Annotated in this window: 54 protein-coding genes and 2 riboswitches; of the genes, 28 read left to right on the top strand and 26 right to left on the bottom strand. The window is 41.1% G+C overall.

Annotation, left to right across the window (positions count from 1 at the left end; all coding sequences use genetic code 11):
- Positions 1 to 26: 26 nt before the first annotated feature.
- Complete coding sequence (locus tag BFI01S_RS09305; protein WP_061792370.1) at positions 27 to 341, bottom strand: DUF948 domain-containing protein; 315 nt, start codon at positions 339 to 341, stop codon at positions 27 to 29.
- 202 nt (positions 342 to 543) lie between these two features.
- A riboswitch (purine riboswitch) is annotated at positions 544 to 645 on the top strand.
- A 92-nt stretch (positions 646 to 737) separates the two neighbouring features.
- Between BFI01S_RS09305 and BFI01S_RS09300 the strand changes: the two genes are divergently transcribed.
- On the top strand, positions 738 to 2,033 hold the full coding sequence (locus tag BFI01S_RS09300; protein ID WP_061792369.1) for an NCS2 family permease: 1,296 nt from the start codon (positions 738 to 740) through the stop codon (positions 2,031 to 2,033).
- Between the two features lie 212 nt (positions 2,034 to 2,245).
- Positions 2,246 to 3,169: a cation diffusion facilitator family transporter gene (locus BFI01S_RS09295; protein WP_061792368.1), complete on the top strand. Its 924-nt coding sequence runs from the start codon at positions 2,246 to 2,248 to the stop codon at positions 3,167 to 3,169.
- A gap of 22 nt (positions 3,170 to 3,191) precedes the next feature.
- On the opposite strand, the gene BFI01S_RS09290 is transcribed toward BFI01S_RS09295, so the two are convergent.
- Both BFI01S_RS09290 and BFI01S_RS22420 read right to left on the bottom strand, forming a co-directional pair.
- Positions 3,192 to 3,509: an ArsR/SmtB family transcription factor gene (locus tag BFI01S_RS09290; protein WP_035326772.1), complete on the bottom strand. Its 318-nt coding sequence runs from the start codon at positions 3,507 to 3,509 to the stop codon at positions 3,192 to 3,194.
- 80 nt (positions 3,510 to 3,589) lie between these two features.
- On the bottom strand, positions 3,590 to 3,757 hold the full coding sequence (locus BFI01S_RS22420; protein ID WP_235831143.1) for a hypothetical protein: 168 nt from the start codon (positions 3,755 to 3,757) through the stop codon (positions 3,590 to 3,592).
- Between the two features lie 177 nt (positions 3,758 to 3,934).
- On the opposite strand from BFI01S_RS22420, the gene BFI01S_RS09285 reads away from it, so the two are divergent.
- Positions 3,935 to 4,633, top strand: coding sequence for a response regulator transcription factor (locus BFI01S_RS09285; RefSeq protein WP_061792373.1), 699 nt, complete (start codon positions 3,935 to 3,937; stop codon positions 4,631 to 4,633).
- Positions 4,623 to 6,032, top strand: coding sequence for a sensor histidine kinase (locus tag BFI01S_RS09280; RefSeq protein WP_061792367.1), 1,410 nt, complete (start codon positions 4,623 to 4,625; stop codon positions 6,030 to 6,032). The genes BFI01S_RS09285 and BFI01S_RS09280 overlap by 11 nt, the downstream gene beginning before the upstream one ends.
- Positions 6,033 to 6,079: 47 nt before the next feature.
- Here the strand turns inward: BFI01S_RS09280 and BFI01S_RS09275 are convergent, their stop codons facing one another.
- The 5 genes from BFI01S_RS09275 to BFI01S_RS09255 all read right to left on the bottom strand — a co-directional run bounded on the left by BFI01S_RS09275 (position 6,080) and on the right by BFI01S_RS09255 (position 11,467).
- Positions 6,080 to 7,435 (bottom strand): hemolysin family protein, encoded by a 1,356-nt coding sequence (locus tag BFI01S_RS09275; RefSeq protein ID WP_061792366.1) that lies wholly within the window; start codon positions 7,433 to 7,435, stop codon positions 6,080 to 6,082.
- Between the two features lie 64 nt (positions 7,436 to 7,499).
- Positions 7,500 to 7,901, bottom strand: a complete 402-nt coding sequence (locus BFI01S_RS09270) for a MerR family transcriptional regulator (RefSeq protein ID WP_081757221.1) — start codon at positions 7,899 to 7,901, stop codon at positions 7,500 to 7,502.
- Between the two features lie 296 nt (positions 7,902 to 8,197).
- Positions 8,198 to 9,490 carry a hemolysin family protein gene (locus BFI01S_RS09265; protein WP_061792365.1) on the bottom strand — a complete coding sequence of 431 codons (1,293 nt, stop codon included), beginning with the start codon at positions 9,488 to 9,490 and terminating at the stop codon, positions 8,198 to 8,200.
- A 191-nt stretch (positions 9,491 to 9,681) separates the two neighbouring features.
- Entirely contained in the window at positions 9,682 to 10,224 is a 543-nt protein-coding gene (locus BFI01S_RS09260) for a GNAT family N-acetyltransferase (RefSeq protein ID WP_061792364.1), read from the bottom strand.
- Positions 10,225 to 10,327: 103 nt separating this feature from the next.
- Positions 10,328 to 11,467, bottom strand: a complete 1,140-nt coding sequence (locus tag BFI01S_RS09255; RefSeq protein WP_061792363.1) for a histidine kinase N-terminal domain-containing protein — start codon at positions 11,465 to 11,467, stop codon at positions 10,328 to 10,330.
- A 270-nt stretch (positions 11,468 to 11,737) separates the two neighbouring features.
- On the opposite strand from BFI01S_RS09255, the gene BFI01S_RS09250 reads away from it, so the two are divergent.
- On the top strand, positions 11,738 to 12,208 hold the full coding sequence (locus BFI01S_RS09250; protein WP_048009313.1) for a helix-turn-helix transcriptional regulator: 471 nt from the start codon (positions 11,738 to 11,740) through the stop codon (positions 12,206 to 12,208).
- 46 nt (positions 12,209 to 12,254) lie between these two features.
- Here the strand turns inward: BFI01S_RS09250 and BFI01S_RS09245 are convergent, their stop codons facing one another.
- Entirely contained in the window at positions 12,255 to 12,791 is a 537-nt protein-coding gene (locus BFI01S_RS09245) for a universal stress protein (protein WP_061792362.1), read from the bottom strand.
- Between the two features lie 315 nt (positions 12,792 to 13,106).
- On the opposite strand from BFI01S_RS09245, the gene BFI01S_RS09240 reads away from it, so the two are divergent.
- On the top strand, positions 13,107 to 15,212 hold the full coding sequence (locus tag BFI01S_RS09240) for a transglycosylase domain-containing protein (RefSeq protein ID WP_061792361.1): 2,106 nt from the start codon (positions 13,107 to 13,109) through the stop codon (positions 15,210 to 15,212).
- Between the two features lie 202 nt (positions 15,213 to 15,414).
- On the opposite strand, the gene BFI01S_RS09235 is transcribed toward BFI01S_RS09240, so the two are convergent.
- Positions 15,415 to 15,738, bottom strand: coding sequence for a hypothetical protein (locus BFI01S_RS09235; protein ID WP_061792360.1), 324 nt, complete (start codon positions 15,736 to 15,738; stop codon positions 15,415 to 15,417).
- A 180-nt stretch (positions 15,739 to 15,918) separates the two neighbouring features.
- On the opposite strand from BFI01S_RS09235, the gene BFI01S_RS09230 reads away from it, so the two are divergent.
- From BFI01S_RS09230 to fumC, 10 genes are all read left to right on the top strand, one after another.
- Positions 15,919 to 16,401, top strand: coding sequence for an MFS transporter (locus BFI01S_RS09230; protein ID WP_326218275.1), 483 nt, complete (start codon positions 15,919 to 15,921; stop codon positions 16,399 to 16,401).
- Positions 16,402 to 16,549: 148 nt separating this feature from the next.
- Positions 16,550 to 17,113 (top strand): RNA polymerase sigma factor SigY, encoded by a 564-nt coding sequence (gene sigY / locus BFI01S_RS09225; protein ID WP_061792359.1) that lies wholly within the window; start codon positions 16,550 to 16,552, stop codon positions 17,111 to 17,113.
- Positions 17,067 to 17,417: a DUF5345 family protein gene (locus BFI01S_RS09220; protein WP_061792358.1), complete on the top strand. Its 351-nt coding sequence runs from the start codon at positions 17,067 to 17,069 to the stop codon at positions 17,415 to 17,417. The genes sigY and BFI01S_RS09220 overlap by 47 nt, the downstream gene beginning before the upstream one ends.
- A complete protein-coding gene (locus BFI01S_RS09215; RefSeq protein ID WP_048011862.1) occupies positions 17,414 to 17,614 on the top strand; it encodes a hypothetical protein in 201 nt (66 codons plus the stop codon). Before BFI01S_RS09220 ends, BFI01S_RS09215 begins: the two co-directional genes overlap by 4 nt.
- A gap of 15 nt (positions 17,615 to 17,629) precedes the next feature.
- Positions 17,630 to 17,833 carry a hypothetical protein gene (locus BFI01S_RS09210; protein ID WP_061792357.1) on the top strand — a complete coding sequence of 68 codons (204 nt, stop codon included), beginning with the start codon at positions 17,630 to 17,632 and terminating at the stop codon, positions 17,831 to 17,833.
- Positions 17,814 to 18,131 (top strand): YbjQ family protein, encoded by a 318-nt coding sequence (locus BFI01S_RS09205; protein ID WP_048011864.1) that lies wholly within the window; start codon positions 17,814 to 17,816, stop codon positions 18,129 to 18,131. Before BFI01S_RS09210 ends, BFI01S_RS09205 begins: the two co-directional genes overlap by 20 nt.
- 216 nt (positions 18,132 to 18,347) lie before the next feature.
- On the top strand, positions 18,348 to 19,136 hold the full coding sequence (locus BFI01S_RS09200; protein WP_061792356.1) for an alpha/beta fold hydrolase: 789 nt from the start codon (positions 18,348 to 18,350) through the stop codon (positions 19,134 to 19,136).
- 791 nt (positions 19,137 to 19,927) lie between these two features.
- A complete protein-coding gene (locus BFI01S_RS09195) occupies positions 19,928 to 21,685 on the top strand; it encodes an ABC transporter ATP-binding protein (protein ID WP_061792355.1) in 1,758 nt (585 codons plus the stop codon).
- Positions 21,682 to 23,694 carry an ABC transporter ATP-binding protein gene (locus BFI01S_RS09190; protein WP_061792354.1) on the top strand — a complete coding sequence of 671 codons (2,013 nt, stop codon included), beginning with the start codon at positions 21,682 to 21,684 and terminating at the stop codon, positions 23,692 to 23,694. Before BFI01S_RS09195 ends, BFI01S_RS09190 begins: the two co-directional genes overlap by 4 nt.
- A 364-nt stretch (positions 23,695 to 24,058) precedes the next feature.
- Positions 24,059 to 25,441 carry a class II fumarate hydratase gene (gene fumC / locus BFI01S_RS09185; RefSeq protein WP_061792353.1) on the top strand — a complete coding sequence of 461 codons (1,383 nt, stop codon included), beginning with the start codon at positions 24,059 to 24,061 and terminating at the stop codon, positions 25,439 to 25,441.
- Between the two features lie 66 nt (positions 25,442 to 25,507).
- Here the strand turns inward: fumC and BFI01S_RS09180 are convergent, their stop codons facing one another.
- On the bottom strand, positions 25,508 to 25,726 hold the full coding sequence (locus tag BFI01S_RS09180; RefSeq protein WP_035326833.1) for an alpha/beta-type small acid-soluble spore protein: 219 nt from the start codon (positions 25,724 to 25,726) through the stop codon (positions 25,508 to 25,510).
- 296 nt (positions 25,727 to 26,022) lie between these two features.
- Here BFI01S_RS09180 and BFI01S_RS09175 point away from each other — a divergent pair, with 296 nt between their 5' ends.
- The gene (locus BFI01S_RS09175) at positions 26,023 to 26,265 is read left to right on the top strand and encodes a hypothetical protein (protein ID WP_048012079.1); all 243 of its coding nucleotides are present in this window, start codon (positions 26,023 to 26,025) and stop codon (positions 26,263 to 26,265) included.
- A 90-nt stretch (positions 26,266 to 26,355) separates the two neighbouring features.
- On the opposite strand, the gene BFI01S_RS09170 is transcribed toward BFI01S_RS09175, so the two are convergent.
- Complete coding sequence (locus BFI01S_RS09170; RefSeq protein ID WP_061792352.1) at positions 26,356 to 27,465, bottom strand: ABC transporter ATP-binding protein; 1,110 nt, start codon at positions 27,463 to 27,465, stop codon at positions 26,356 to 26,358.
- A gap of 115 nt (positions 27,466 to 27,580) precedes the next feature.
- On the bottom strand, positions 27,581 to 28,474 hold the full coding sequence (locus BFI01S_RS09165) for a PucR family transcriptional regulator (protein WP_061792351.1): 894 nt from the start codon (positions 28,472 to 28,474) through the stop codon (positions 27,581 to 27,583).
- Between the two features lie 128 nt (positions 28,475 to 28,602).
- Between BFI01S_RS09165 and BFI01S_RS09160 the strand changes: the two genes are divergently transcribed.
- The gene (locus tag BFI01S_RS09160) at positions 28,603 to 28,863 is read left to right on the top strand and encodes a metal-sensitive transcriptional regulator (RefSeq protein ID WP_035326844.1); all 261 of its coding nucleotides are present in this window, start codon (positions 28,603 to 28,605) and stop codon (positions 28,861 to 28,863) included.
- A gap of 116 nt (positions 28,864 to 28,979) precedes the next feature.
- Here the strand turns inward: BFI01S_RS09160 and BFI01S_RS09155 are convergent, their stop codons facing one another.
- Positions 28,980 to 29,165 (bottom strand): hypothetical protein, encoded by a 186-nt coding sequence (locus BFI01S_RS09155; RefSeq protein WP_061792350.1) that lies wholly within the window; start codon positions 29,163 to 29,165, stop codon positions 28,980 to 28,982.
- Positions 29,166 to 29,253: 88 nt separating this feature from the next.
- The gene (locus tag BFI01S_RS09150; protein WP_061792349.1) at positions 29,254 to 29,460 is read right to left on the bottom strand and encodes a YheE family protein; all 207 of its coding nucleotides are present in this window, start codon (positions 29,458 to 29,460) and stop codon (positions 29,254 to 29,256) included.
- 99 nt (positions 29,461 to 29,559) lie between these two features.
- Here BFI01S_RS09150 and BFI01S_RS23335 point away from each other — a divergent pair, with 99 nt between their 5' ends.
- Positions 29,560 to 29,730: a hypothetical protein gene (locus tag BFI01S_RS23335; protein WP_169799746.1), complete on the top strand. Its 171-nt coding sequence runs from the start codon at positions 29,560 to 29,562 to the stop codon at positions 29,728 to 29,730.
- Between the two features lie 82 nt (positions 29,731 to 29,812).
- Here the strand turns inward: BFI01S_RS23335 and BFI01S_RS09145 are convergent, their stop codons facing one another.
- The 4 genes from BFI01S_RS09145 to BFI01S_RS09130 are packed head-to-tail and all read right to left on the bottom strand — an operon-like array spanning position 29,813 to position 34,799.
- Positions 29,813 to 30,982: a YheC/YheD family endospore coat-associated protein gene (locus BFI01S_RS09145; protein ID WP_061792348.1), complete on the bottom strand. Its 1,170-nt coding sequence runs from the start codon at positions 30,980 to 30,982 to the stop codon at positions 29,813 to 29,815.
- Entirely contained in the window at positions 30,979 to 32,343 is a 1,365-nt protein-coding gene (locus BFI01S_RS09140) for a YheC/YheD family endospore coat-associated protein (RefSeq protein WP_061792347.1), read from the bottom strand. The genes BFI01S_RS09145 and BFI01S_RS09140 overlap by 4 nt, the downstream gene beginning before the upstream one ends.
- Positions 32,321 to 33,424, bottom strand: a complete 1,104-nt coding sequence (locus BFI01S_RS09135; protein ID WP_061792346.1) for a YheC/YheD family endospore coat-associated protein — start codon at positions 33,422 to 33,424, stop codon at positions 32,321 to 32,323. Before BFI01S_RS09135 ends, BFI01S_RS09140 begins: the two co-directional genes overlap by 23 nt.
- The gene (locus BFI01S_RS09130) at positions 33,384 to 34,799 is read right to left on the bottom strand and encodes a YheC/YheD family endospore coat-associated protein (RefSeq protein ID WP_061792345.1); all 1,416 of its coding nucleotides are present in this window, start codon (positions 34,797 to 34,799) and stop codon (positions 33,384 to 33,386) included. Before BFI01S_RS09130 ends, BFI01S_RS09135 begins: the two co-directional genes overlap by 41 nt.
- Before the next feature lie 227 nt (positions 34,800 to 35,026).
- On the opposite strand from BFI01S_RS09130, the gene BFI01S_RS09125 reads away from it, so the two are divergent.
- The 3 genes from BFI01S_RS09125 to BFI01S_RS09115 all read left to right on the top strand — a co-directional run bounded on the left by BFI01S_RS09125 (position 35,027) and on the right by BFI01S_RS09115 (position 37,272).
- Positions 35,027 to 36,166: a DUF445 domain-containing protein gene (locus BFI01S_RS09125; RefSeq protein WP_061792344.1), complete on the top strand. Its 1,140-nt coding sequence runs from the start codon at positions 35,027 to 35,029 to the stop codon at positions 36,164 to 36,166.
- A 103-nt stretch (positions 36,167 to 36,269) separates the two neighbouring features.
- Complete coding sequence (locus BFI01S_RS09120; RefSeq protein ID WP_061792343.1) at positions 36,270 to 36,620, top strand: YlbF/YmcA family competence regulator; 351 nt, start codon at positions 36,270 to 36,272, stop codon at positions 36,618 to 36,620.
- A 127-nt stretch (positions 36,621 to 36,747) separates the two neighbouring features.
- Positions 36,748 to 37,272 (top strand): D-glycero-alpha-D-manno-heptose-1,7-bisphosphate 7-phosphatase, encoded by a 525-nt coding sequence (locus tag BFI01S_RS09115; RefSeq protein ID WP_061792372.1) that lies wholly within the window; start codon positions 36,748 to 36,750, stop codon positions 37,270 to 37,272.
- Between the two features lie 65 nt (positions 37,273 to 37,337).
- Here the strand turns inward: BFI01S_RS09115 and BFI01S_RS09110 are convergent, their stop codons facing one another.
- The 5 genes from BFI01S_RS09110 to BFI01S_RS09090 all read right to left on the bottom strand — a co-directional run bounded on the left by BFI01S_RS09110 (position 37,338) and on the right by BFI01S_RS09090 (position 41,385).
- Complete coding sequence (locus BFI01S_RS09110) at positions 37,338 to 37,538, bottom strand: alpha/beta-type small acid-soluble spore protein (RefSeq protein ID WP_009331452.1); 201 nt, start codon at positions 37,536 to 37,538, stop codon at positions 37,338 to 37,340.
- A gap of 193 nt (positions 37,539 to 37,731) precedes the next feature.
- Positions 37,732 to 38,511, bottom strand: coding sequence for an energy-coupling factor transporter transmembrane component T family protein (locus BFI01S_RS09105; RefSeq protein ID WP_061792342.1), 780 nt, complete (start codon positions 38,509 to 38,511; stop codon positions 37,732 to 37,734).
- Positions 38,498 to 40,198, bottom strand: a complete 1,701-nt coding sequence (locus tag BFI01S_RS09100) for an ABC transporter ATP-binding protein (RefSeq protein WP_061792341.1) — start codon at positions 40,196 to 40,198, stop codon at positions 38,498 to 38,500. Before BFI01S_RS09100 ends, BFI01S_RS09105 begins: the two co-directional genes overlap by 14 nt.
- Positions 40,182 to 40,778 carry an ECF transporter S component gene (locus BFI01S_RS09095; protein WP_061792340.1) on the bottom strand — a complete coding sequence of 199 codons (597 nt, stop codon included), beginning with the start codon at positions 40,776 to 40,778 and terminating at the stop codon, positions 40,182 to 40,184. Before BFI01S_RS09095 ends, BFI01S_RS09100 begins: the two co-directional genes overlap by 17 nt.
- Before the next feature lies 1 nt (position 40,779).
- Positions 40,780 to 41,385, bottom strand: a complete 606-nt coding sequence (locus BFI01S_RS09090; protein ID WP_061792339.1) for a YkoF family thiamine/hydroxymethylpyrimidine-binding protein — start codon at positions 41,383 to 41,385, stop codon at positions 40,780 to 40,782.
- 93 nt (positions 41,386 to 41,478) lie between these two features.
- Positions 41,479 to 41,580, bottom strand: a riboswitch (TPP riboswitch).
- A gap of 228 nt (positions 41,581 to 41,808) precedes the next feature.
- Between BFI01S_RS09090 and BFI01S_RS09085 the strand changes: the two genes are divergently transcribed.
- The 4 genes from BFI01S_RS09085 (at position 41,809) to BFI01S_RS09070 (ending at position 47,188) form a co-directional block, all read left to right on the top strand.
- A complete protein-coding gene (locus tag BFI01S_RS09085) occupies positions 41,809 to 42,675 on the top strand; it encodes a Cof-type HAD-IIB family hydrolase (protein WP_061792338.1) in 867 nt (288 codons plus the stop codon).
- A 229-nt stretch (positions 42,676 to 42,904) separates the two neighbouring features.
- On the top strand, positions 42,905 to 44,419 hold the full coding sequence (locus BFI01S_RS09080) for a coproporphyrinogen III oxidase (RefSeq protein WP_061792337.1): 1,515 nt from the start codon (positions 42,905 to 42,907) through the stop codon (positions 44,417 to 44,419).
- 144 nt (positions 44,420 to 44,563) lie between these two features.
- Positions 44,564 to 46,189, top strand: a complete 1,626-nt coding sequence (locus BFI01S_RS09075; protein WP_061792336.1) for a long-chain fatty acid--CoA ligase — start codon at positions 44,564 to 44,566, stop codon at positions 46,187 to 46,189.
- A gap of 207 nt (positions 46,190 to 46,396) precedes the next feature.
- Positions 46,397 to 47,188, top strand: a complete 792-nt coding sequence (locus BFI01S_RS09070; RefSeq protein ID WP_061792335.1) for an enoyl-CoA hydratase — start codon at positions 46,397 to 46,399, stop codon at positions 47,186 to 47,188.
- 188 nt (positions 47,189 to 47,376) lie between these two features.
- Here BFI01S_RS09070 and BFI01S_RS09065 read toward each other — a convergent pair whose 3' ends face one another.
- Complete coding sequence (locus BFI01S_RS09065; protein ID WP_048010724.1) at positions 47,377 to 47,562, bottom strand: YhzD family protein; 186 nt, start codon at positions 47,560 to 47,562, stop codon at positions 47,377 to 47,379.
- 157 nt (positions 47,563 to 47,719) lie between these two features.
- Between BFI01S_RS09065 and BFI01S_RS09060 the strand changes: the two genes are divergently transcribed.
- Positions 47,720 to 48,619: an ABC transporter ATP-binding protein gene (locus BFI01S_RS09060; protein WP_061792334.1), complete on the top strand. Its 900-nt coding sequence runs from the start codon at positions 47,720 to 47,722 to the stop codon at positions 48,617 to 48,619.
- Positions 48,612 to 49,862, top strand: coding sequence for an ABC transporter permease (locus BFI01S_RS09055; RefSeq protein ID WP_061792333.1), 1,251 nt, complete (start codon positions 48,612 to 48,614; stop codon positions 49,860 to 49,862). Before BFI01S_RS09060 ends, BFI01S_RS09055 begins: the two co-directional genes overlap by 8 nt.
- A 50-nt stretch (positions 49,863 to 49,912) precedes the next feature.
- On the opposite strand, the gene BFI01S_RS09050 is transcribed toward BFI01S_RS09055, so the two are convergent.
- Positions 49,913 to 50,545: a LysE family transporter gene (locus tag BFI01S_RS09050; RefSeq protein ID WP_061792371.1), complete on the bottom strand. Its 633-nt coding sequence runs from the start codon at positions 50,543 to 50,545 to the stop codon at positions 49,913 to 49,915.
- Positions 50,546 to 50,688: the final 143 nt, after the last annotated feature.

Below are 50,688 nucleotides of genomic sequence, written 5' to 3'. Positions count from 1 at the left end.
ATAAGGACCCCCCACTGATTGAAGTTTCACTTTATCTGATGGATAAAAGGTATTTTAATGTTCCACCACTTTTTTATTTTCTTCGGTGTTTCTTTAACTGCAGACACTGTATTATTAAATGTTTGTTTCTTAAAATTGATATCCCTTTGGATTTCTTTCTGGGTTGCTGTCAATTCGTCAACCCCATTTTTCACTTGATCTGCCTTTAGCTGCATGACAATGCTTATTGCTGTCAGCTTCTTAATTGCGGGTTTGGCATCCTTATAAGTTTTAAAAGCATAGATGCCCAGAAAAATCAGAGATGCTGCTATAAGAATCAAGCTTGCATATACAATGAACATTACGATCTGCCTCCTCATGCTGGGTTTTCTTATTATTTACCCATTAAAGCAAAAAACTAACGTTAAATCTTATTAACCAGCTTCAAGATAAAAGAGAATTCTCAGAATAAATTAAAGAATTGACGTTCAATTTTGAGTTTGCTAGAATTGGTTTCATTATATCAATATATAATTTGTGTTTGGGACAGGGCGCTGATTGACGTGCTCCGCCTTACATTTTACCTGTATATGTTCAGAGATAGGGTCTGAGCGTTTCTACCGGGCTGCCGTAAATAGCTTGACTACAGGGGATATAGCTTGTTTGAATAGGCGTGCTATTTTCTTCTGTTTTTCTTTATGGCAGCTTCGCATATTGCGGAGCTTTTTTATTTTCCACTAAAAAAGGAGGGGAATGGCATGTCATCTTTTTTCCGGTTTCATGAAAGAGAAACATCATACAAACAGGAAACCATTGCAGGTTTAACCACGTTTTTATCAATGGCATATATCCTAATTGTAAATCCAATTATCCTTAGCCAGGCCGGGATGGATAAAGGGGCTGTTTTTACTGCTACGGCACTCTCCGCTATTATCGGCTCTTTATTAATTGGCCTGCTGTCCAATTATCCTATTGGGATTGCCCCAAGCATGGGCCTCAATTCTTTCTTCACTTTTTCTGTCTGCATCGGAATGGGTATTCCGTGGCAAACAGCGTTAACCGGTGTATTTATTTCAGGGATCTTATTTGTGATTCTAAGTTTATTAAAAATACGCGAAAAAATTATTAACATTATACCGAAGGATTTAAAGCATGCAATTGCAGGCGGCATCGGATTCTTTATAGCTTTCATCGGATTGAAAAATGCGGGCCTTGTTGTAGGAAATGATGCGACATTTGTGGCGATTGGCAATATCAAATCCCCAGTCACGCTGTTGGCTGTTTTCTGTTTTATATTAACAATTGTATTGATGGTAAGGGGTATTAAAGGGGCCATTTTTTATGGGATGGTCATCTCAGCTGCTGCGGGAATGTTAATTGGCCTTATTGATAAGCCGGAAAAAATCGTCGGTGCTATTCCGAGCCTTGAACCGACATTTGGTGAGGTCTTCCTGCATATTGATCAAGTCTTTACTCCGGAAATGCTGGCAGTAATATTTACTTTCTTATTTGTTGCCTTTTTTGATACAGCAGGAGCCTTAATAGCGATTGCAAGTCAGGCTGGCCTGATGAAAAATAATGAAATTCCTAATGCCGGCAAAGCGCTTCTGGCAGACTCCAGTGCAACTGTAGTAGGCTCAGTGCTTGGAACTTCTACCACTGCTTCCATGATTGAGTCCAGTTCAGGGATTGCGGCTGGAGGCAGAACAGGTTTTACATCAGTAATCATCTCCGCATGCTTCGCGGTTGCATTATTCTTTTCGCCATTGCTCAGTGTGATAACGGCCGAAGTAACATCGCCGGCACTAATCATTGTTGGAGCACTGATGGCCATGGAGGTAAAACATATTGATTGGGGTAAACTGGAAATCGCAATTCCTGCGTTCGTGACCATCTTAATGATGCCATTGACCTTCAGTGTAGCAACAGGGATTGCCCTCGGTTTTATTTTATACCCAATTACAATGCTGGCACTTAAAAGGCCGCAAGAGATCCATCCCATCATGTATGGATTATGTATTGCATTTATGGGTTATTTTGTTTATCTTGCATAAGGGAAAGGGCTGCCTGTATAGTCAGGCAGCCCTTTTGTTAATTACCTGGAAAATTCTTTCAATTTTCTGCTGTTCCTGTTGAAATCGCCTGCAGATGTTTGAGTCTATTCATTTAGTCTAAATTAAAAGGGAATAGTAAAAATTATTGAACAATAAGCCAAAGTCATACATAATATATATGAGCATATATTCATATAAGAGGGGTGCATTATATGGGACACAGTCATGGGCACGGGCATGGACATTCACATGATCACCATCACACTGGCAATAAAAAGGCTTTGATGTGGGCATTTATTTTAATTGCTTCATTTATGATTGTAGAAGTGATTGGCGGAATATGGACTAATAGCCTTGCGCTGCTATCGGACGCCGGACACATGCTGAGTGATGCAGCTGCGCTTGGCTTGAGTTTTGTGGCTATCAAAATAGGCGAAAAAAAGGCGACGAATTCAAAAACATTTGGCTATAAACGATTTGAAATTATTGCTGCTTCAATAAATGGCATAACACTGCTCCTAATTTCTCTCTATATTTTTTATGAGGCCTATCACCGCATTCTTGAGCCGCCGGCTGTTCAAAGTATGGGAATGCTCGTGATTTCATCGATTGGTCTTCTCGTCAATATAGCAGCAGCATTCATATTAATGAGCGGGGATAAGGATCATAATTTAAATGTCAGGAGTGCTTTTCTGCATGTTCTTGGTGATCTGCTTGGTTCTGTTGGAGCAATTGCCGCTGCACTTTTAATTTATTTCTTCGGGTGGGGCATTGCCGACCCAATTGCAAGTGTAATAGTAGCAGTTCTCATTCTTGTAAGCGGATGGAGAGTGGCAAAAGAGTCTTTCCACATTTTAATGGAGGGGACACCTTCCCACCTGAATCCAGAGGACATTAAAAGTGCGCTCCTCGGACTTGCACATGTAAAAGACGTTCACGATCTTCATATTTGGACGATCACTTCCGGTTTTCCTTCTCTTAGCTGCCATCTTGTAATTGAAAATGAGGGCGGACACGATGCAGTCCTTCATGCCGCTCAATCTGTGCTGCATGATGAATATGGGATTGAGCATAGCACGATACAAGTGGAGGGAGAAAGAAAAGGCTGTCCAGGCCATAATGAAAGCTGCAATTAATAAGGCCATAAGGACAGCTTATTTATGAATGCTGGCTATGTTCAATAGCCTGGTTCAATAAACTTATAACATGTTCATCATCATGGCTGTAGAATAGAGTTGTTCCTTCACGGCGGAATTTAACCAGGCGCAGGTTTTTCAAAAAGCGAAGCTGATGAGAAACGGTAGACTGGAGCAGGGATAGATTTTCGGCAATTTCATTTACAGAATACTCTCCGTGAAATAATAAGTGAAGAATTCTAAGCCTGGTTGGATCTGATAAAGCTTTGAAAGTCTGGGAAACCATGAATAAAGTTTCTTCATCCAGGTCGGCTGGGTACACCGGGTTTTCATCAGTCATTTTGTTCACCTCTCCCTTTCATTATAAGTCTGTTTTATATAAAACGAAACCGCAGAGATGCACTCTGCGGTTTTAACTTATTAATTTGCCTTTCTGATTTCCTTGTGAATTTCATCAACCAGTTTTTTCATTTCTGCATGGATTTGTTCTTTATCAAGATTTAATTCCGTTTTTATTTCTGGTAATGATTTTCCTTGTTCCCTCATTTGGATTATTTCACCCAGATCCTTATTTGCCGCCTTTGCCATGGCTGCACCTGAAACAATGATAAGTCTTATTTAGCATTTCCTATGATATAGCTAAACAATAAAAAATTCGGCTGACTTTTTATAGAAAAACATTGTGGTCAGAGATATTCATTGAAAAAAATCACTCATATCGATTACATTAATAATAAAAGACTGTTCAGGGGCGGTGAAGGGAAAATGAAAATACTTGTTGTGGAAGATAATGAAAGTGTCTGTTCAATGCTGGAGATGTTCTTTATGAAAGAAGGGTATCAGGGTATTTTTGTTCACGATGGCCAGCGGGGGTTTGAGCATTTTAATAAAGAAAAATGGGATTTAATTATCGTTGACTGGATGCTTCCGGTCATGGATGGAGTGACGCTCTGCCGAAAAATAAGGGAACTGAGCAAGGTTCCGATTATTATGCTGACGGCAAAGGACAGCGAATCCGATCAGGTTCTGGGCCTTGAAATGGGTGCTGATGATTATGTGACCAAGCCATTCAGCCCGCTGACGCTGATGGCCAGAATTAAAGCCGTGACACGCAGATTTCAGGCTGAAGCAGGAGCAGATGAACATCACTATGTTGCCAGTGAATATTTCAAAATCAGCAAAGAATCCAGAGAGGCATATTATAATGGGCAGCTTTTAAAGAATTTGACCCCAAAGGAATTTGACTTGCTGTATTATCTTGTAAAACATCCGAAACAGGTTTTTACAAGAGAGCAGCTGCTAGATAGTGTCTGGGGTTATCAGTTTTATGGAGATGAAAGAACGGTAGACGTACATATAAAAAGGCTCCGGAAAAAAATAGGCACGGATGAGCAGCCCTTTATTCATACTGTATGGGGTGTAGGTTATAAATTCGATGAAACGGCAGCGGTAAATGAAGGTTAAGTATTTTTATCAGCTGCTGATTAGTCATGTCAGCATTCTAATACTGGCATTCCTGTTATTAAGCCTTCTATTCTCCCAGTTTGTGGAGAATTATATTTTTGAAAATAAAGTGGAAGAGCTCGATTCCTATGGAGAGCAGATCCTGACAGACATAACAGTCAGGATAGAGGGGGATGAACAATTTCTGACAGAATACAGCCAGCTGCTCGATGCCAGAAACATCAAATACATCCTCTTTGATCATAAAGGGAGGGTCTTGTACCCGGAGCTTAAATCAGATCCGATGATTCAGCTGACCAAATCTGAGTGGGCTGAAATTTCGAAAGGAAATAAAGTAACTGTAAAGCATGATATAAAACGCTTTGGCCAGGAGGTAACATTGGTTGCCCTGCCATATATGCAGGGGGGCAGTCTTGTTGGCGGAGTTTTGCTTCTGTCTCCTATAACAGGGGCTATGGAGGTTGTCAGCCAATTAAATCGATTTTTATTATATACCATTTTTATTTCACTCTCTGCGACCATCCTTTTAAGTCTGGTTCTCTCTAAAAATCTGATCAAGAGGATAACTGAGCTTAGGAATGCTGCCTCTATGATTTCATCCGGGAACTATGATATCAATGTTCCCTATACCTATATGGACGAAATTGGTGAACTGGCTAAAGACTTTAATGATATGGCAGCAAGATTGAGGGAATCTAACGAAGAAATTAAAAGGCTGGAAAATAGAAGAAGGAAATTCATTGCTGATGTCTCGCATGAGCTTCGGACTCCTTTGACCACTATCAGCGGTTTGGCTGAAGGCATTAAGGGAGGTCTGATCCCGGAGGCGGATACAGAAAAAGGGATGATCCTGATAGACAGGGAAGCAAAGAGGCTTATTCGGCTGGTGAATGAAAATCTGGATTATGAAAAGATTCGTTCCAATCAGCTGCAGCTTAATAAAATGGATATTGATCTCATGGAAGCCTTTGAAATTGTTAAGGAACAGCTGGAAATTCAGGCAGAGGAAAAAGGTAACAGAATTTATATAGAGGCTGAAGAAGGGGTTTCGGTGTATGCGGATTATGACCGGCTGATTCAGATTCTGGTGAATATTGTGAAGAACAGCATTCAATTCACCGAGCAGGGCTCCATATTTTTAAGGGGCAAAGAAGATCCTGATCAGACATTGATCTTAATAGAAGACACGGGTATAGGCATCGACCCGAAAGAAATTGAATCAATCTGGCTGCGATTTTATAAAGCGGATCTATCCAGGACCAATCATTCATTTGGTGAGTTTGGCATTGGTCTTTCCATTGTCAAACAGCTTGTTCAGCTGCACAGCGGAGAAATTACTGTCAGCAGTGAAAAGGGGGAAGGGACCAAATTCACGATCAGATTTCCGCGGGAGCAATAAGGACAAATAAAAGGAACAGCACTCAAGAAGGCTGTTCCTTTTATTATTTAAGACAATACTTCTGATTCAGTAAAGGGCACTTCTTTTACAGGTGCCGGCTCTTCTGTTTCAGGTACTTCTGTCACTTCAACATACTTAATATGGTGCTCTTCCATATCCAGAATTTTAAATCGATATTTTTCGTGCTCGATAATATCACCTTGTTTGGCTTCGTAATTCTCAGTCAATATCCATCCGCCAATGGTATCAACATCTTCATCATTAATATCGGTACCCAGCAAGTCGTTGACTTCGCTGACAAGAACTTTTGAATCAATGATATATTGGCCTTCTTGCGTCTTTCTGACCATCGGTACTTCATCCATGTCGAACTCATCACGGATCTCGCCAACAATCTCTTCAATGATATCCTCAACAGTCACTAACCCCGAGGTACCGCCATATTCATCCATTAAGATGGCCATGTGGATGCGTTCTTTTTGCATTTTAAGCAGCAGCTCATGGATAGGTATGCTGTCAATGACCCGGATAATGGGACGAATGTATGATTCAAGAGTGCTTGATGATAATTCCCGGTTCATAATGAGATCTGTCATGACTTCTTTAATATTGACCATGCCAATGATATGATCCTTATCTCCATCTATAATGGGATATCGAGTAAATTTCTCTTCCTGAACGATTTGCAGAAAATCTTCAAGTGTATCATCTTTTGAGAGAGAAACAATTTCAGTACGCGGAACCATGATTTCTTTCGCGATCCGATTATCAAACTCAAAGATTTTATTTACATACTTAAACTCAGATTGGTTAATTTCGCCGCTTTCATAGCTTTCTGATAAAATAATGCGAAGTTCTTCTTCAGAATGTGCTAATTCGTGTTCAGAAGCAGGCTTTAATCCAAACATGCTGGTCAATAGGCGGGCAGAACCATTCAACGCCCAAATGATCGGATACATAACCCGGTAAAACCAGATTAAAGGACGTGTTGTCAAAAGTGTTACCGCTTCTGCTTTTTGTATCGCCAGAGTCTTTGGGGCCAATTCTCCTACAACTACATGCAGGAAGGTGATAAAAGCAAAAGCAATGCTGAATGAAATAACATGCGAAATGGATGGCGGCAGACCGAAACTATTTATCACCGGACGCAGCAGGTGTTCAATTGTCGGCTCACCCAGCCAGCCAAGACCGAGTGCTGTAATGGTAATTCCCAGCTGGCAGGCTGAAAGGTATTCATCCAAATTGGAAATCACTTTCTTCGCAGCAATTGCATTTTTATTGCCTTCTTCAATTAGCTGATCAATTCTGGAACTTCGTATTTTAACAATGGCAAATTCCGAAGTAACGAAAAAAGCCGTTAAAGCAATTAAAATGGCTATAAAAACCAAGTTTAATATGTCCAAATAAGTTCCCCTTATCCCGCCTAAACGGGCAGGGTGTCACCTCCTGATTTTGTGAAAAATGGGATTAGCTTGTTAAGCCGGAAAGGGAACGGAGCAATGCAGTACTTTCGGCAGTCAGCTTTCTGGAGAAGCCATCTTTCTGCTCCTCATTCATTGTATTGATGAGCGGCATGAGCACAGCTATTTCCTGCTGCAGCTGTTTCATCTGTAATGTGACTGCGTTAATATGCTTTTCAACTTCCCCTGTCTGAATCTCCCTTTTCGTTTTCATTTCTAGTTTTCTCTTAATCTCTTCAAGTGGAAGATGCAGTATTTTGCATTCTTCAATAAATCTTAGATCAGACAAAACTTCTTCTGAATATATGCGATAATTTGATTTTGAGCGTTTCGCTTTTATTAGGCCAATGCTAGTGTAGTAGTCAATCGTTCTTTTAGAAACGTTAGCAATATTGGCTAATTCGCCGATACGATAGTAAGCCCCATCATATCACCTCTGTTTTGAATACTTATATCTCCATAATAATGCTTTACAACAAGAGATATAGTTAGAATCAATTATACGTTAGCGGAAACCGTACAGTCAAACGTAGCAGTTTGGAAAAAAGGATTACATTTATTTTATGAAATTATTCCTTAAATATGAAGTAAAAAGATTCGGAAAAATTAAATTTTTTATTGGGTTTGAAAAAGGTGTAGCGTAAGCAGTCCGCGGTCACCAAAAACCGGGAGCAAAATTGTGCTCCCGGTTTAAAAAAATGCAGTTTATATTTTCACAACTTCTATATAAGAAATATGATGTCCATCCATTTCTTTAATGATAAATCTGTATCCTTCTTCTTCAATAAAGTCTCCCTGAACAGCATCATACTTCTGTGTCATGAACCAGCCGCCGATAGTGTCCACATCATCATCAGATAATGTTGTTCCCAGGAGATCATTCGCTTCTGAAATCAGCAGTTTCGCATCAAGGATATAATGGTTTTCCCCTGACTTTTGAATAAGCGGAAGTTCATCGGCATCAAATTCGTCGCGAATTTCACCTACGATTTCTTCCAGGATATCTTCTGCTGTGACCAATCCAGCTGTTCCGCCGTACTCATCAAGGAGAATCGCCATATGTGAACGCTCCTTTTGCATTCTAAGGAGCAAATCGTGAATGGGAATGGTTTCAATCACCCTGATGACAGGTTTAATATATTGCAATAAGGGGTGTTTGCCTTCACATTTTTTTCTTACACAGTCAGTTAAAATTTCCTTAACATTAATGATGCCGAGAATATTATCCTTATCGCCCGCCGTAACCGGGTAGCGGGTATAGCGCTCATTTAATATGAGATCGAGGGTTTCTTCCAGTGATGAATCTTCCGGAATGGTAACAATTTCGGTCCGCGGAACCATAATCTCTTTGGCTACTCTATTATCAAATTCAAATATCCGATCAACATACTGGTATTCGGATGGATTAATTTCACCGCTCTTTAAGCTTTCAGATAGGATGATCCGAAGTTCTTCCTCTGAATGTGCCATTTCACTCTCTGAAACCGGCTTCAGTCCAAATAATCCTGTAACAATTCTGGCTGAACCATTTAATATCCAGATAAACGGATACATAATCCTATAAAATAATATTAATGGCTTTGAAAAAGTTAAAGTTATGGCCTCAGCTTTTTGAATGGCAAAGGTTTTTGGCGCAAGCTCTCCAATGACCACATGGAGAAATGTTACAACAGCAAAAGCAATGACAAAGGAGAGGATATGAGTTACGGAAGCCTGCAAGTTAAGACTTTCAAATACAGGATGAAGCAGTCTCTCAATAGTCGGTTCACCCAGCCAGCCGAGGCCCAGTGCGGTGATTGTAATTCCAAGCTGACAGGCAGATAAATATTCATCCAGACTGCTTATAACTTGTTTTGCAGAACGGGCTTTAGGATTTCCCTCCAGCAAAAGCTGGTCAATTCGTGAAGTTCTCACTTTAACAATGGCAAATTCAGATGCAACAAAAAAAGCAGTTAATGCGATTAATAAAAATAATAAGAAAAGGTTAAGGGTAATCATATTATCCCTTACACGATATGTAAGGGGCCGGCACCTCCTTTATAATAAGTACTTTTCCCTTATTCATGAATTTTACAAATAAACCATGAATAAAGGATTTGCTTTATATGAAATTACCCTTAATTAAAAGATGTAATCTGGAAAGATAAATAATGCAGGGAAAAATAAAAAAGCCTGAGCAGGCTTTTTGTTTAAACACTCCATTCTCTTGCCAGAAGTCCATATACGGCAAGATCGTGATATCGATTATAAAGATACTCGCCATCCCGGATGATCCCTTCCTGGCGAAAGCCAAGCCGTTCAGGGATCGCACGGCTTTTTCCATTTCTGACCCCGCAGCGTATTTCGATGCGGTTCAGTTTTAAATCAAAAAAAGCATGATTGATCATGGCCTGCACGCTTCTTGTCATAATTCCCCTACCCTCAAAGTCTTCTGCAAGGTAGTATCCAATGCTGGTTTGTCTGCTGTTCCAGTCGATCTGGTGAAAACCAATAGAGCCTGCAAGTTTTCCCTGATAACGGATTCCGGCATTAAAGCCGTTATTATCGGCAAACTGTTTCAGCCATATAGGAATGATCGAATGATACTGAACAGGTGAAGCCATATTATCTACCCATGGAAGCCATTCTCTTAAATGGCTGCGGTTCCTGTCCACCAAGCTGAAAAGCTCTTCTGAATGATGAAGCTGGAACAATTGCAATTCTAAATCCTCATCTACCTTTAAAGAAAACAAGTGACATACCCCCTCCGGCAAACTATAAATATAATAATTATTGTTTAAATCATATAAGCATTCTTAATATGGAAAACGAAAAAGCTGTTCCCAGGATTCGAAGTCAGCTCATATCATCAGTCAGCTTTTCAGTTGGCAAAGTTATGCTGAAAACGGTCCAGTCTGATTCGGTATCACATGTCAGAGACCCTTGATGTTTTTCAATTATCTCTCTGCAGACAAATAGACCCAGCCCTGTTCCGAGTGTTTTTGTTGTAACAAATGGCTCAAAAATGGAATTGATAAGATGATCAGGAATTCTTGGCCCATTATTAGAAATATCCAATCTTATGTGCCCATCTGAAGTCCATTTGCTTTTAATATGGATGACAGGGTCGCTGCGGTACTGTGTAAGCACATCAATGGCATTGAAGATAATATTAATGAAGACTTGGCGGATTTCATCCGCATAGCCAACCAAATAGATATCATCTTTTATATCCTGAAGGATCGTAACCTTTCCATCCAGGATACTGGGATATAAGAATATCAGGACTTCATCTATTAATTCATTTAGAGAGAATGTAATTTTTTCTTTTCCGATCAGTTCCTTTTTAGAGAGGAGCAGGAATTGTGAAATTCTAAAATTCAGCTGCTCAAGTTCATTTGAAATGATATCCAAATACTTCATGGAGGGATTTTCGGATTTTAAAAGCTGAATAAACCCTTGTACAGAGGTAAGCGGATTTCTGAACTCATGAATAAAGCTTGAAGTCATTTGGCCCAGAAGAGTTAATCTGTCTTTATGGGTGGAATCAATAAATTGTGTTTTTTCCTTAATAATCTGATCTTTGGCATCCGTATATCTGGAAACAGCGTGATATAAGAATTTATCGAAGCAATAACCGATTCTTTCGTACTGTCTCTGGAGTTCATGAAAATGTATTTCGGAACGATTCAATATATTGAGGACGATTGTTCTTCCCAAGTTGACATTATAAACAAAGTCTCCAATATTAATATCTGCTTTTACACGCTGTTCAGCGACAGTGTAGGCCAGTTTCTGAATATAGTTTTCCAGTTCTTGCCCATCTTTTATTAAGATTTGAATAATTAATTGGAACATGGCATCGCCATTATCCTTGATTTTATCTTTAAAAGGGTCATCCTTATTTATGAGGATTTTCTCATTCCATTCACTTAAAAGGTTTTCTTTTTCCGTCAGCAGAAGTTCCAATATGGCATTATTTGTTTCAATCGTCATTTTATCCTCCACTTTTTTGCATAATAACAGTTAACCAATAGATTTCGATAGATTCCGGCAAAATCCTCTGTTAATTTAATGGAAAATATCAGTAATTTTTACCCTGATGAATAAGGCCAACTTGTGACTAAAAGCACAGTCATTTTTTTGTGATAATTGATATAGTTAAAGAAAAAGGCAGTTTATTATTTGTAAAAAGGTTATTATTTCTTTTATAATATAGAGGCAGGTGTAAATTTACACCAACAACAAAAAGGGAATGAAGCTGCATTGACTAGAGATGAAATTATACTGAAAGTTTCAGATAAGATCCGTCTTATTCGTACAGAGGCAGGATACACACAGGATAAGATGGCGGAAATTATTGGTGTTTCAAAAAAGACGCTTGTTCAAATTGAGAAAGGGCGGGCAGAGGCAGGCTGGTCGACAGTGGTAGCCGTTTGTGCTTTATTCAGAGAAACGGAAACAGTCCGGTTTTTGTTTGGAAATGAACCATTAGAAGTTCTGGAGACTATTGCAAGAGAAGGAATTGATTACAGGAAGGAAAAGACTCTTGGCGGAAAACTCTGGTGGAGGGAATTGAAGAGAAGCAACGGTCTGATCCTTCAGCAGAATATCATCAGCCAACACTACCGGATTATTGATCAGGACCATTTCAGAATTTACAGCAGTTTCGATGAATTGTCTTCTAAAGAACGATTTGAGGAGCTGGCAGCAGAGAATAAAGACCTTCACCAATAATAGCTGTATTCACATAAAAAAGCAGCCTCCGGGCTGCTTTTTTATTTTAAGGGATTTGCGGACTTTCCTTATCCTTAGCTATAAGCACGGAGCAAGGAGCATTTCTGGCAATTTTTGTACTGGTACTGCCCAGGAACATCTTTTTAATTCCGCCTTTGCCTGAGCTTCCCACAATAATTAAATCTGCGTTTACGGCCGCTGCATATTCACAAATGCTTTCTGCAGAATTTCCCTCAATAACATCGAACTTCGCATTAATTCTGTAAGGCTCAAGAATTTCCCTTGCATTGTAAAAAGTATTGTCTACGCTATGCTTTATTCTTGCGTGTGTATTGGAAGAGGATTCATCATGATAAACAGGAAGAGGAGGGATCTGAATTCCTTCAAGCAGATAGCCATTCGTTCTTACAGGTTCTACCGCTTTTTCATTGTTTATGGGAATATTTTCAACTGTTTCTTCAAAGACCTGAACAACCAGCAGCTGAGCATCAGGATTTTGTTTAACTAATCCGATTGCCATATTCAAAGCCTGTCTGCTTCCGCCTGTATCATCATAGCCCAATACAATTTTATTAAAATTCATCAGTGTTCACTCCTTCTTATGGTAAGGAAACTTATTGGTTCTATACCCTCTGCTGAGAAGAGTAAATCATAAAAATCAGCTTGAAAACACAATACCCCCATAAAAAATGACCGGGATCCGTAAATTCTAATGCACATTTTCAGCATAGTGAAGAGTAACATTGGAAATTTCAGGGTATTTTTATTATGACCTTCAGAAATTTGATGGAAACAAATACTATATAAAACATATTCTTTGAAGTTAGGCTGTTGTCGGTGTAATCTGAAGACTTCCGCACAAATGCAAATTAATCATCAGCAAGAATTTGGAGGAAATATGAGAAAGAAAACTTCAGTTATTAAAAAGTTTCAGTCAACTTGGAATAAGCTTCACTTGACACAGGTATCCATATTGCTTGCATCTACTTTGGTCCTGGCTTTCTTAAGCTTCGTCTATTTTTCATATAAGGATGCGGATATAAGTGCACTGGAAGCAGGGCTTGCACAATCGACAGTCATTTATGACGCTGATGGGGAAGTGGCCAGCAAAATCTCAGCAAATAAAAATGAAGGCATTTCCATAGATCAAATTCCTGATCATATGAAAAATGCAGTTATTGCCATTGAAGACCACCGGTTTTATGAACATGGGGGCATCGATTTAAAAGGAATAGGCAGAGCCTTCTTTACAAACCTGAAGGCTGGCGGAATTGTTGAGGGCGGCAGTACGCTTACCCAGCAGCTGACTAAAAACGCCCTATTGTCTGCAGAGAAAACATATAAAAGGAAGCTGGAAGAATTCTTCCTTGCACTTGAGATAGAAAAGGAATACAGCAAAGATGAAATTCTTCAGATGTATTTAAACCAGGTTTATTTCGGGGAAGGCGCCTGGGGGATAAAACGTGCGGCTATGAAGTACTATGGAAAAGATGTTGAGGATCTCTCCATTAGCGAAGCAGCACTGCTGGCAGGGCTGGTTAAAGCCCCATCAGCTATCAATCCTTACCAAATTGAAGAAAAAGCAATTGAAAGAAGAAACCTTGTGCTTGATCGCATGAAGGAACACAGCTTTATTTCAGAAAAGGAATGGGAAAAAGCTAAGAATGAAAAACTTGTTTTCGAAGATGGCGGGGGAGATCCTCTTAAAGGGAAATACCCTTACTACGTAGATGTTGTTCTTGAAGAGGCTATAAATAAGTATAATATTTCCCTTGATGATCTTCTTAGTAACGGGTATGAAATTTACACAGAGCTTGATCAGGATATGCAGAGCAGTGTAGAAGAAACCTACACAAATGATCAATTATTTCCTAAAGGTACGGGAGATCAGCAGGTTCAAAGCGGAGCCGTACTTCTGGATCCAAAGAATGGCGGAATCCGCGCCCTTGCAGGAGGAAGAGGTGAACATACCCTTCTTGGCCATAATCGTGCCGTTCATAAAGTGGGCCAGCCTGGATCGACAATGAAGCCGATTGTGCCATATGCAGCAGCGCTTGAATCGGGTTGGAAAATCACAGATGAACTTAAAGATGAAAGAATGACATTTGGCAAAGATTATGAGCCGAATAATTATAATGGCCAGTTCCGGGGGAATGTGCCAATGTATGAAGCAGTCAAGGACTCTTTGAATGTTCCTGCTGTATGGCTTTTGGATGAGATTGGTGTGGAAAAAGGGGCAGATGCGGCGAAAAGGTTTGGCATACCTGAAGACGCCATCAATCAAAATCTAGCACTTGCTCTTGGAGGCACAAGTGAATGGGTTTCTCCTCTGACCATGGCACAGGCATATGCTGTATTTGCAAATGGCGGCGAGAGGCCGGAAGCCCACTCCATTACAAAAATAGTTGATAAAGATGGAATCACAGTAGCAGAGTGGAAAGGTGAGAATACAAGAGTCATTTCCGAGGATGTTGCTGATAAAGTAACAACCATGCTTCTTGGGGTAGTTCAGCATGGTACAGGGAAGGCTGCCCAAATACCAGGCAGAGAAGTTGCAGGGAAAACAGGAAGTACACAAATGACCATCGAAGGCATTGACGGAGTTAAAGATCAATGGTTTGTCGGCTACACACCACAGCTTGTAGGTGCTGTGTGGGTAGGCCATGATAATACAGATGCGAATAATTATCTTACAACCTCCAGCAGTGAAGGCACGGCCCCGATATTCCGGACAATCATGTCAGAAGCCCTGAAAAATCAGGAAGCAGAGTCATTTAATGTCCCTCATATTGCCGGTCTGATGGAACAAAGGCAAAGGGAGCAGCAAAGAAAAGCATGGGAAGAAAACATAAAAAAAGAAACAGAGAAGATAAAAGAAAGAATTGAAAAAGAAAAAGAGAAATGGAAAGAGAAATGGAAAGAGAAATGGAATAAAGGGAAAGAAGAAGGCAAAGAGAAAGATAAGGAAAAAGATAAAAAGAAAGATAAAGAAAAAGAAGAATGACTAATATATAAATTGCATGAGTACAGTGAAGAGCTGTACTTTTTTTTATATTCGATCAAAATAAAAAGGCCTGAAAAGGCCTTTTTGATTTATTAGAATAACCAGCTGATTAGCGCGCCAATTACCACAATCGCTCCAACTACCATAAAAATTGTACGTATCATCTATTTTCACTCCATTCACTCTGCAATAAAATAGTCTGTTATAGCTGAATTGTTTCAGCTGTATTGATTAAGCGTTTTTCTGACATGCGAAGCACAGAAACATAGTTGCTGCACATGTCTTTGATGTGCTCCAGATGATTCTGGACTTCAGTTCCTTCCACAATGATCTTCAGACTCGTTTGCGGTTTCACTGTTAAAAGGAAAGACACTAATTTAGAAAGGTTTGAGGCATCCACCGCTTTGTGTTTGCTGTAGAGATAAGTGGTACCTTCAAATTGTTTTGATGCCTGGTAAATTTCAAGCATTTTCTTCATTGTGAACTTGTTTTGAACTAATACATTAGTAGAAATAATTTCTTTCATTTTAGAAATCTCCTTTTAAAAAAGTATTTTATATATTAATGGATTAATGATGTGGTTGTACTAAGGAATTACCCCGGTGATCACAACCGTAAACCACCCGGGTTCCAAGTGTGAATAATTACCTTTTAATTCATCCGTATTTAGGGGCTCGAGCCGCAATCCTATGAGGAATATTCAGTCCTGCTCGGAATAACATTTGGGGTTGGCGTTCTGATTGGCAGATTTGCTGCTTCTTTGCTTACTCAAAAATTCAACCTTTATCAGCTGATCATTGCCGGACTGCTGTTATCCGGAAGCTTCATCATCGCTGCCTCTTTTGCAGAGAACACATTTATTTTCCTATCTTTATTATTTGCTGCAGCTTTCGGGCTTCCTTTAGTGAACATAGCAATTGGCGGCTGGATGCCAAGCATTGTTGATCCGAAGATGATGGGAAGAGTACAGGGATTTATAAGTCCGCTGATGATGCTTTCTCAATCCATAACACTCGGATTTATTGCTGTCAGCTTTCCGGGGTTCCTCAGAGTGGAAATGCTTTATTGGATGGTAGGCGGCTGTTTAGCACTTGTCGGTGTTTTTTACAGCATCTTTCTCCCGGGATTAACGAAAAAATCAGAAAAAACAGGTGAAGCACATTCTTTGGAACAGACTGGTGCAGTATAATGTAATAAAAGGAAAAATAGTCCCTATAATAGGGGCTTTTTATGTATGAAAAAATAATTTTAAATAATGAACCTTTTCATCTCTTGAACGTCTTATGAGTGAAATAAACAGGGAACAATGGGATGATAAGAAGAGAGGAAAGAAGCTGATGGAGGAGAAAGACCTTATTGTAAGTGCCAAACGAGGCGATCAGCTCGCTTTTGCCATGCTTTTTAAAAATAACTATCCCTTTCTGGTTAAATACTTAATCAAAATCACAATGAATCCCGATGCAGCTGAAGAGCTTGCTCAGGAAACAATGGCGATATGTGTTGAAAAAATCGGACTGTTTAATGGCAAATCGAAATTTTCTTCCTGGCTGATAACCATTGCGACAAATTTGTATATTGATCAGAAGCGAAAGTCAAAAAGAGAGAAGAGCTGGAAAGCACAGGAAGAGGTTTTCAGACGCATGAAATGGCATCTTGAAAGCCGAAATGAAGAATGGAATGATGCCTTATCCGCATTGGGAAAACTAAAAGACGAGATTAGGATACCTATTGTTCTTAAACATTATTATGGCTACTCGTATGAGGAAATAGGAAAAATGATGAACATATCTTCAGGTACTGTCAAATCAAGAGTGCACAATGGAATCATGTCTGTAAGAGAGGAGTTGAAGCTACATGGTGAACAGGAAGGTGCTGCAGCTGGAACAAGATCATCAAGATGAGCAGTTATTGGCTGCAGTAAAGGAGATTGAAGACGGATTGGAAACGCTGGAAGAAAACGTCCCGGTATATACACCTGATCTGCAATTTTTTGAAAACTTAGTTGCAGAACAAAAACAGGCAATGAAAAGGAAATTGATCGGGGAGTTAGCTATCTTCACTGTTGCAGCACTCCTCATTGTAACTTCTGTATTATTCATGCTGTATCAGGTTCCGTCTGTATTTTTTATTCTGCAGGGAGTTGTCACTGTTTTTATTATGGCCTATAGCACAGTCAGCTTCGTGAAACAGGTGAATGGCACATGAACAGCGAAGAAATATCTCTTCCGTTGCTGATTATTGTGGGAGTCATCTTAATAGCACAGAGTACGTTCCTATTTCTTGATGCAAGAAAGCACGGCCACAATTATTGGCTATGGGGAATTATCGGTTTAATTCAGGCGCCAATGCCGACGCTGTTTTACTTGATTTTCGTCAGAAAGATCTGGCAGAAAAAAGATTAATTGAGGGATGGAAGGATGAAAAAATTAAAACAGATGCTGCTTCTTGCAGCCGGTGGCGGCCAGCTTCTCGGGATTGTCATGCTGTTTATTAATATGAAGGCTGCAATTATGTTTTATATTTTATATGCTTTAATGATCATTGCATTATTTATTGTGCTGATAGCTGAGAGAAAAAGAGAAAAAGAGGAGGAAGAACAAAATGATTATCGTGACTACTGATACGGTATCCGGGAAAGAGATTAAAGAAATTAAAGGTTTTGTAAGGGGGAGTACAGTCCAGACAAAGCATATAGGAAAAGACATTCTTGCAGGTTTGAAAACAATCGTAGGCGGAGAAATTGGCGAATATACTGAAATGATGGATGAAGCAAGACAGAAGGCAATTGGCAGAATGGTTGAAGATGCAAAGGCAAAAGGGGCCAATGCAATCATTGGAATGCGGCTGCAAACCTCAGCCGTTATGCAGAATGCAGCGGAAATCATAGCCTATGGGACTGCAGCAATAATTGAAGAATAGCAGGAGAAGAACCAGCTGACATGGATTAGCTGGTTTTTTTATGTCCTAAATAGGGAAAGGTTTGTTAATGAATATTTGGCAGAAAATACTTAAAAAGAATCTAGTGAATTTTTTGTGATATTATAAGCAATTTTCGCAGAAATCCTTTACAATAGAATGAAACTTCTTTATAAACAAAACTATGAAAATGACACTAGAATGTGGATTGGAGTATATATGCTATATTACCGTACGTATGTGAAAGATGAATCCCTGCCATGGGTTACCTTTGTTCATGGTGCAGGAGGCAGCTCTGCAATTTGGTACAAACAAATGAGAGAGTACAAAAAGCATTTCAATGTTCTGCTGGTAGATCTGCGGGGACATGGTCAATCTGGAAGGGGCACCTGGGAAGAAGGAGATCATTTTTCAGAAGTTTCTCAGGATATAGTGGAGGTGCTCGATCATCTTCAAATCACAGACTCCCACTTTATCGGAATCTCGCTCGGGACTATAGTGATCCAGACAATCGCGCAGAATCATCCGGAAAGAGTAGCTTCCATGATTTTGGGCGGAGCCATAACTGAATTGAACTGGCGCACAAGGTTTTTAATAGCAATTGCTAACTTGACTAAGTATATGCTGCCATATATGCTGCTTTATAAGCTTTTTGCGTGGATTATCATGCCAAAAAGAAACCATCTTGAATCAAGACATGCCTTTGTAAGGCAGGCAGCAAAAATGTGCCAAAAAGAATTCATCAACTGGCTGTCTTTAACAAAATCGGTTAATCCGTACCTGGGAAAAATCCAATCCAGCATTTCCCACATCCCTACCCTTTTTATTATGGGACAGGAAGACCACTTGTTTATTAAGTCTGTAAAAAGCATTGCCCAAAAAGCTAAAACAGCTACAGTCAAAATCATTACAGGTGCAGGACATGTATGCAACATCGACAAACCTGATGCCTTTAACAGGATAACCATAGACTTCATCAACAGGCAAAAAAGAAGATTGGCTTCATAAAGGATCCCGGTGGATCCTTTTTTTAAATGCTGTTTTACAAGGTTTATTAATTTTTTGTATTTTATTTACTGAGTTGATTGGAGCGGAAGGTGCGAGACTCCAGCGGGAGTAGCGGGACAGGTGAGACCCCGCAGACGCGTAGCGTCGAGGAGGCTCACCGCCCGCCCCGCGGAAAGCGAGCAGCCTGGAGCGGAAATCAACGGACAACATTGATAGAGGAAAAACAGCACTTTATACGAAAAGAGCCTTTAAAATAAATAACAGAAAATTTTTAAAAGTAGGTAAAAGTCTGATTGACTTTTAGTGTAAGCGGTGATAATCTTACCAATATGGAAAAAAATGAAAAGGAGGGCTACAAAATGATCTTAATTCATCTTCATCAAAAAACAACACAAAAATTAAAATCTGTAACCTCTCCTTTAGAACATATAAAAATGTAAACAGGATCTGCCTGCACATTTTGAAGGAGCACAGGTTACATTTCGTAACGTGGGCTCTTTTGTCTCTTAAGACATATCGCATGCCGCGGTATGTCTTTTTTTCGTCTAATTATCAAATATCACCAATAGGAAATACAGGCATTCCCTGTTTCCATATATTTAAGTTTTAATAGCGGCTGTTTTCGGCAGCCATACAAAAAAGGAGGAAAATTTTATGAATGCCGTACGAATCAAAAGGAAAACAATTTTGCCGGAGGATCTGGATGGAGGCTAGTTATGAATTTGCTGCTTGTTTATGTATGAATGCTCTCTTTAGAAACCTGAGCTTCATACCGGAAAGGGGAGAGATCGTTGTTTACGATTTTAGGAAAATTAAGCTGGTTTTTTAAAGAAAACTGGAAAAGGTATACAATTGCCATTTCTCTGCTGATCATTGTCGGAATCCTTGATGTTATGCCTCCAAGGCTTGTAGGAATGGCAATTGATGATATTCATCTTGGTCAAATGAGCAGTGTTAAAATAATGGAGTACCTTGGTTTATTGGCAATCATCACAATTGTGTCCTATGCAATCACTTATATCTGGATGTACCAGCTTTTTGGAGGGGCATTCCTGGTAGAAAGAAAACTGCGTTCACAGTTTATGGGTCACCTATTGAAAATGACTCCAACATTTTTTGAGAAAAACCGGACCGGTGATTTAATGGCCAGGGCTACAAATGATTTAAAAGCTATTTCGGTAACGGCGGGATTCGGAATATTAACACTGGTGGATTCCAGCGTCTTCATGCTGACAATATTGTTTACGATGGGGTTTCTGGTTAGCTGGAAACTAACTTTTGCAGCAATATTGCCTTTGCCTATCATGGCCTATCTGATAAAAATTTACGGGAAGAAGATTCATACGCGGTTTATGAGCGCACAGGATGCCTTCGGGGAACTAAATGACCGGGTTCTTGAATCTGTTTCGGGAGTTCGGGTGGTGCGCGCTTATGTTCAAGAAAGAGCGGATCAGCAGCGTTTCCATGAACTCACAGAGGATGTATACAGCAAAAATATTGAAGTGGCCAAAATTGATTCACTATTTGAGCCGACGATAAAGGTGATTGTGGGCCTAAGCTATCTGATAGGACTTGGATACGGGGCTTATCTTGTTTTCCACCAAACCATCACCCTGGGCCAGCTCGTGTCCTTTAATGTGTATTTAGGCATGCTGATTTGGCCAATGTTTGCTATTGGAGAACTAATTAATGTCATGCAAAGGGGGAATGCATCCCTTGACCGTGTACAGGAAACATTGTCCGCTAAGCAGGATATTGTGAATCCTGAAAACCCGTCTATCGTTGAAGTCCCTGAGAATATTATCTTCAAGGATGTGCATTTCCAATATCCTTCCTCAAAAACGGCTAATCTCACAGGGATTAAGCTGCATATTGAATGCGGGGAAACGCTGGGCATTGTAGGAAAAACAGGAAGCGGAAAGACCACTTTTATAAAGCAGCTATTGAGAGAATATCCGTCAGGCACAGGGAAGCTTGCCATTGCAGATGTTCCGATTGAAGAGCAGGAACTTGAGAGAACGAGGGGATGGATCGGATATGTTCCACAGGATCATGTTCTTTTCTCCAGGACTGTACGGGAAAACATCCTTTTTGGAAAAGAGGAAGCAACTGAAGAGGATATGCAAAAAGCGATTGATTTGGCAGCTTTCCGAAAAGACCTTGAACTTCTGCAGGAGGGTCTTGAAACAATGGTCGGTGAAAAAGGGGTGGCCTTATCAGGAGGACAAAAACAGCGGATTTCGATTGCACGTGCCCTTGTGAAGGATCCGGAAATTCTGATCCTTGATGACTCCTTATCAGCCGTTGATGCTAAAACAGAGAAGAAAATTATTGATAATATCCGGACTGAGCGCAAAGGAAAAACGACAATCATTACGACACACAGAATGTCAGCAGTCCAGCACGCCGATCATATTATCGTCCTTGATGAAGGCATGATAGCAGAAGAAGGCACTCATGAGGACTTAATGGCTATGGATGGATGGTACAAAGAACAATTTTTGAGGCAGCAGACTCAAACATCTGCTGAAGAGGAGGTGCTTTCATGACCACAGGAAAGCGGTTATTCCAGTATGCACTTCATTATAAAAAAACGATTATTGCGGCACTTCTGATGCTTACAGTAGCAGTAGCAGCAGATCTGGCGGGGCCTTTCATCGCGAAGAAGATGATTGACGAGCATATCCTTGGCATAGAATCTGTCTGGTATCAGACAGAAGGCGGAAACGATGCTGTGGAGTTTGATAGCCAGTTTTACAAAAAGGAGCAAAACCTTGATCAGGGTGAGCGGAAAATAGATCAGGCCCGCATCCTGCAGGCAGGAAGCCAATTCGTCTTTATCAGCGGTGACATTGCTTTTGATGGAGAGCGAACCTTCAAAGAGGGCAAACTCTTTATTGAAAAAAGCGGCCAAACCGAAACCTATGCAGGGAAGGCATTAACCGGTGAAGAATTGATGCTATTTTATTCACCGGAGATTCCTAAGATCGTTCAGCTCTTGGCCTTTTACTTTGGGTTACTGGTTATCGCTGCATTTTTTCAGTACGGCCAAAGGTTTTTTCTGCAAAAGTCGGCAAATAGGATTATCCAGAAAATGAGAGAGGATGTCTTTGGGCAGATACAAAAGCTGCCAATCAGTTATTTTGATAATCTTCCGGCAGGCAAGGTGGTTGCCCGTATAACTAATGATACCGAAGCCATACGTGAGCTTTATGTGACCGTATTGGCAACCTTTTTTACAAGTGCCATATATATTTCAGGTATTTATATCGCTTTGTTTATTTTAAATGCCAAGCTTGCTGCGATATGTTTAATCCTGCTCCCGATTTTATATGTATGGGCGATTGTGTACCGTAAGTATGCATCAAAATACAATCACGTGATCCGTTCCAGGGTGAGTGATATCAATGGCATGGTTAACGAATCGATACAGGGAATGAACATTATCCAGGCGTTTGGCCGCGAAAAAGATACACAGAAGGATTTTGAAAAGCTGAATACAGAGCATTTTACATTCCAAAATAAACTTTTGAGCCTGAATTCACTTACATCGCATAATTTAGTCGGCGTGCTGAGAAATGTGGTTTTTGTTGCATTTATCTGGTACTTCGGAGGAGAATCGCTCAATGCAGCAGCAGTCATTTCACTGGGGATGCTTTATGCTTTTGTAGACTATATAAACCGCCTTTTTCAGCCTGTGCAGGGCATTGTCAACCAATTGGCCAATCTCGAACAGGCATTGGTTGCCGGTGAACGAGTATTCAAACTGCTTGATGAAGAAGGCATTGATATCAGTGATAATAAAATATACCGCTATAAAGGGAATGTTACTTTTGAACATGTGCACTTCGGCTACAAGGAGAAGGAATATGTGCTGAAGGATCTTAATTTTGAAGCAAAGCATGGAGAGACAGTTGCACTGGTAGGCCATACCGGCTCAGGGAAAAGTTCGATTATGAATCTTCTTTTCCGTTTTTATGATTGCCAGGAAGGAAAAATTATGATCGATGGCATGGATATAAAACAGATTCCAAGGCAGGAGCTCAGAAAGCATATGGGCATCGTCCTCCAGGGTCCTTTTTTGTTCACAGGGACCATTGCTTCCAATGTCAGTCTTGATGACCCTGAAATATCGCGGGAGAAAGTGGAAAAGGCCCTGAAGGATGTCGGAGCAGATAAGATATTTCAGCATCTTGAAAAAGGCTTTGATGAGCCGGTTATCGAGAAGGGGAGCACTCTCTCCAGCGGGCAGAGGCAGCTCATTTCGTTTGCTCGTGCCCTTGCTTTTGATCCGGCCATCCTGATATTGGATGAAGCAACATCAAGCATAGACACTGAGACAGAATTAATTATCCAGGAAGCCATGGACGTGCTGAAAAAAGGCAGAACGACCTTTATCATCGCCCATCGGCTTTCGACAATCCGAAATGCTGATCAAATTCTTGTTCTGGATAGGGGAAGAATCGTTGAAAAAGGAAACCATGATGCGTTAATGGAGCAAAAGGGCAAATATTTTCAGATGTATCAGCTTCAGCAGGGGTCAACACTTGCTGGATAGAGGGAAGCATCGGATGGCGCTTCTTTTTTAATAATGGTTTTATCCCACTAGGAATTTTGTTCAAAAAAATTTCATACTTCAGACACACAATAGTACTGGTATAAAGAAATTGTAATCCGGTATTCATGATAATCTTAAGCTATCACACATATCTGGAGGAGATTTTTATGGAGGAATTTTCTATTACCTTAGTGATTGCAAGTATTATGGTGCTTGGATACTTTATTGGGTATACAATTGTAAAAGCATAGCTGCCGGCTGATCCAGCCAGGCAGTTTTTTTATACTGATTTTTATCATTAAATTTTGAAAATAAGGGAAAAGAATAAAAAGGAATCATAATAATCTTTTAAGGAGGTATGAAATTGGCTGATTTTAGAATTGAAAAGGATACACTTGGCGAAGTGAAGGTGCCAGCTGATAAATATTGGGGAGCCCAGACACAGCGGAGCAAGGATAACTTTAAAATCGGCATTGAAAAGATGCCGATGGAAGTAATTTATGCTTTTGCCAAGGTAAAGCGTTCTGCAGCAGTAGTCAACAACAGGCTTGGGAAGCTCTCCCATGACAAGATGGAAGCTATCACAGCAGCTTGTGATGAAGTTCTAAACCATAAGTTTGACAGCCACTTTCCTCTGGCTGTATGGCAGACAGGGAGCGGCACACAATCAAATATGAATGTAAACGAGGTTGTCGCCAAAAGGGCGAATGAACTGCTGGCCGAGAAAGGGGTACGGGATAGTAAAGTGCATCCAAATGATGATGTCAATATGTCTCAAAGCTCTAATGATACATTTCCGACTGCCATGCATATCGCAGCTTATACGGAGGTGGAGCAAAAGCTGATTCCATCATTAAAGGAATTAATAAGGACAGTTAAATCGAAAGAAGAGGCCTTCAAATCAATCGTCAAAATAGGCAGGACTCATTTGCAGGATGCAACACCTCTTACATTGGGTCAGGAAATCAGCGGCTGGCGTGCCATGCTTGAAAAGAATGAAAAGATGCTGATGGACGCAATGCAGTATCTGCTTGACTTAGCCATTGGCGGTACAGCAGTCGGAACGGGCATTAATGCAGAGAAGTCATTTGGACCTGAAATGGCAAACGAAATATCCAGACTTACAGGCTATTCATTCCGTTCGTCTGACAATAAATTCCAGGCCTTGACCAGCCATAATGAAATTGTCCATGTTCATGGGACATTGAAGGGGCTGGCAGCGGATTTGATGAAAATAGCCAACGATGTCCGCTGGCTTTCTAGCGGGCCGCGCAGCGGAATTGGGGAGTTATCGATCCCGGCAAATGAACCAGGCAGTTCAATCATGCCTGGCAAAGTAAATCCGACGCAAAGCGAAGCCCTTACAATGGTGGTTTGCCAGGTATTTGGAAATGATGCATCCATTGGATTCGCAGCAAGTCAGGGGAACTTTGAATTGAATGTGTTCAAGCCTGTTATTATCTATAATCTTCTTCAAAGCATCAGTATTCTTGCAGATGGAATGGCCTCTTTTAATGAAAAATGCATGATGGGACTGGAGGCTAATAAAGAAGTGATTAATGGCCATGTTGAGAGATCACTAATGCTTGTAACGGCACTCAATCCGCATATAGGTTATGAAAAGGCAGCGGAAATTGCCAAACTCGCATTCAGAGAGAATACAACCTTGAAAGAAGCAGCCTTAAAAACAGGGTATATCACGGAAGAACAATATAAGAATTGGGTTGTGCCCGAAAAGATGGTCTAAATAAAATGGCCCCCCTTTCAAGAAGGAGGGCCAAAGCCATATTTATTCAATTGTTATCTTGCTTTATTAGAAAGAACCGCCACCAAGCTGTTGTTCAGCCATTTGAACAAGGCGTTTTGTGATTTCTCCCCCAACAGATCCGTTAGCGCGGGAAGTTGTTTCTGCACCAAGGTTTACACCAAATTCAGTAGCGATTTCGTACTTCATTTGATCAAGTGCTTGAGCTACTCCAGGTACTAGTAACTGGTTTGAGGAATTGCTTCTGCTAGATGATTGGTTGTTCATGTGATTTCCTCCTCGAAATATAAGTGTATTGGTTTTTGGCTGGGTTAGCTGGAATTGCACCAGCGCAAGGATTTTATCCTGCTCCACTGCCTGGCGTAACCCATCGGTTTTTACTGCGGATGCTTGATGCCGCTGTGTTTACTCTCTATTATGTTTGATTTATAAAAGTTTATTCTTTCAAGAAATCGGGAATTTTTTCCTGATAAAATTCACTGATTAAGAGTTTTACATAACGAAGATTAAACAGACAAATCATAATAAATATCAGCAAAGAAAACGAAAGTGAGAGGATTGGAATGGCTATTTGCCCAGTCTGCAACGGCTTTGAGAAAATCGAATCAGCCTGCAGCTCCTGCGGAAGCAGGATGGAGGACAGTGGAAGAGTAATGGACTTTTACGATGATTATAGTGCCTATATGCCAATTGACCAGATGAAAATGGAAGATGGCTATCCCCGGGATTATCAACAGGAGGAATGTCCCCATTTGCTGAAGTGTCCATCATGCGGCCATGATTCGGTGAAATTTATCAAAGAGTAGAAAGAAAATAGATGGCGGCAGCACCTGGTGACGGCTTGGCGGATGCTGACAGTATTAAAAAACCCCGTCAGCTTTGACGGGGCTTCAATGTTATTCTTTTTCAGACCGGATTCTTCTTTCATGGTCTGCATCAAAGAAGTGCGCTTTGTTCATATCGAAAGCAAGCTCAAGGTTTTGGCCCGGCTTAATATCTGTGCGGGAATCCACGCGTGCTACGAAATCCTGGCCTTCTATGCTTGAGTAAATCATTGTTTCAGCACCAGTCAGTTCGGAAACGTCAATGCGGGTATTGATTTTTGAACCGGCAGATGCATCAATAAATACCGGCTCATCGTGAATGTCTTCCGGACGAATGCCAAGGATAACGTTTTTGCCTGTATATCCCTGTTCACGAAGAACCTTCATTTTACCTTCAGGTACAGCAATCTGAGTTTTGCCAATAATAAATTTGCCGTCTTCAAGCGTTCCGTTAAAGAAGTTCATGGCAGGTGAGCCGATAAATCCGCCTACAAATACGTTTTCAGGCTTTTCATACACTTCTTTTGGTGCACCAACCTGCTGAATCACTCCATCCTTCATAACAACCAGGCGGGTAGCCATTGTCATGGCCTCTGTCTGGTCATGTGTTACATAGATAGTTGTTGTTTGAAGACGCTGGTGAAGCTTGGCAATTTCTGCACGCATTTGAACACGAAGCTTTGCATCAAGGTTTGATAAAGGCTCGTCCATGAGGAATACCTTTGCATCACGGACAATCGCACGGCCCAAGGCTACACGCTGGCGCTGTCCGCCTGACAATGCTTTTGGCTTGCGGTCAAGATAAGGCTCCAGCCCCAGAATTTTCGCTGCCTCTTTTACACGGCGGTCGATTTCATCTTTTGGAAACTTACGAAGCTTAAGGCCAAAAGCCATGTTATCGTACACGGACATATGCGGATATAGTGCATAATTCTGGAAAACCATTGCAATATCACGATCTTTTGGAGGAACATCGTTGACACGCTTCTCATCGATATAGAAGTCGCCTTTTGAAATTTCCTCAAGACCTGCAATCATACGGAGAGTTGTGGATTTACCGCAGCCGGAAGGGCCGACAAAAACAATAAATTCCTTATCTTTAATATGAAGGTTAAAATCTTCTACAGCTGTCACTTTATTATCATAAATTTTATAAATATTATCGAGTTTTAATTCTGCCATCAGGGTAACCTCCCAATAATCTTTTTCTTAATTACAGTTTAATGGATACGAGGTTTTTCCCATATGGCCAAACTGCACAAAAAAACTGAAAGAGTTTTTATGCAATGTGCTCAAGTCAGGTTTGCTCAATCAGCAAACAGGCTAAAAAAACAGTCAGCGCGCTGTTAAAATCCTTCAACTGAATGCCGGTCTTCTCTGTGAACTTATCAAGCCTGTACTGCAGAGTATTCCGGTGGATATACAATTTTTTTGCCGTTAATGAAACGTTGGAGCTGTTCTGTAAAAACACTTTTATGGTGTGCAGGAGTTCAGGGTCTTCTTCCAGTAAAGAAAGGCGTGAAAGCAGGCTCTTTTTTAAAAATACGTCCAGATGCCCAGTGATAAGGGAGGGGAAGAGCTTTTCAAAATTCAGCACTCTTTCAGCTGGAAGCAATGAGGAAGCCTGCTCGAATAGAAGCTGTTCTTCTTTAAAAAGCTTGTGTAATTGTATTCCCGCCTTATTCGGAATGCCAATGTAAAAGGCTGTTTTCACAAAAAAATCACTTTCTAAAGCATTGGAAACAGCAAGGAATTCTTCTTCGGCAAGAGAGTCTTTACCCTCTTCAATGATGACCCCTGTGGCTTCCCCGTTCCATAAAATCGTTATGTCCTTTTCGAAAAAACCTCTAAAAGCAGCTTCCATATCCTCACGTATCCATTCGCCCTCAGACATTTTGAACTGAACCAGCCTGTATGGAACATCTTTTGCGAATGATGGGTGATCCCCATTTGAAAATAAGTATTGAAACCAGGCTTGGGCAGCAGGGGCAAGGTGAATGGAACTGTCATGGAATTCAAACAAAGTTTTCAATACCATCAGACTATCTGCAGAAACCTCTTGAACTGGAATGCCAAGCCATTGGCCTGACTCTTCATGATGAAACCAGTACAAATCAGAATTAAAGCTAAAATCAGGTTTTTTAAATTGAAGTTGAGAGCCCGGATACCGGTCATGTAATTTGTTTAACATATCTTTACCCTTTGGTTTGATAAATTTTTGTGTTTCTTATATTATAGCAGTTATAATTTAATTGAAAAAATTTACTTAATCTGTGAATGTTTCTATAAAGGGAATTGAGAGTGTGAGGAGTGAGACTCATGGAATATACACCTGAAATGAAAAACCGCTTGAAAAGGCTGGAAGGCCAGGTGCGGGGTGTGATCCGAATGATGGAAGAAGAAAAACACTGCAAGGATGTTGTTACACAATTATCTGCTGTCCGTTCTGCAGTTGACCGTGCAATGGGATATATTGTAGCTAAAAACTTGGAGACATGCATCCGTGAAGCTAATAATGAAGGCAAAAATGCGGAGGATGCAATCCAGGAAGCAGTTAATATGATTGTGAAAAGCAGATAAATAGAAAAGCGGAAGGCGCCCGCTTTTCGGCGGCTAGAGCTAGATAGTTATCTGACAGCACAATAAATTCAATTTAATCTTTATAAAAGGCACCTGAATTCAGGTGCCTCTTATTTTTACTCAGCCTCATATGGAGGTTCTTCCTCATGCAGTTCCCTGGCCTGTTCGATATTAACATCACCGCCGCGCCCATGGACGGAGCCTCCGGAAAGACCCTCGTTTATGATCCTGTCTATATCCATATAAGCTTTGTCCCTGCCTTCATAATGGACGTCCTCTGAAACCCTGCGATTTTTATCCATGTGTCAATCGCTCCTTTAGATTAATATCCTGGCGGGTTTATTTTTCCAAAAGAGCTTTATCGTCATGCATTATTTCTCTAATTTTTTCTTATTCATACACATGAAATAACATCAATTCATGAATTTGGGATTTCAGGTCCTCCTCCTGTCCGGCAGGATTTCCGGATGTCCATTCAATTTTTCCGTCTGGATGATAGATGCCGGTAACTTTTTGCTTTTTGAAGTAAAAAGAAAATGTCCATCCCGGCAATTGTTTGTTTTCATATAAAGGTTTGAATTGAAAGTGTGTCAGCATTAGGATTCCTCCAGATGTTGTAATATCCCGTTTAACGTTCCTGAAAAAGGGAATGGAACAGATGTAGAAACATTTTAACATTAAAAGGAGGCAAAAAGGATGAAAAGAAACAACAAATTTATGATGTCAGCCATGGCCCTTGGAGCAGCTTATTTAATGAGAAACCCGGAGTCACGACAAAAGCTTAAAGACCAGTTTAAATCTTTTGCCGGAAGTGCCTCTAAAAAAAATCGGGTTAAGACAGCGAAAAGCCCTGTAACGACTTATTAATTCTTTGTCAGGGACACTTATAAAAAAATCGCCTAAAAATAGCCGTGCACGCTGTGGGTGCACGGCTATTTTTAGCAGCATTCTAGAACCCGGACAATGAGAGAAATAAGCGGGTCAGTTCTTCAATTCTTTTTTCTTCTATCCAGGTTTCATCAAAACTCATCGGCTTTGAATTTATTTCATAAATCACATAAGTGCCCTGATCAGTTAATCCAGCATCAATAGAGTATTCTCCATGAAAACCTTTCGTTTTCTCAAGAAGTTTTCCTGCCTCCGATGCTGCAGTATGAATAAACGCATCATGTTCTTTTGTGCGGACACTTTCATATGGAATCATCACCCCGCCATTCGGGATGTGGGTTGTAATGTCCTGGTCCTGAGACTGCCTAATACCAATCCCTGTAACCGAATAGCTGCCTCCGCTGAAATGGGCTAAGATTCTAAAATCAAATCTCTTGCCTTCTAATTTGGCAGGGCTGATCGCTTTCTGTGCTAAATAAGGTTTATCCATCAGGTGAGTTTCCCATTGGCACCAGAAATGTTCAAAATCAGCGTAACTGAATGAATCGTGCAGACTGTTCAATGAGATGCTTTTTTTCAGCTGGATTAATTGGTATATCCCTTTGCCTTTGGACCCGTTTGCCGGCTTTAAGTAGATATTATTATATCTTTGGATAAAATCCTTTAGAGGCTTTGGCCCGGTGACAAGAATGGTTTCAGGAATATAATCCTTTAATGGCGGATGGTCTTTTAATAGCTGGTAAATGTCGAATTTATCCAGAAAGCCCGGATTGAAAAATGGAATAGCCTGCTCGTTAAAAAAACGGCTTGCTTTATGAAAGGCTTCTGTTTTTTCAAGTTTCCGGAATGGCACCCTGTTGTAGACAAGATGCGGAAGAGGGCACATGGCTTCAATCCACTTATCCTGACGGGGAATATAAATATAGCCGTTCACGGAATTATCCTTCAGGTTCTCTAGGGTAAATACATAGGAAAGCCCGCTCTTTTGCAATATGCTATTCTGGAGGGCCTTAAATAAAGGACCATTGCCGGCAATAGCCTGATCCTTTCCTTTTCCGGTAAGAATGCCAATCACCGGTCCCGCATTACCGTTCCGCAAGGATAATGAAAAGGAAAGCAAATCTCGTGCCGCTAGCGGGCTAATAATGTTTAAAGGGTGTTGGCTGCTTCCAAGGGTACAACTGCTGCTGCCGAACCAGGTCCTGCTGGCCCAGTCATAATAAAGCTTCATCTCACAATTTCCTGAGGCTTCATAATAGATGCTTCGGCAAGGAAAACGGCGAATGAAAGTGATAGCTTGCGGGTAAGAAAGTCGAACTCCCTGAGCTGAGGGTGTTTGAATATGGATCTTCCGGGCTTTGAATTTGCTTCAAACAGCCATACGTGGCCATTTCGGTCCAATCCAAAGTCAAAGCCGATTTCACCGATGATACCTTCCATGTTCCGTTCCAATGCTTTGCTGATATTAAGTGCCGCCTCACTCAACTTCGCCATTGTCTCTTTTTTTTCTGCATCCGATTCAAATACTTCTTCAAGGACTTTGATTTCACCTCCGCTTTTCACATGAGTTGTAACACTGCCGGGTCCTGCCATTTTTGCCGCTGCGGCGGTTACTTTCCATTCCCCATTCTCATCTTTATTGGTATGAACCCTGAAATCAATCGCTCTCTGTTCATGACGGAGCAAATGAATTCCCTGCTGAACAAGCATCCGGCTTAAACTTCGTCCTGCAAAAACATTCCGCATTAAATTTTCCAAAGTGTTAAACCTTCTCAGCCTATTTTCGTCCCGCACTCTATATCGGCAATAATAATACCCATCCCTTTTATCATAAATAATCTGATGAATCCCAAGCCCAAGGCTTCCATTAATAGGTTTCAGGAAAACATGGCCATAATCAGCCAGCATTCTTTCAATTACAGAAAAAGAAGAAAAGGGGTGGGTTTCAGGCAGGTAATGACTAATATCATCATCGTTCTGCAGTCTTTCATAAACATCTAATTTATTAAAGAAACCAGGATTATACCAGGGAATTAAATAGTCTTTCTGAAGGCGGGCGCGAACTTCCTTCAGCTCATTCCTTCTTTCACTTCTTCGGTTGGGAAGCCGATCATAAACAACATTCGGAAAAGGGACTTCAAAGGTTTCCCAGCCTTCCTCATGATAAAAAAGCCCATGGATGGTTTCTTTTTCCCAGTTGATTTGCTGGTCACCGAATAAAAACGGAATGGCACCTACCGTTTTTTTGACCGAAAGCAGTTTGGCAAAAAATAGGGTCCGATCCCCAACTGGCCTTAAAGGAAAAGAGGTGAATCCTGAAGTGAAGATACCTACGAGCGGGCCGAGGTACAGAGTACCCTTATTGGCAAATGCATGCAGGGGAATCTTGAGATCAGGGAAATGCAGTGCTTCGGCAACATCTTTACTTATGATGATGGAGTTCTTCTTTGTCTTCTGGAGTAAGAAAGAAGAATCTGCCGAATGAGTGCCAAATGCCAGTTTCGTCAAATGAGTATGAAGGTTCAGCTCATTTGGAATATAAACTGTTTTGGAGGCGGAATCGGAAATTTCAATTTGATATTGTTTTCTCATGATTCGTTCTCCTTTCCATTTCCTTATTGGCTGCCAGGAATTTGGCATAGAGAAGGGGAGCGGTATATAACTCTTCCTCCTTCTGTGGCTGGCTGTTCAGGATGGTTTTCCTTCCTGGCTTTGAGTTAATATCCAGTATCCAAATAGAGCCGTTAGTTTCCACTCCGATATCGATTCCCATCTCAAATAGCGGGGGAAGCTTTCGTTCAAGTGCAGCAGGAAGTGTATCGATAATGTCATAAAGCTCATCGGAAAGAAAACTCTTTAATGAAGGTGGGTATTGAGTGACCCATTCCTTAAAAGAAATATTGCTGCCGCCAGCGCTTAAGTTGGAGACGATGCCTCCTTTTCTGCCTGTGCGGATGCCCCGGCCCAGCTCCTTCCAGGCACCATTCCTGTCCTTTTGAAGCAATATTCTTATATCAAAGGGCTGACCGTCCTTGTTTGATAGATTCACATATGGCTGGATGAGGTATTGCTGTTTTGCGGTCAATTTATTCAGCCATCGGGCTGCCTTTTCTTCAGTTTCAAAGCTGCGTGAAACCTGGGCATTCCTTTTATCTGTTTTAACAAAAATATCTTTGCCCGTTTTCTCAATATAATAGATTCCATGTCCCTGTGACCCGCTTGCAGGTTTTAAAATGCAGGGCTGATCAGGAATGAGGCTGTTTATGAAACTGTCAGCTCCGGTAAATCGAGCCGTCTTCAGCAAATAAGGTGATATGTTTGAGCAGGAGAGAATTTCATATAATTCAAGCTTATTAGGCAATCCGTAGCCAAGGAATTGGATGTCATTTCTTGCCTTTAGCCAATTCACGATGGACATACATTGTTTCGAGCGGGAGTCATTTCTGTAAAAACAGCGATCATAAAGAATCTCCGGCAGTGGAAATTCTGCCGGCTCCCATTCCCCTGAAGAAGGGTTATAGGAATCACCTGCAATCCTTTCTGAAACAGGATTGATATCTGTAGGCACAAACCTGAAGCAATTAATGTTATATTCATTAGCTCTCTTCGCCAATTCCGTAAAGTATGGCTGTTCACTCCGTTTGTTTAAAGTCATGATTCCGAATGAAAGCATTTTGTAGTCCTCCTTTTTGGATAAATGATAAGGCCGTTGCATATTCGATCAGTGCCTTGGCAGAGGGTCTTATTCTTTTTTCTTTGTCTTCAAAGTTCTTGGAGGGTTTAGAATTCACTTCAATGATCCAGAGTTTTCCATTAGAGTCCAATCCAATATCAATCCCTAGTTCTCCAACAAGGCCTTCGCATTTCTGACTGATGATTGTTGCTGTTTCAACTGCAAGCTCCTTCAGTAACGCCAGCTGCTGAACCGCTGTTTTCTGATCAGAGTGCATCGTGAAAATTCTTAGAGGCTTCATAATTTCCCCGCCTCTTGCAATATTGGAAACAAATTGCTGCTCGGCAGAAATCCTTGCCACTGCAGAAGTGGCCCTCCAGATATCCTGAAAGTTTTTATGGCAGAGCACGCGGAAATCAAGCTGCCTGTTCTTATAAGTTTGCAGAGGTATGGCCTGCTGTGCCAGAAAAATTGTTTTCTTTTGGTACTGCTTGAACCATTGTGCAAAACGGTCATAATTTTTGAATGTGAGCGTATTTTCCCTGCCGTTTCCGGTCGATACTTCTGTCATGATTTCTTCGTCCTGTGTACTCAGTCTGATAATATTCCGTCCTTGGCTGCCATGTATGGGTTTAAGGAATATTAACCTGTGTCTGGCCAGCATTTCCTTGATGGTTTGTTCATCTGCAATGGCGGTTTCAGGCAGATAGGGATGCATATGATCCTCAGAAAAGAGGAGGTTATGAACTTCCTTTTTCGATAAAAAACGGTCATTAAACATTGGGATGTTAAAGTTTATCAAGTTATTTTTAAATGATTGAAAAGCAGAACTTGCTTCAAGCATCCGGGAGTGGATCCGGTTATAAATCACACCAGGCAAAGGAACGGGGCGTTTTATCCATTTTCCCTCACGCAGGCAATACCCCTGCAGCTTTCCTTGAATGCAGTCGCGAAAATGAAATACATAGAAATATCCGCGCAGGCCGGAAACAACTTCATGCAATTCTTCACAAAAAGAATGAATTGATCGGAAATCAGGCTCTTCGCCAGTTTCATTAAAATCCGTCATCAGTCCAATAACCGGCCCGGCAGTAATAGTAAAGTCCTTTTTGGAGTAACTGGCGACAAAATGGAGATCTTCCATTGGCAGGCAGTATTCCTGAAAAAGCCGTTCACAGAACATAATTTCATCTTTTGTAATGTTTGCTCCTTCAATGGTTACCTGAATGGCGTGCTTGCCGATCTGCAGCAAATGGAGCTTTTGCAGATCAATATCCCAGTAATGTACCAGAGAATGGCTAACTTTAATGAGAAATTGATTTTCCTGAAACATTTTTACCGGAACAATCGTAATAGGCAATAAAGAAACTGACATGATCATTCCTCATTTGCTTATCTTTATTTGAGCCTATTCTGAACAGCCTCATGCAGTTTGAAAATTGAATGCTGAAATTATTCCGCAGAATGTGCAAAACTCCCATTGATGAAGTTTTCACTGTATAATGAAAAAATAGGCAAAAGCTGATACCATATCGTATGTTCTGGGCAATTAAATGGTGCCTATTGAGAGGCGCCTGTAACTTAAGGAAGGTAGAGATATCTATGGAAATTGCAATGACAATAATTTTAATGATGATAATTGGGGCTCTTATAGGCGGGTTTACTAACTATCTGGCTATTAAAATGCTCTTTAAACCTTATAATGCCGTGTACATAGGGAAATGGAAGGTTCCATTTACCCCTGGGCTGATTCCTAAACGAAGAGATGAAATGGCAGATCAGATGGGAAAGCTGGTTGTTAATCATCTTCTGACACCTGAAAGCATTAAGAAAAAGTTCATCAATGATCAATTTCAGCGTGATATGACCGGGCTTGTTCAGAAAGAGCTTGAAACTATCCTGCAATCGGAAAAATCAGCAGAGGACATACTTGCAGCGTTTGGAATCACGGATGGCCAAGTGAAAACGGAGAAACGCATAGACTTATTAATTGAGCAGAAATATGAAAAAATTATAAGTGAATATCGAGATCTTCCCCTTAAAGAAGTTATTCCTCAGGGTCTTTTGGATAAAGCGGATGAAAAAATTCCGGCTATCAGTTCAATGATCCTTCAAAAAGGGGTAGATTATTTCTCCAGCATTGAAGGCAAAATGAGGATACAAAGAATGGCTGATGATTTTGTTCGTGAGCGAAGCGGCGTGCTCAGCAATATGCTGCAGATGTTCATGGGGAATATCAATCTTGCGGATAAAATTCAGCCGGAAATCATTAGGTTTTTAAGTAATGAGGGTACGGCCGACCTGATTACAACCCTTATACAAAAAGAGTGGAGCAAAATTCTTGAGATGGAAGCTGCAGTTATTGAAGAGCAGCTCGAAAAGGAACAGATTCTTTCAGTATTAAAGAATATTGCACACAGAGTCATTAATTTGGAGAATGTATTTAAAACACCTATTTCATCTTTCATGGCCCCTTATAGGACATTACTGACAGATGAGCTGGCTCCTAAAAGTGTTCAGATGCTTTCTGATTGGCTTTCACGAAAGACAGAAATGGTTATGGAACGGCTTCGTCTGGCAGAAATTGTCCGGGAACAGGTCAGCAATTTTTCGGTTGAAAGATTAGAAGATATGGTCTTTTCCATAATCAAAAGCGAGTTAGCCATGATTACAAATTTAGGTTTTCTGCTTGGGGGTATTATTGGTCTCGTACAGGGAATCATTGCTATATTGATTAATTAAAGGGTATCGCCTCGCGTTTACTGTCATAGTTTGTTATAGTGTAGTGTGTTCGAAACGGAAAAAGAATTGTCCATTTTGAACAAGATTCGGAAGGAGTGTTTAAATGGCAGTAAATTTATATGATTCAGCCTATGAATTAGAAAAAGCAGTGCGGGAAAGCGATGAATATAAGGCTCTAAAGCGAGCATATGATGATGTAAATGCAGATCCGTCTGCAAAAGCAATGTTTGATAACTTCCGCAAAATCCAGATGGAACTTCAGCAAAAACAAATGATGGGCCAGGATATTACACAGGAAGAAGTAGAACAGGCTCAAAAGACAGTCGCGCTTGTACAGCAGCACGCCCAGATCTCAAAGCTTATGGAAGCAGAACAGCGCATGAGCATGATGATTGCAGAAATGAACAAAATCATCATGAAGCCTCTTGAAGACCTTTATGGTGCAGCTGAATAATACCATGAGAAAACTCCCGGAAATTGATCCGGGAGTTTTTTTAAGAAAAAAGCCTATTTCTATATTAAACAGAACAAGGTATGGGTACCTTTATGATAGATATCAATTTAATGAAAGGGGCAGCACATTGAAAAAAGCCATTTTTTTGGACCGGGACGGCGTTTTGAATGAGGTTCTATCAGACAGGGGAAAATTCGTTAACAAGCCGGAGCAGTTATATTTACTGGAAGGGGCAGCAGAAGCTGTGGCAGAGCTGACCAAAGCCGGTTATGAAATTTTCGTTGTGACCAATCAGGGCGGCGTGGGACTCGGTTTTTTGAAAGAAAGGGAGCTAAAGAGAATTCATGAAAGGCTGCAGGAGCTTGTCTCAGTAAAAGGGGGACATATTAAAGAGGTCGCCTATTGCCCTCATAAGCCGAAAGCAGGCTGTGAATGCCGCAAGCCAAATGCAGGCATGCTTGTGGATTTGGCTGAAAGGCATAATCTTGATCTGACTAAAAGCATTATGGCAGGCGATCATGAACGGGACATTGAGGCGGGTAAGAAGGCAGGCTGTAAAACTGTTTTTATCGGCTCTGGTCCAACAAGTGCAGATATCCAGGCATCATCTCTTTTTGAGGCTGTGGAAGATATATTGAATATGCTTAAATAGGGTGAAAAGCCGCTTCCGGGATCAGCTGGAAGCGGCATTTTATTTTAATATGATTTCGCTGCGGACTAGCGTGCTCCGCCTAGCTGCTGCTCCGCCATTTGCACAAGGCGCTTCGTAATTTCTCCGCCTACTGATCCATTTGCTCTTGAAGATGTTTCCGGGCCAAGGTTCACACCGAATTCTGTTGCAATTTCATACTTCATTTGATCAATTGCCTGACTGACTCCTGATACTAAAAGCTGATTAGAATTGCTGTTTCTTGCCATGTAAATCATCTCCTTGGTGTAGTTTTCTTGATTGTTACAATTATAGCTTTAGGAGAGTAAATAAGATTTATTCATAGTTATTTATGGTACTTTATGGTATTTTTATAACGTTTGAAGTATGCTGGTATGTCTCCAAATCAGCTTTGAGCATATAAAATGGAGCTAAACGCGCACATAAATCAAGAATTGTCTGCTAAAGTTCGCCATTGTACAGCTGCAGAAACCCGAATAGCCATGAAATATAGGCACTGCCCAGTACTGCTCCTATAAAGAAGGTAAAACATGCCCAATCTTTCCAGGAAACAGAGATTTTATGATGAAAATCCCGGTTTTTATCTCCGGTAAACCCTTTTGATTCCATAGCCATCGCCGTCCTTTCAGCTTTACGGATCGCTCCGGCAAGGAGAGGAACTGCATACCTCTTAAGCTCAGCCATTTTTTCCGAGAGTTTTCGGGCTTTGGGTACTCCCCTGATCCGGTGGGCGCTTCGGATAATCTCAAATTCTTCTTTCATTAATGGCAGGAACCGATACCCTGCCATGATTCCATATGCAAGCTTTGGAGAGAGCCGGCATTGCTGCATTAAACTGAGCAGAAACTCTGTCGGCTTTGTGGTTAAAATGAAAAGAAGAGACAGAGAGGTAAAGCTTAAAACTCTCATTCCAAGGGAGAGGGCACGCAGAAAGCCCTCCTCAGTCAATGTGAATATCCCCCATGACCAAAGGATGGTTTCTCCTTCAATCGTTTTAGAAAAAATCAGAGCTGACCAAATATATATTGCAGCCATAAAGATAAATGGCGAGAAAAGCAGTATCCATCTTTTGAATGAAACTCTTCCAAAAATAAAGGTGGCTGCTGCAGTCATCACTAAGGTAAGAAAAGGTGTAACCGGATCAAAGAAAACCGATAGAATTAATACACAGACTATGACAGTGAATGCTTTAACGCTTGGGTTAAATTCATGTAAGAACAAGCTTTTTCCCCCCTGCAATGGACCCGATATCGTCCCTGAGTTTTTCTAGGTAAGGAACCTTTAGGGAAGCAATCTTCATAATCTCATCTTTCTTCCATAATGCATCAGGCAAACCATCGTAAATCTTCTCTCCTTCTGAAAGAACAATCACTTTGTCCGCATAGGAATGGAGGATTTCCATGTCATGCGTGATCATCACCACGGAACCTCCACTTTGGATCTTTGTTTCCAATAGCTTCATAAGCTCCCCGGACGTCCTGGCATCCTGCCCAAATGTTGGCTCATCAAGGAGGAGCAGGTCCTGGTCATTCACAAGCATCGATGCGACACTAAGCCGCCGCTTTTGCCCCTGGCTTAAGGAAAAAGGATGCAAGTCAGCACATTGGAGCAAGTCCACTTGAAGCAGAGCAGCCTGAACTGTTTTTTGAATATCGGCATCAGGTATTTGCTGTATTTTTAGACTGAAGGCTATTTCATCATATACAGAGTCTGCAATAAATTGATGCTCGGGATTTTGAAAAACGTAACCTAATTTCTGTCTTAACTCCTTCTCCTTCCATTGGGAAAGGGAGCTGTCATAAAAAAGTATATTGCCCTTTGAAGGAGTATATAGTCCAGCCAGCAGTCTGGAAAGCGTTGTTTTTCCTGATCCATTTGAACCTGCAATTGCCACAAATTCGCCTTTTTTTACAGAAAAACTAATATTTTTTAGCAAGTCCTTACCAGCTTTATTAAACGATAGATTCTCTGCTGTTAGGATAATCTGCTCTTCATGAGCTTGGTGTTTTTTCTTCCGGTTGTCTAAAATCTGAAGTGCACAGATTGGATTTGCGAATCCGGCGATTAATTCCCGATCAGACAACGGGAGCTTTTCCCCTTTGTAAATACCTTCTTTTTTTCCTAATAGGCCGGCTCTAACCGCGCTTGGCAGCCAGATGCCCTCATGCAGAAGTTCTTCTGCATATTGATTAAAGCATTCTGCGGTGCTTCCATTAAATAAAATTTCACCTTCCTTGTTTAGGACCACGCACCGGTCGGTCAAATCAATCCAATCATCCAGCTTATGCTCAATTATTAATAGGGAAAATGTCTGGTTCTCTTTAAGCTCTTTGATTATTCGTGTAAGTTCATAGCTAGAAGCCGGGTCCAGATTTGCTGTCGGTTCGTCCAAAATCAGGATATCCGGTTTTAATGATAAAACACATGCCAGTGCAAGCTTTTGCTTTTGGCCCCCGGAAAGGGTGTGGATTAAGGAATGTTTATACGGCAAAAGATGAACAAGCTCCAATGCTTCATCAATCTTACTCTCTATTTCATCAGGAGGTGTTTTCATATTCTCAAGCCCAAATGCCAGCTCATCCTCGACTGTGGTCATGCAAAATTGGCTTTCGGGGTCCTGAAACACAATGCCAATGTGCTGATTAATTTCGCCAGGGCCGAACTCCTCCAGCATCTTTCCCTTGAATGAAATGGTCCCGTCCAATTTGCCATCAACGGCCTCCGGATACAATTTATTTAAGCAGAAAGCAAGTGTGCTTTTTCCCGAGCCGCTTGGGCCCAGCAATAGAACTGCTTCCCCTGGATAAAGGCTGAATTGCACATCTTTTAAAATAGGTTTTTTCACATCTTCATACCTGAAGGAAAGCTGTTCAGTTTTTAATATGTGCCTATTATGCTGTAATTCCATTTTCCGGTTTTCCCCTTTTCAGCTCTTTTCCAATAGGAAAGCTGTTTAATGCCCCTGTTTTCGCAAGGCTTTCGCTTAGCCATTTGCCTAGCAATCCAGCTAATAAAGCACCGCTGATCAGCCTCACAAAAAACATAGCCGTTACATAACCGGGTGAGAGGGCCGCATAGCCGGAAATGAAATAGCCCCAAATAAAACTAGTAACAGATGAGCCCATTCCGGCAGCAATTAAAACCCATGGCCGGTAATTATTCCATTTCGTGGCCGCAAAAACAGCTTCCGCTCCAATCCCCTGTATCATTCCTGACAGAATCAGGCGGGGACCAACTGCGTTGCCGACCATGACTTCAATGGCTGCAGCGATGGTTTCCGATAAAAAGGCTGCTCCGGGCTTTCTGATTATGTACGCTGCGATGATTGAAACAATAAACCAAATGCCAAAAATAAGATCATATCCAATTAAGCCGAACATTCCATATAGCACGTTGCCAAATTGCAGGAATACCAGATATACAACTGCAAACACGACAGCGAGTACAGACAGGACAATGACTTCTCGAAGCTTCCACTTTTCAAGCATATTACTCAGTCTCCTTTTTGGATGGACTGTTGGCAGACATATTCACTGTCATAACAATATGTGTAGAATCGCTTTTCTTACAGTTTTCAAAAGCATCCTCCAGTGTTTTAAAAACAGCGTGTGCATCTCCATCTAGTCTTGAAGCATAATGTACTCCTTTAGTAAAAGTTTCCCGATTCTTTGCGAGCTCGACCTGGTTCATAATGACGTTCATGTAATCAGGTATCCCCATCGGATAAAGGGCAAACTGGACAGCGACTTCCTGGCTGATTCCTGCTGCTGATTCTTCATTCGCCCGTTCCTCATTTTCAGCAAGATAAGCATCGCCCGCAGTATCACCGGGACATCCATTTGAAAAAGTCCCGTTAAACACTACATGGTCTCCATACTTAACTGTTTCAAGATAAATAGCTTTGACCACATCGAAAACATGAATGGACCTGCCTCGCACACAGGTGCTCACATCATCTGTTTCCATCCATACTTTGCTCGTGTCCACTTCTTTTAGAGCTGACAAAATAACTTCCGCAAACCTGTCAGTCATTGGGTAAATTGAAAACCTGCACCCTGTAATTTCACTTGTTCCGCATAAGAAATTTTCCTTCATTTTGCAATCCTCCTATTTAAATAAAAATAAAAATAAAAAACTGCATTCCCATAAGGAAATGCAGTTGAATGATATCAATACACTAGAAATGATAGCCGTTCACCTGCACTTCCCCACGCTGGTATTATCCAGATCGGGTGATAAGAGTCAGAACGGATTGTTCTTCTCAGCCAAAAAGCTCCCCTAGTGCAAAATAAGATATGCAGTTTTTATTGACTCCATCTTAATACGGAGCATCCAAATTGTAAATGACTAATTAATAATTCTTTAAATCAATTGATCTATGAAAACAGATAAACGCCTTCACTAACACAGATAAGCTATAAAAAACTTCTGCATTGTCCATGTCATGTTCTATTCCAGTCCTTCTCTTCATAAAAGTGTAATAGGACAATTTTACACCGAGAATAGGGGGCAAATTGGATGATATACAGAATGCTTGCTTTAAACATAGACGGAACACTTCTCCAATCAAATGGAAGACTTCATAAATCAACAAAAGAAGCGATTGAATATGTGCAGCAAAAGGGAATTTATGTAACACTAATCACGTCCAGAAGCTTTCCATCCGCGAAAAAAGTGGCTAAAGCATTGAAAATCAATTCTTTGCTGGTTACACACAGGGGGGCATATATTGCAGCTTCCCAGGAAAAGCCGATATTTGTAAAAAGGATTCAGGAAGATGAAACGTTTGAAATCGTGCGCCTGCTTGAAGGCTTTACCTGTCAAATCAGGCTGGTGCACGAAAAATATTCCCTTGCCAACAAAACGAAGCTCAATACCAATATGCTTGCTAAAACTGTTTTTACAACCGGCGATCCCATTTTTTATTCCCAGCAATTTGTGGATTCATTAAGTGACACCATTTTAGATGAGCCGGTCACACCGCCGAAAATTGAAGTGTATTTTGAAGATAAAGAAGACCTTGAGGATGCTAAGACAGCCATTTGGGGCATGTTTGAAAATGTAGAAGTCATTAAACTGAATGATCTGAGGATGGACATTGTTCCTTCCGGAGTTTCAAAGCTGAATGGGTTGCTCTATTTATGTGAACATCTTGGAATTTCAAGAAACCAAATGGTCGTCATAGGAGATTCTGAAGATGATCTGGAAATGATTGAAGCCGCCGGTCTAGGTGTGGCAATGGGCAATGCCCCGGCTGAAGTAAAAAAAGCAGCAGACTGGCTGACACGATCCAATGACCAGAGCGGCGTAAGCTACATGGTTAAAGAACATTTCCGCAAACAGCATCCAATCGATTTCCTGAAGAAAATGAATCTGCTAAAATAAAATGAATGAAAGAGAGTCCGGTCAGGCAGATCGGCTCTCATTTTATTTAGGGCATTGGATAAAGAGATAGATAGATCCAATAGGATTCACTTCCCTGATATTGACCTTGTTTCCCCATTTCTGTACACTAAAAGGAGTTTGTCAACATGAATAATAAAGACTCTGCAGCTGCCGTCAGTGTTATGAAACACCGGCAGATTTATTATATTTTCTAAAAAAGGTGATCGATTTGAACATTTCAATTTTAGGCATACAGGATGAACGGTTCCATCGGCCTCTTAGGCTGATCGGGAACCTCTTTTTTGAAGAATGTGAAGTGGTGCTGGGTGAGAATGCTGCAGCAGATTTGAGAATTTCTTTTCAGATTGAGCAAGGAGAACGCATTAAAGCCGCTGCAGAGCTTACTGATAAAGACAGCAGGAACCTTACAGCCAATTTTGAAAAGGAATACGTTCCGGCTGAGTCAGAAAAAGAGAATTTTAAACAAGTGAAGAATGCCGTATCACATGTATATCTGACTGTATTGCAGGAATGGACAGGCATAACCCAGAAGTGGGGAATTCTGACTGGGGTACGTCCCACAAAATTGCTTCACCGTGCCATACAGCATCAGACACCTCTCCATGAAGCCCATCAGCAGCTGAAGGAAGAGTATTTGATTACAGATGAAAAAATTCAGCTTATGCAGAATATTGTAGACCGGCAGCTTGCTGTTGTGCCGGATCTTTATGACTTGAAAAATGAGGTAAGCATATATATTGGCATTCCGTTCTGCCCGACAAAGTGCGCGTATTGTACTTTTCCTGCCTATGCGATTAATGGCAGGCAAGGTTCTGTTAACTCATTTCTTGGCGGCCTTCATTTTGAAATGCGCAAAATTGGTGATTGGCTGAAAGAGAATAATGTGAAAATTACTACTGTCTATTATGGCGGAGGGACTCCGACAAGCATTACGGCAGAAGAGATGGATATGCTTTATGAGGAAATGTATGACTCTTTTCCAGATGTAGAAAACATTCGGGAGGTCACTGTGGAAGCCGGCCGTCCGGATACAATCACACCTGAAAAGCTTGAAGTGCTGAAAAAATGGAATATTGACCGAATCAGCATCAATCCTCAGTCCTATATTCAGGAGACCCTGAAAGCGATTGGCCGCCACCATACAGTGGAAGAAACCGTGGATAAGTTCCATCTGGCCCGCAATATGGGAATGAATAACATCAATATGGATCTGATCATTGGGCTTCCTGGAGAAGGTGTGCGGGAATTTGCGCATACTCTGGATGAAACAGAGAAATTAATGCCGGAATCCCTGACTGTTCATACTTTATCCTTTAAACGAGCTTCGGAAATGACGAAGAACAAGCAAAAATATAAAGTTGCCGAACGTGAAGAAATTGAAAAAATGATGCATATGGCTGAGGATTGGACGAAAGCGCATAATTACCATCCTTATTATCTCTACCGCCAGAAAAATATTCTCGGCAATCTCGAAAATGTCGGCTATGCCCTTCCAAATCAGGAAAGCATTTATAACATCATGATTATGGAAGAACAGCAGACAATTATCGGGCTTGGATGCGGGGCTTCCAGTAAGTTCATTGATCCTCAGACAGGGAAAATCACTCATTTTGCAAACCCGAAGGATCCTAAATCGTATAATGACAGTTTTGAACATTATGCAGATGAGAAATTGAAAATATTAAGAGAGCTATTTAATAAACACGAATCCCTTGCTGAATAGGCGGGGATTTTTCTAGCGAAAATATTTTAGAAAATTAAGAAAAAATTTAAAGGAATTTCTGAAAATAAAGAGAATGAAATAGGTAAAAGATCATAGAACTCTATGATTCTAAATGTAAGCGTTTTCTAAAAAGGGGGAATTGTAATGATGATGCAGACACCTTTGACTATGACGCAAATGATCAAGCGGGCAGAAAAATATTTTCCAAAGAAAATGGTCGTTTCAAGAACGTCCGGCGGAATTCAGAGATTTACATATAAGGAGATTGCAGAACGGACCAGGAAGCTGGCAGAAAGCCTGCAAAAGCTGGGAGTGGATAGAGGAGATAAGGTCGGAACACTGGCATGGAACCATCATCGCCACCTGGAAGCTTATTTTGCCATACCATGCAGCGGAGCCGTTCTCCACACGATTAATATCCGTCTGTCACCTCAGCATATTACATATATTATTAATCATGCAGAAGATAAAGTGCTGCTGATCGATCCTGACATTGTACCGCTAATTGAGAAGGTTAAGGATGAATTGAAGACGGTCAAGGCGTTTATAATTATGACAGATGAAGAAGAATTGCCTGAGACTTCTCTTGCCCCGGTGTACCACTATGAAACCCTTATCAATGAAGCAAGCGGTGCCTATGAATATCCTGATGATCTGGATGAAAATTCAGCAGCGGGAATGTGCTATACATCAGCAACTACAGGCAGCCCTAAAGGTGTCGTCTATTCCCACAGGGGCATTGTCCTTCACAGTATGGCACTGGGAATGGCAGACAGTGCAGCGGTAAGCGAGAAAGATATCGCCCTTCCGGTAGTGCCGATGTTCCATGTAAATGCATGGGGGCTGCCGTTTGCAGCTGTCTGGTTTGGAACCACTCTTGTATTGCCGGGGCCGTATTTTACACCGAAACTTCTGGCAGAGTTTATTCAATCCGAGAAAGTAACCATAACAGCCGGAGTGCCGACAATCTGGCTCGGATTATTAAAAGAACTTGATGAAAATAAATATGACATGAGCTCACTCCGGTCGGTTCTGTGTGGAGGTTCGGCAGCGCCTAAAGGCATGATTAAAGCCTTCGAGCAAAAGCACAAAATTCCATTCATGCATGCCTACGGAATGACTGAAACAAGCCCGCTTGTTGTAATTTCGACTTTAAAAAGCTATCAGGAAGAGCTATCAGCCGAAGAGAAGCTGGACATAAAAGCCAAACAGGGCATTCTTGTACCCGGGCTGGAAATGAAGATTGCCGGCAAGGATGGCGAAGCAGCATGGGACGGAAAGGAAATGGGGGAACTCGCGATAAGAGGGCCATGGATTGCTTCTGAATATTATAAAGATGAGCGGACCAATGAGGCATTCCGTGATGGCTGGCTCTACACGGGAGATGTCGTAACTATTGATGAAGAAGGATTCATGAAAATCGTTGACCGGACAAAAGATTTAATTAAAAGCGGAGGGGAGTGGATTTCTTCCGTTGATATCGAAAATGCCTTAATGGCTCATGAATCGGTATTTGAGGCAGCGGTTGTTGCTGTCCCGCATGAGCAATGGCAGGAGAGGCCGGTGGCATGCGTTGTTCTGAAAGAGCCATTTAAAGGGAAGACCACAAAAGAAGAGCTTTATGAATTCCTGAAGCCGCAATTTGCAAAATGGTGGCTTCCGGATGAAATATTTTTCTTTGAGGAAATACCAAAAACCTCTGTAGGGAAATTCCTCAAAATGGCTTTAAGAAATCAGGTCCAAAAAGAATATACAGGTCATGCAAAGTAAATAAGGGCCAAGTACAGCATCCTTCGGTGGATGCTGTTTTTTAGTGCAGGTTTTGGAACGTTCAAAACTCACTTAATTTCTGCTATAGTTTGGATTTACAGCAAAAAACTTGAATAAATGACAAAATTAAAAATTTTTAGACAAAACACTTTTTAAATATAATAATACTCTTTATAATAAAAGGAGCACAAAAAGGAGGGGAAGGATTTGGCAACAGATTTTGTAACTGATACTGTCAGCGTACAGCTTGATGGGCGAGTAGCCACAGTTGAGATGAACAGGCCGGAATCACTGAATGCATTGAATGTGGAAATGATTAAGGGGCTCTTGGCTGCTATGAAGGATATAAGCCAAATGGATGAGGTGGATATCGTTGTATTAAAAGGAAAGGGCCGCGCATTTTCGTCAGGCGGGGATATTAAAACAATGCTTTTGGAAACAAATGAAAGCGATTTCCCGGATGTGATGGATTGCATCAGCGAGCTGGCTGTAACTCTTTATAGCATGCCGAAGCTGACCATAAGTGCTGTAACAGGGGCAGCGGCCGGTTTGGGTCTAAGCCTGGCCCTTGCCACTGATTATATATTGGCAGACAAGAACAGCAAGCTTGCCATGAATTTTATTGGAATCGGATTAATTCCTGACGGAGGGTCTCACTTCTTCCTGCAGCAGCGCATTGGCGAAGATAAAGCGAAGCATTTAATCTGGGAAGGAAAAGTGCTGACTGCTGATGAAGCTCTGCAAATGGGGCTGATTCACGAAATAGCAGGAGCTGATTTAAGTGCAGCAGTTGAAGCAAAATTGAACCAATGGCTGAACAGCCCGACAGAAGCAATGATTAAGACAAAGAAAATTCTTGCTGATAAAAATCGGCCGCTCCTTTTGAAGGTGCTTGAGCTTGAAAAGCTCGGCCAGCATAAAATGAGGCAAACGGTAGACCACAAAGAAGGAATCCAGGCCTTTATTGAGAAAAGAAAGCCTGTGTTTAAAGGGGAATAGGTTAGACAGAAGAAAAGCAAAGAGCTGAGCCCTTTGCTTTTTTACATCGTTGAACTCAGATAACTGTCTGGCTCCACAAGCAACGCTTCGACAGCATCATCAGAGCACGACTAAAAGCCTGAGCTTTTAGGAGGAGCGCCTGCCTCCTCGAGGTGTCGGGGGCGGGCAAGGCGCTTCCGCTTTTCTTCCTACCGATGAAACAGTATCAGCTTGCCCGCAGGAGAAGTGCAGCGGTGAGTTTTCTCATCCAGCCCTTTTTCCTTAAGGAGATTTTCCCCCACACTTTTAGCTTCGTCATCAGAAGCTGCCTGGAATGCTTCATCCAATATCTTTTCCCCGTCCTGTTCAAATGCAGTAAGTTTGTAAGTCTTCATAATGAGACTCCTCTCTTATTATAAAATTCAGATAGTTACTATTATTCTTGCATAATTTCTTAGAATGTGCAAAATTTATTCGGAAAAAATGCTTTAAATCAGGGAACTTTTTGCCTATTCTGTACGTATTGCTAAATAGGAAAAGGAGGAAATCGATATGGCTTTAGAGCTTAAACATGTAACAAAGCGTTTTGGTACGTTTACGGCAGTGGACGATTTGTCACTATCTATTCCCGAAAGTGAGATGTTTGGATTCCTGGGGGCGAATGGCGCCGGTAAAACGACTACCTTCCGAATGATACTGGGACTATTGGATCCCAGCGGAGGAAAGATTACGTGGAATGGAAATCCCATCGATTATTCAACCAGTCCGCTGATAGGCTACCTTCCTGAAGAAAGAGGCTTATATCCAAAGCTGAAGGTCAAGGATCAGGTTATCTATTTAGCTAAACTGAGAGGAATGGCAAAGCAGGACTGTTTAAAGGAATTAACTTATTGGCTTGAGCGATTCAAAGTTCCTGAATACGCCAATAAAAAAATTGAAGAGCTTTCAAAGGGAAACCAGCAGAAAATCCAGTTTATTACTGCCGTTATACATAAGCCAAAGCTTTTAATTTTGGATGAACCATTCAGCGGACTGGATCCGGTTAATGTAGAACTGCTGAAGGATGCTGTTATGGAGTTAAAGGATAACGGTACAACGATCGTTTTTTCCTCACATAGGATGGAGCATGTAGAAGAGCTTTGTGAGCATTTATGCATCATGCAAAAAGGACGGCCAGTTGTCCACGGGTCTTTAAAAGAAATTAAACGTTCCTTTGGCAGAAAAAATCTTATTATCCATGCAGATTATGATTTAAGCTTTTTGAAGGATACCAGGGGAGTGGTGAAAGCCAGACAGACAGCTGAGGGGATTCAGCTGCAGATTTCCGGTGAAGATGCCGCTGAAGCCATTTTCAGAGAGGTTGCAGAGAAGGGGTTTGTCCGTAAATTTGTTTTGGAAGAGCCATCTCTGAATGATATTTTTATAGAAAAGGCTGGTGCTTCCTATGAATAACTTTATGACGATTCTTCTTCATACTTATTTAAGCAAGCTGAAGACCAAGTCATTTATTGTTACGACTCTCATTACTGTGGTGATAGTTGCAGGGCTTGCCAACTTATCCGGTATTATTGATTATTTCGATAAGGATGATAAAGAACGAATTGCAGTAATCGATGAGACAGGTGTGCTGTTAGCTCCTCTTCAGGAACAAATGGATGCCCTAAATAACAATATATCTTTAATTGCCTACAAAGGGTCAGAGGCAGAAGGAGAAAATGCTGTTAAGGATGAAGAGTATAAAGGACTTTTACTGTTATCCTTTACTGAAGAAGAGCTGCCTGAAGCAGCCTATAAAGCAAGAAGCATAGCCGATTCAGCGATCCCATCCGAATTGCAGGGCGGGCTGCAGCAGCTGAAAACGCAAATGGCCGCCACTCAAATAAACCTTAGCCCGGAGCAATTAAGCAAACTATATGAGCCGGTGCCTTTTGATAAGACCGCTCTTGAAGAAAATGCTAAAACAGAAGAAGAACTGAATCAGGCAAGAGGGCTTGTTTATGTTCTGTTATTCATCATTTATTTTGCCGTCATCTTATACGCTAATATGATTGCCATGGAGGTAGCGACAGAAAAGTCTTCCCGTGTCATGGAAATTTTGATATCCAGTGTCTCACCAATCAAGCAGATGTTCGCAAAAATATTGGGAATCGGGCTGCTTAGCCTGACACAGATGGCACTCATACTATTAGTTGGTTTTTTTTCAGTCAAACAAAACCTTGATACGATGGAAGGCGGCTTTTTTGAATTCTTTGGTTTTGAAAACATTCCGGCTTCGACGATCGCTTATGCACTCATCTTTTTCATTCTTGGATATTTCCTTTACGCCACACTGGCGGCTTTTCTTGGTTCGCTGGTAAGCAGGATTGAAGATATCCAGCAGATGATTACTCCGATGACCATGATGGTTGTGGCAGGCTTTATGATTGCTATGTTTGGCTTAGGCCAGCCGGAAGCTTCCTTTGTAACTATCACGTCTTATATTCCATTCTTTACTCCGATGCTCATGTTCATGAGAGTGGGGATGCTGTCACTGCCGGTATGGGAGCCGATTATCGGGATCGTGATCCTTCTCGTTTCCATTATACTTCTGGCTGTCTTTGGAGCGAGAGTCTACAGGGGCGGAGTATTGATGTATGGTAAATCCAATTCGTTTAAAGATATTAAAAAAGCATTACAGCTTACTAAAAACGAATAATATGAAAAAAGCTCCGTCTTTAAGAAACGGAGCTTTTTCAATGAAATTCTTTATGCAAATAATGCCTTTAGTCCTTCGAATGCAAAATATGCCCCAAATCCAATCAGCGATAATCCTGAAAAAATTGATATGATGATGATCCCTTTGGAGGTCAGAAATCGGCGAAAACCTGTGGTCAATCCTGCGACAAATATATCCCATAGCATGAGTCCCAGAAAAATCATGGTACTGTATAAAAAGAGCTCTGTTTTTCCATAGGATGAGGCTGTTTTCGCAAGGACGGATCCGTAAATGCCCAGCCAGAACAGAATGGAAAGAGGACTGGATATGGACATAATAAATCCGGAGAAAAAGCATTTAAACAATGAATCCTGGCTGCGCACATAGCTTATGGAAATTTTATTGGCATTCACAATACTTTCAATCCCCGTATATAAAAGAATAAATCCTCCAAAAAGCCACAGAAAGATCTGTACGAAAGGGGTATCCAAAAAATGGACAAGCCCAAGGTATACAGCCAGCATATAAAACGCATCAGCAAACATCGAGCCCACTCCAACAATCCACGCATGCCAAAATCCATTTTTTATCCCTTTTTCAAGCCTGACGGCATTTACTGGTCCGATTGGAGCTGCCAGGGACAATCCGAGAAACACATAACTTAAATAAATTCCAATTCCCAATATACCGCTCCGCCCTTTAAATTTTCCCTGAAGCTCTATGCCAGTCCTCGGGGAAAGAGTCTTGTACATTTTTATGCACAAGCTTCCCGGTCTAAAACCAATTAAGAAAACTCAGGAAAGATATATCTTATATCAATTCGAAG

The sequence above is a fragment of the Cytobacillus firmus NBRC 15306 genome (assembly GCF_001591465.1).
GTDB classification, from domain to species: Bacteria; Bacillota; Bacilli; order Bacillales; family Cytobacillaceae; genus Cytobacillus; species Cytobacillus firmus.
Note: the sequence above shows the minus strand (reverse complement) of the source record. Positions and strands in the feature narration are given on the sequence as shown.

Coding starts and splice junctions, on each gene's coding strand:
- BFI01S_RS09305 (WP_061792370.1), bottom strand. CDS start 341: ATGTTCATTGTATATGCAAGCTTGATTCTTATAGCAGCATCTCTGATT.
- BFI01S_RS09300 (WP_061792369.1), top strand. CDS start 738: ATGTCATCTTTTTTCCGGTTTCATGAAAGAGAAACATCATACAAACAG.
- BFI01S_RS09295 (WP_061792368.1), top strand. CDS start 2,246: ATGGGACACAGTCATGGGCACGGGCATGGACATTCACATGATCACCAT.
- BFI01S_RS09290 (WP_035326772.1), bottom strand. CDS start 3,509: ATGACTGATGAAAACCCGGTGTACCCAGCCGACCTGGATGAAGAAACT.
- BFI01S_RS22420 (WP_235831143.1), bottom strand. CDS start 3,757: ATGGCAAAGGCGGCAAATAAGGATCTGGGTGAAATAATCCAAATGAGG.
- BFI01S_RS09285 (WP_061792373.1), top strand. CDS start 3,935: ATGAAAATACTTGTTGTGGAAGATAATGAAAGTGTCTGTTCAATGCTG.
- BFI01S_RS09280 (WP_061792367.1), top strand. CDS start 4,623: ATGAAGGTTAAGTATTTTTATCAGCTGCTGATTAGTCATGTCAGCATT.
- BFI01S_RS09265 (WP_061792365.1), bottom strand. CDS start 9,490: ATGATTACCCTTAACCTTTTCTTATTATTTTTATTAATCGCATTAACT.
- BFI01S_RS09255 (WP_061792363.1), bottom strand. CDS start 11,467: ATGACGATTGAAACAAATAATGCCATATTGGAACTTCTGCTGACGGAA.
- BFI01S_RS09245 (WP_061792362.1), bottom strand. CDS start 12,791: ATGAATTTTAATAAAATTGTATTGGGCTATGATGATACAGGCGGAAGC.
- BFI01S_RS09240 (WP_061792361.1), top strand. CDS start 13,107: ATGAGAAAGAAAACTTCAGTTATTAAAAAGTTTCAGTCAACTTGGAAT.
- BFI01S_RS09235 (WP_061792360.1), bottom strand. CDS start 15,738: ATGAAAGAAATTATTTCTACTAATGTATTAGTTCAAAACAAGTTCACA.
- sigY (WP_061792359.1), top strand. CDS start 16,550: ATGGAGGAGAAAGACCTTATTGTAAGTGCCAAACGAGGCGATCAGCTC.
- BFI01S_RS09220 (WP_061792358.1), top strand. CDS start 17,067: ATGGTGAACAGGAAGGTGCTGCAGCTGGAACAAGATCATCAAGATGAG.
- BFI01S_RS09215 (WP_048011862.1), top strand. CDS start 17,414: ATGAACAGCGAAGAAATATCTCTTCCGTTGCTGATTATTGTGGGAGTC.
- BFI01S_RS09210 (WP_061792357.1), top strand. CDS start 17,630: ATGAAAAAATTAAAACAGATGCTGCTTCTTGCAGCCGGTGGCGGCCAG.
- BFI01S_RS09205 (WP_048011864.1), top strand. CDS start 17,814: ATGATTATCGTGACTACTGATACGGTATCCGGGAAAGAGATTAAAGAA.
- BFI01S_RS09200 (WP_061792356.1), top strand. CDS start 18,348: ATGCTATATTACCGTACGTATGTGAAAGATGAATCCCTGCCATGGGTT.
- BFI01S_RS09190 (WP_061792354.1), top strand. CDS start 21,682: ATGACCACAGGAAAGCGGTTATTCCAGTATGCACTTCATTATAAAAAA.
- BFI01S_RS09180 (WP_035326833.1), bottom strand. CDS start 25,726: ATGAACAACCAATCATCTAGCAGAAGCAATTCCTCAAACCAGTTACTA.
- BFI01S_RS09175 (WP_048012079.1), top strand. CDS start 26,023: ATGGCTATTTGCCCAGTCTGCAACGGCTTTGAGAAAATCGAATCAGCC.
- BFI01S_RS09170 (WP_061792352.1), bottom strand. CDS start 27,465: ATGGCAGAATTAAAACTCGATAATATTTATAAAATTTATGATAATAAA.
- BFI01S_RS09165 (WP_061792351.1), bottom strand. CDS start 28,474: ATGTTAAACAAATTACATGACCGGTATCCGGGCTCTCAACTTCAATTT.
- BFI01S_RS09160 (WP_035326844.1), top strand. CDS start 28,603: ATGGAATATACACCTGAAATGAAAAACCGCTTGAAAAGGCTGGAAGGC.
- BFI01S_RS09155 (WP_061792350.1), bottom strand. CDS start 29,165: ATGGATAAAAATCGCAGGGTTTCAGAGGACGTCCATTATGAAGGCAGG.
- BFI01S_RS09150 (WP_061792349.1), bottom strand. CDS start 29,460: ATGCTGACACACTTTCAATTCAAACCTTTATATGAAAACAAACAATTG.
- BFI01S_RS23335 (WP_169799746.1), top strand. CDS start 29,560: ATGAAAAGAAACAACAAATTTATGATGTCAGCCATGGCCCTTGGAGCA.
- BFI01S_RS09145 (WP_061792348.1), bottom strand. CDS start 30,982: ATGAAGCTTTATTATGACTGGGCCAGCAGGACCTGGTTCGGCAGCAGC.
- BFI01S_RS09140 (WP_061792347.1), bottom strand. CDS start 32,343: ATGAGAAAACAATATCAAATTGAAATTTCCGATTCCGCCTCCAAAACA.
- BFI01S_RS09135 (WP_061792346.1), bottom strand. CDS start 33,424: ATGCTTTCATTCGGAATCATGACTTTAAACAAACGGAGTGAACAGCCA.
- BFI01S_RS09130 (WP_061792345.1), bottom strand. CDS start 34,799: ATGTCAGTTTCTTTATTGCCTATTACGATTGTTCCGGTAAAAATGTTT.
- BFI01S_RS09125 (WP_061792344.1), top strand. CDS start 35,027: ATGGAAATTGCAATGACAATAATTTTAATGATGATAATTGGGGCTCTT.
- BFI01S_RS09120 (WP_061792343.1), top strand. CDS start 36,270: ATGGCAGTAAATTTATATGATTCAGCCTATGAATTAGAAAAAGCAGTG.
- BFI01S_RS09110 (WP_009331452.1), bottom strand. CDS start 37,538: ATGGCAAGAAACAGCAATTCTAATCAGCTTTTAGTATCAGGAGTCAGT.
- BFI01S_RS09100 (WP_061792341.1), bottom strand. CDS start 40,198: ATGGAATTACAGCATAATAGGCACATATTAAAAACTGAACAGCTTTCC.
- BFI01S_RS09095 (WP_061792340.1), bottom strand. CDS start 40,778: ATGCTTGAAAAGTGGAAGCTTCGAGAAGTCATTGTCCTGTCTGTACTC.
- BFI01S_RS09090 (WP_061792339.1), bottom strand. CDS start 41,385: ATGAAGGAAAATTTCTTATGCGGAACAAGTGAAATTACAGGGTGCAGG.
- BFI01S_RS09085 (WP_061792338.1), top strand. CDS start 41,809: ATGATATACAGAATGCTTGCTTTAAACATAGACGGAACACTTCTCCAA.
- BFI01S_RS09075 (WP_061792336.1), top strand. CDS start 44,564: ATGATGATGCAGACACCTTTGACTATGACGCAAATGATCAAGCGGGCA.
- BFI01S_RS09065 (WP_048010724.1), bottom strand. CDS start 47,562: ATGAAGACTTACAAACTTACTGCATTTGAACAGGACGGGGAAAAGATA.
- BFI01S_RS09060 (WP_061792334.1), top strand. CDS start 47,720: ATGGCTTTAGAGCTTAAACATGTAACAAAGCGTTTTGGTACGTTTACG.
- BFI01S_RS09055 (WP_061792333.1), top strand. CDS start 48,612: ATGAATAACTTTATGACGATTCTTCTTCATACTTATTTAAGCAAGCTG.